Raw genomic sequence first — 54,244 nt, 5'->3', positions numbered from 1 at the left:
GATATCCGTAGGGGGCGCATTTATGCGCCCCTGGCATCATCACGTTTCGCACGCGCATCAACCCGGGCGCCATGAATGGCGCCCCTACAGGGGATGGGATATCCGTAGGGGGCGCATTTATGCGCCCCTGGCGTGTTTATGCGCCCCTGGCCGCCATGGACTACGCCCCGATCTGTTACTGCAGCAGGAATTTGCGTAGTGCGGCAAACTCTGCCGGCATCTGGTGTGACAGCAGCGGCAGATCGGCGCGATCGGCCAGCGCCTGCGGCAGCGTAAGCGTCTGTCCCAGAATCTCCTCTACGCTCTCGCGGAATTTCGCCGGATGCGCTGTACCAAGGAACAATCCATACTCACCTTCCTGCAGCTGATCGCGCAGCAGACGATAAGCGATGGCCGCATGCGGCTCTGAGAGATAACCCAGATCGGCCAGCTCGCGCATCGTGGCCTGCGTCGTCTCATCAGAAACCGCACCGTAAGCGAGATCGGTCAGACGCCAGGTTTTACGGCGGAACAGCTCTTCCACGCGCGGCCAGTTATTCGGCTGGCTGACATCCATTGCGTTTGACAGGGTAGCCACGGTGGCATTTGGCTGCCAGGCACCGTTGCCAAGAAAGCGCGGTACGGTGTCGTTGGCGTTGGTTGCGGCAATAAACCGTTTGATTGGCAGACCGAGCGATTTCGCCAGCAGGCCGGCCGTGAGATCGCCAAAGTTACCGCTGGGTACGGAAACCACCAGCTGATTACGCTGCTCCTGCGGAAGCTGTGCGACCGCCTCAAAGTAGTAGCAGATCTGCGCCAGCAGACGGCTGATATTGATGGAGTTAGCGGAGTTAAGGCCAATCGCTTTTTTCAGCTCCTCATCATCAAACGCCTGCTTAACCAGCGACTGACAGGTATCGAAATCGCCATCAATTGCGATAGTTTCAATATTGCCACCCAGCGTGCAGAACAGTTTTTCCTGCAGGGCGCTGATTTTGCCCTGCGGATAGAGGATCACTACACGCACATTGTCCATACCGTAGAAAGCGTGCGCCACGGCAGCCCCGGTATCACCCGAGGTGGCAGTCAGAATAGTGATCTGCTCATCTGCGCCGGAGACATAGGAGAGCATCTGCGCCATAAAGCGGCCGCCGAAATCTTTGAATGCCAGCGTCGGGCCGTGGAACAGCTCCAGACAGGCGATATCTTCGCTGACTTTCGCCACCGGTGCCGGGAAGGTAAAGGCCGTTTTGACCCGCTCAGCCAGCTGATGCGGGGTAACTTCATCCCCGATATAAGCAGACAGGATTTTGCTGCTGCGGCTGACAAAGTCCATCTCCAGCATCGCATCGATATCGGTCAGTTCAAATTCCGGCAGCTCCAGTGGAAAGAACAGCCCCTGCTGCGAGCCCAGCCCCTGTTTGACTGCCTGCGAGAAGCTGACCTGCTCGTTGTGATCCTTAAGATTATAGAGTTTCATACGTTATCCCAGTTTACGTGCGCCAGCCGTATCAAGACGGCAGATATGGACGAAGCCTTCTTCATTCTGCAGATAGTGCTGGCTCAGCCAGTCTGCCATCCGCTGCGCCGTTGCCATCTCATTGCAAACAGCGAAAAGCGTCGGACCGGAGCCCGAAATGCCGCAGGCCAGCGCGCCGATATCGGCTGCCGCCTGCCGTGCCGCGGCGAAGCCCGGCAGCAGTTTGGTGCGGTACGGTTCGGCCACCACATCCTGCATTAACTTAGCCGCCAGCTGCGGCTGCCGGGTATGGCAGGCGTGAATAAAGCCCGCCAGCAGGCGGCCATGTTTAATCACATCCTGCTTGCGATATTGCGCCGGCAGAATCGCCCGCGCTTCCGCGGTAGAAACTTTAATGCCGGGATACGCCATAACCCACAGCCACTCATCAAAGCACGGTACCTGCTGGCTAATAATCCCCTGCTCTTCAATCATTAATTGTACGCCGCCGAGGAAGCAGGGAGCCACATTGTCATAATGTACGCTGCCAGAGATACGCCCTTCCAGCTCGCCCATCAGCGCCAGCAGTGCGGTATCGCTGAGCGGCTTGCCGCAGAATTCGTTCATCGCCATTAAGCCTGCCACGACGGAACAGGCGCTGGAGCCGAGGCCGGAGCCGATCGGCATATTTTTCTCCAGCGTCATCGCAACCGGCACTTCTTTGCCAATTGCCTGACAGAAACGCTCCCAGCACTGATAAACGATATTTTCTTTGGGATCGTCAGGCAGCTTGCTGACAAAACGACCGCGATTCTCAAGGCTGAAACGATCGGCTGCTTCAACTGCCACACAGTCGCCCAGCAGCGATCCATCCACCGGCGACACCGCGGCTCCCAGCACGTCAAAGCCAACGCTGACGTTGCCGATGGAGGCCGGTGCATAAATTTTTACCATCATTAAACTCCTAACTTCCACGACAGCGTACGCAGCAAATCAGCAAACACGCCCGCTGCGGTAACATCATTCCCTGCACCATACCCGCGCAGTACCAGCGGAATCGGCTGATAGTAGCGGCTATAGAACGCCAGCGCATTTTCACCGTTTTTCACTTTGCACAGCGGATCGTTGCCATCTACTGCCTCAATTTTAACGCTGCAGTGACCATCTTCTGCAATCGCTCCGACAAAACGCAACACTTTGCCTTCATCGCGCGCCTGAGCGACGCGTGCTGCAAAGGCATTATCCAGCTCCGGCAGACGCGCCATAAACTGATCCGCATCCGCCAGTTCAGTCAGGCTGGCAGGCAGAAGCGGCTCGATGGTGATATCGCTCAGCTCCAGCTGATGCCCCGCTTCGCGCGCCAGGATCAGCAGCTTGCGCGCCACATCCATTCCTGACAGGTCGTCACGCGGATCGGGTTCAGTAAAGCCCATCTCGCGCGCCAGCGTGGTTGCCTGGGAGAGCGACATCCCCTCATCCAGTTTGCCGAAGATAAAAGAGAGCGAGCCGGAGAGAATGCCGGAAAACTTAATCAGTTCATCGCCCGCGTTCAGCAGGTTCTGCAGGTTTTCAATCACCGGCAGACCGGCACCGACGTTGGTATCATAAAGAAACTTGCGACGCGACTTCGCAGCGGCAGCCCGCATCTGCTGGTAGTAGTTCCACGAGGAGGTGTTCGCCTTTTTATTAGGCGTCACGACATGAAAACCTTCGGCAAGGAAGTCAGCATACTGGTCGGCCACCGCCTGACTTGAGGTACAGTCGACGATCACCGGATTAAGCAGGTGATACTCTTTTACCAGCCGGATCAGACGTCCGAGGTTAAACGGCTCGCGCGCCTCACTCAGCGCCCCTTTCCAGTCTTTAAGGTCGATACCGTGGACGTTGGTCAGCAGCGCGCGCGAATTTGCGATCCCGCAGACGCGCAGATCGATATGTTTGCCTTTCAGCCACGCCTGCTGGCGATGCAGCTGATCCAGCAGCGCACCGCCGACGCCGCCGACGCCGACAACGAACACTTCAATCACCTGATCGGTCGCGAACAGCATCTGATGCACAACGCGCACGCCGGTAGTCACATCGTCATTGCTTACCACGACAGAGATTGAGCGTTCGGAAGAGCCCTGGGCGATCGCCACGATATTAATATTGGCGCGTGCCAGTGCCGAAAAGAATTTTGCGGAGATGCCGCGCAGCGTACGCATGCCATCGCCTACCACCGAAATCACCGCCAGCTGCTCCAGCACATCCAGCGGATCGAGCAGGCCCTCTTTCAGCTCAAGATGAAACTCCTCTTCCAGCACGCGCCGCGCGCGCGCCTGCTCGCTCTGGGGTACGCAGAAGCTGATACTGTATTCGGAGGAGGATTGGGTGATCAGCACTACGGAGATGCCGGTGCGGGACATCGCAGCAAACACGCGCGCGGCCATGCCCACCATGCCTTTCATTCCGGGGCCGGAGACGTTGAACATCGCCATGTTGTTTAGGTGGGTGATGCCTTTGACCGGATTTTCGTCATCGCTGCCCTCGCCGCCAATCAGCGTACCGGGCGCCTGCGGATTAGCGGTGTTTTTAATCAGGCAGGGGATCTGAAACTGTGCGATCGGCGCAATGGTACGCGGGTGCAGAACTTTGGCGCCAAAGTAGGAGAGCTCCATCGCCTCCTGATAGGACATCGACTTCAGCAGGCGTGCATCGGGCACCTGACGCGGATCGCAGGTATAGACGCCATCGACATCGGTCCAGATTTCGCAGCAGTCAGCGCGCAGGCAGGCGGCCAGTACGGCAGCAGAGTAGTCGGAACCGTTGCGCCCCAGTACGACCAGCTCGCCTTTTTCGTTACCGGCGGTGAAGCCAGCCATCAGGATCATATGATCGGCCGGGATCTGACTGGCGGCAATGCGCCGGCTGGATTCAGGGATATCCACTGTGGACTCCAGATAGTGTCCCACGGCCAGCAGCTTCTCAACCGGATCGATCACGGTCACCTGATAACCACGCGCCTGCAGCAGCGCCTCCATAATGGCAATCGACAGCTTTTCACCCCGGCAGATGATAGCAGCATTGACCGCGTCCGGGCACTGCCCCAGCAGGCTGATACCGTGCAGCACCTGCTTAAGCTGAGCAAACTCCAGCGCAACAAAGGTATTGATGCGCTCAGCGTCAAACCCCGGCTGGGCGGCCGCAAGCCCCTGCAGAAGATCGGCAAAAATGCGCTCGGCGTCGCTGATATTCGGCAGGGGATCCTGGCCGCTGATGGTTTTTTCAATCATCGCCACCAGGTGATTAGTAATTTTTGCGGGTGCAGAGAGCACGGTGGCAACCTGTCCCTGCTGCGCATTGCTTTCCAGAATGTCCGCTACGCGCAGAAAACGCTCTGCGTTTGCTACTGAGGTTCCGCCGAATTTCAGCACTCGCATGGTTAAAACTCTCCTGAATTTTTGCCGAAAAAAAAGCCCGCACTGTTGAGGTGCGGGCTTCTTTTTTATTTTTTCCTGTATGCGTCAGCCCGCACCGTTACCTGTGGTAATGGTGGTGGTAATAATTGTTGTGGTGTTCAGGCTGTCGTTACGCATTAAGATTTTTCTGTCTGTCTTTGTCTTGTCCGTCTGCCTTCCAGAAGTAAAGCAAAGCGCACGTTAAGTCAACGAATTTGTCTTTTGCCGCTGAACCTGCAGCCGGGCAGTGCTGCGCTGGATCGGGTAAATGGTGTTGCGATCGTTCAGCCCCGAGGCAAGATGCCCGATCAGCAACTATCTGTTCAGGATTTTGCCGAGTAATGCTCTGCCAGCTTTTTTTCCACATCGTGCAGCAGCCGGTGCAGCATTGCGCTGTCACGCTGCTCCAGCAGACCGATGCGTTGATCGATCCAGTCCACCATCTTGGTGTCATCGCTCACCTCAAGCGTCGTGAGCAGCTGCTGAAAACGCTGACGCAGCGCCTGCAGCTGCAGCGCATTGGCCGTTTCTGCCGGGGTGACGGTGACCTGATTAAGCGAGGCGAGCTGATAGCAGTAGACCATTACCGCCTGTCCCAGATTGAGTGAGGGATAATCCGCCGCCATAGGAATACCGGTCAGCAGATCGACCTGATCCAGCTCCTCGTTCGTCAGCCCGCTATCTTCACGACCAAATACCAGCGCAATGCGCGGCAGCCACTGTCGTTTTTCCTGCAGAATAGTCTCTACCTGCACAGGCGTGGCATAGTAGCGAAACTTCGCCCGGCTGCGCGCCGTGGTGGCAACAGAAAAATCGACATCGGCCAGCGCGTCACTTAGCGTGGCATACGTCTGAACATTGTCGAGGATTTCACCGGCGCCGTGCGCAACGCGCCGCGCCGCCGGATCCTGCCACGCATCGCTGGCGACAATGCGCAGCTCTGTAAAACCCATGGTTTTCATCGCGCGGGCAGCGGCACCAATATTTTCCGGACGGGCGGGTGAAACTAAAATCAGGGGAAAAGACATAATTTTTCCAGTAGCAAATTAACACTATGCGCTATGGTGGCATGCAGCGAAAAAAATACCAATTGTTATGCAGTGATAAAGCAGAATGTTAATAATGTTAAACTGCCGGAATAAATTGTACTGATGGCATTTATCGCGATCAGGCAGATATTATGCGCTTATAAAACATAAATCCTGTTAATTCATAATACTACGCCAGCTATTTATGCAGTTTGCATAGGTTTAAAACCGCGGGCTAAATGTAGCGAAAATGCTGCTTTTTGTGAGCTAAGCTGGCAATACAGGAGAAGTTTTTCATAAAAGTGTTAACGTGCTACACTTGCTTTTGATATAAGTCAACGAAGCGTTGTTTTTATGCTTATCGGTTGTTGCTGGTGCTGTTAGGTTGCTGTTAATGCGGTTAGGATAAACGCTATTCCGATCCCAACGGGGCGCACAGATATTCATTCTGACCGGCTGAGCTGACACTGAAGTTGACCTGATGGATGGTATATTCCGAAGATTATTTCGTACTCCGGCTGCGCACACGCCTTTATTCTGTCGCGGCAACGGCGGTACGCCCTGTTTTCGATTTGTTGGCAAATTTTAGGTAGCAAAACATGCAGACCCCGCACATTCTTATCGTTGAAGACGAACTGGTCACGCGTAACACGCTAAAAAGTATTTTTGAGGCGGAAGGTTACGTGGTCTATGAAGCCACTGACGGTGCTGAAATGCATCAGGTTTTAACAGACAATGACGTAAACCTGGTGATTATGGATATCAACCTCCCAGGGAAAAATGGATTGCTGCTGGCGCGCGAGCTGCGTGAACAGGCAAACGTCGCGCTGATGTTTCTGACCGGTCGCGATAATGAAGTGGATAAGATCCTCGGCCTGGAAATTGGCGCTGATGACTACATCACCAAACCTTTTAATCCGCGTGAGCTAACCATTCGCGCGCGTAATCTGCTGTCGCGCACCATGAACCTGGCGATGCCGGGTGAAGAGCGCCGTCAGGTAGAGAGCTACCGCTTTAATGGCTGGGAGCTGGATATCAACAGCCGTTCCCTGATCAGTCCAAACGGTGAGCAGTATAAGCTACCGCGCAGCGAGTTCCGCGCGATGCTGCACTTCTGCGAAAATCCGGGCAAAATCCAGACGCGCGCCGATCTGCTTAAGAAGATGACCGGTCGCGAGCTTAAGCCGCATGACCGTACCGTGGACGTCACGATTCGCCGTATTCGTAAACATTTCGAGTCAACGCCCGATACGCCGGAAATCATCGCCACCATCCATGGTGAAGGCTATCGCTTCTGCGGTGAGCTGCAGGATTAAGTTAAACAATAAAAAAACGCCCGTTCGGGCGTTTTTTTTGGCTGCTTTAGTGCCACGGCATAATGGGCACTGCGCTTAGCGCGTTTTTCGGCGATCCATCCACAACCTTATCTGAGTAGCTCAGATAGACCAGCGCATTGCGTTTCTGATCGAAAAAGCGCACCACCTGCAGCTTCTTAAACACCAGCGATGTCCGCTTGCGAAACACGACTTCTCCCTGCGCCTTGCCTTGTGCAATTTTCTCGCTAAGCTCTACAGGCCCTACCTGCTGGCAGGAGATAGCCGCATCCGATGTATCTTCAGCCAGCCCCAGGCCCCCTTTGATACCGCCGGTTTTAGCCCGGCTGATATAGCAGGTGACATTTTTCACGTCCGGATCGTCGAACGCCTCGACCACGATCTTATGATCGGGGCCGAAAATTTTGAATACGGTGTCAACAGAGCCGATCTCCTCCGCCAGCGCGACGGGAGTGAGCATAAAAGTTGCCAGCGTGACTATAAGAGCGCGATTTATTGTCATTGGGTTACCATTGCAAAGGAAAGAGATGTGGCGATAATGTACCGTCACCAGATCAAAGTACCAAACCTGAACGGGTTATCACCCGCATTGATATAGCACAGTTGATCAACACACAAGCGCCGCGCGTTTGTGCATTTAGTGCTATTATTCGACGACTTCATCGTTGCGCCACCAGAGAGTTATGAGGATGTTTTATGGACCAAGCCGGTATCATTCGCGATTTGCTTGTCTGGCTGGAGAGCCATCTGGATCAGCCGCTTTCACTTGATAACGTTGCACTGAAAGCGGGTTACTCCAAATGGCACCTGCAACGGATGTTTAAAGAGGTCACCGGACACGCCATCGGGGCCTATATCCGTGCGCGTCGGCTCTCCAAAGCCGCCGTGGCGCTGCGTCTGACCAGCCGCCCTATCCTCGATATCGCTCTGCAGTATCGCTTCGATTCACAGCAGACATTCACGCGCGCGTTTAAGAAACAGTTTAATCAGACGCCCGCCTGGTATCGCCGCTCGTCCGAGTGGAACTCTTACGGTATCCGTCCGCCCATTCGTCTGGATAACCAGCCCGTGCCGGAAGCACAATTTGTCACGCTGCCGGAGACGATTCTGGTAGGCCAGACGCAGAGTTATACCTGCGCGCTGGAGCAGATCTCCCGCTACCGTGATGAGATGCGCGTGCACTTCTGGAAACAGTTCCTGCTGGAAACCGATACCGTGCCGCCGGTGCTTTATGGTCTGCATCAGGTGCGCGCCAGCCATGAGAAAGATGATGAGCAGGAGATCCTCTATACCACTGCGGTACCGGCCGATCAGCAGGCGCTGAATATGCAGTCAAACCAGCGCGTGACGCTGGAAGCGGGCGACTACGTGCAGTTCAGCTATGAAGGTCCGCGCGTCGCGCTGCAGGAGTTTATCCTGATGCTCTACGGCACCTGCATGCCGCTGCTGGGGCTGATCCGTCGTCAGGGGCAGGATATTGAGCGATTCTATACCCACGGCGGCAAAAAGCGCAGCGAACCGCCTGCCGATATTCGCTGCGAATACCTGATCCCGATCCGCCCGCAGCCCGTTAATTAATCGCCAAAGAACCTCGTCGGGCGCATTAATCCGGGCGCCATTAATGGCGCCCCTACATTTTCCGTAGGGGGCGCATTAATGCGCCCCTGGCCGCGGTAAAAAACGTCATCACGTTCCGTACGCCCATTAATTCGGGCGCCATTAATGACGTCATCACGTTCCGCACGCGCATTAATCCGGGCGCTATTAATGACGTCATCACGTTCCGCGCGCGCATTAACCTGGGCGTCATTAACGACGCCCCTACATTTCCCGTAGGGGGCGCATTAATGCGCCCCTGGCAGCTCATCCAGCGCAGGGGCATCCAGATGCGAGACGTCGCCGGCGGTCTCTACGATCCAGCCAGACGCCAGCCAGGCACTCTGCTGATGATCCACGCGTGAAATCGAGCAATTACGCAGGCGCAGGCGTCGTTCCGCATGCGCCGGTAAACCCAGAATGGTACTCACCAGGGCACCCAACGCCATACCGTGGCTGACCAGCAATGGCCGGCTGCCGGCTGGCAGATCGAGGCAGGCGTTCAGCGCATCATGCATGCGCGCCGCCAGCTCGCTCATCGACTCGCCGCCGGGAATGCGCCCCGCTTCGGTGCCATCCACCAGCGCCTTGCGCCAGCGCTCCTCTTCCGCCGTCAGGCCATCAAGCGGACGCTGCTCCAGACAGCCCATATTCAGCTCGCGCAAACGTGCATCCAGCGTAACCGGGCAGCCGCAGGCGTCAGCGATAATCTCTGCCGTACGCCGGGTGCGGCCTAAATCGCTGGCAATGACGTGCGTAATGCCCAGCGTTTTCACCCGCTCACCGACCTGACGCGCCTGCTGTTCACCTTTATCCGTCAGAGCACTGTCGGACTGCCCCTGAATGCGTCGGGCCGCATTCCAAACCGTTTCACCGTGACGAACAAGATAGACCTGTAACATGCGTAATTTCCGTTATACTGCGACAAATTTGCCTTGAGGGTTCAATCAATTATGTACCATGTTGTCGCAGCCACCACCAATCCGGCAAAAATTCATGCGGTTGCGCTGGCGTTCAGCGACGTATTCGGTGAGGGATCCTGCCATATTCGCGGGGTAGCGGTCGAGAGCGGCGTGGCGGCGCAGCCGCTTAGCGATACAGAAACGCGCAGCGGCGCACGTCAGCGCGTGATTAATGCCCGTGCGGCCGCGCCGGAGGCGGATTTCTGGGTGGCTATTGAAGCGGGCATCGAAGGCGACTGCGCGTTTGCATGGATGGTAGTGGAAAATGCACAGCAGCGCGGTGAATCACGCTCTGCCAGCTTTACGCTGCCGCCGGTTGTGCTGGCAGGATTAGCAGCCGGGCGCGAGCTGGGCGATGAGATGGCGCGCCTGACCGGGGTCGACAATATCAAACACAAGGGCGGCGCGATCGGCGCTTTTACGCAGGGCCTGCTGACCCGCTCCAGCGTCTATCATCAGGCGCTGATCCTCGCACTCTGCCCGTTTACTCATCCGCTTTATCAGCAGTAATCAGCCGCGATTCCAGCCAGCGTCTGAGTTCGGGTGGCGCCTCTTTCAGGCTGTTAGAGCCGCGCGTTATCGTCGCAATGCCCACGCCCAGCTCGTTTTTCAGTTCGCGCTGGCTGATATCGCCGTTGATTAACGCTTCGATAATGCGCAGCCGCGTGCCGAACGATTCACGTTCATCGGGCGTCATCATCAGCTGCAGCATCGGCAGCGCCACGTTATCGGCAAACGCATGCTGCATCAGGTCGATAAAACGCAGCCAGTGATCGTCAGCGGGCTGCTCAGAAAGGGATGAAGGCATAGTGGCTTCCGTACTCATTAACGAGTACGGAAGCATAGCACACTCAGTAACGCTGATTCCACTCGCTGTCGCTGAGAATCTTGTCAGGTTTCCCCATGAAGTAACGATAGTAGGCGTCATACGCCAGCACGTTCTTCACGTAACCCCGCGTTTCAGAGAACGGAATCGTTTCAATAAAGGCCACGGCGTCCAGTTTGCCTCCGCTGTTATTACGCCAGCTGCGCACCCGCCCCGGCCCGGCGTTATAAGCGGCGGAGGAGAAAATGCGGTTCTGCCCGAACTGCTGATAGACATACTCCAGATACTGCGTGCCAATCTGGATATTGGTTTGCGGATCAAGCAGCTGGCTGCTGTTCACGTAGCCGGGAATATTGTACATTTTCACGGTATGCGCGGCCGTGGCTGGCATCACCTGCATCAATCCGCTGGCCCCGACCGGGGAGCGCGCTTTCGGGTTCCAGGCGCTCTCCTGGCGCGAGATGGCCATGGCGTAGCTCGGATCGATCGCCTTATCACCGGTGTATTGCTGATACAGATTGCGCCACGCCAGCGGGAAACGCTCTTTCAGGCTATCCCACATTTTTGCGCTAATCGTGGCCTGCACGCTCAGATCCCACCAGTCCTGCTGGTTCGCGTAGTGCGCCAGCATCTGCTGCTGCGTGCGGGTTTTACTGACGATCAGGTTTGCCCACTCGCTGCGCGCCAGGTTATCCATGCCCCAGTACATCAGCTCGCGTACGCGCGCCATCTCCGGTCCCTGCACGATGCTGTTGTCCGCAGCCGGCGCGTCATCAATCTTCAGCGGATAGTCGGTGCCAAGGCGCTGCGCCGCCACCATCGGATAGAAGCCGCGCTGCTGCATCAGCTTACGCAGGATCTCATCGGCCTCTTCTTTGCGCCCCTGCGCTATCAGCAAATCCGCCTGCCAGTACTGCCACTCATCTTTTTCTTTCGCTTCCGGCGGCAGGCGCGCAATCCAGGTGTTGAGGCCACGGCGATCGCTTTCGCTCAGCGCAAGGCGCACGCGACGTTCGATAAGCGCGGTGGATTCACTGTTCATCACCACGGCATCGCGCCAGCGCGCCTGCTCTGAGGTCAGGTCAGCCCCCATCATGCGCCATACCACCGCTTCTTTCAGATCCTGCTCTTCTGCCTGACTCATCTTCTGCGCTTTAACCAGCTGCGGGATCATCATGCGCGCGTTATCCATATCTTCGCGCGCCACGCGCGCAAAGGCGTAGCTGGTGGCCATACGGGTAAAGTCGGTCGGCCCCAGCGTGGCGGCAAACGTCGTTACGGTCTGCGGATTCTGCTGCAGAGCCAGCAGTGCGCTGGCGGTGGTCTGGTAATCCGCCGGCAGCATTTTTGCCAGATAGTTTACCAGGCTGTCGTTGCCCGCTTTCATCGCCAGGCGGATACGCTCCAGAATAGTGATCGGCGAGAGCTGGCCTGATGCCTGCCAGACTGAGAAGAGCCGGTCGCAGTCAGCGGGCAGTGCCGATCCGCGCAGCCAGATACTTTTCGCGCCGGTAAACGCCGTCTGCTGCTGGCCGGTGGCCCATTTAGCGTAGTACCAGTTGCAGCGCGCCTGCACCGGCTTCGGCTCATCCGGACTGAAACTCAAAATTCCCTGCCAGTCCTGCCGGTGCGCCAGCACGTTCACAAATCGCGTCTGCAGCGATTTGGCCGGCGGCAGCGTCGGATACTGCTGAATAAAGTTTTTGATCGCCAGCCCCGCTTCCTGATCGAGATCCTGCGCCAGCAGGCGATACTGCAGATAGGGATAGAGCGGATAATCCTGCAGCGTCGGCATCAGCTGCTCAACCTGGTCCATCTGTTTGTTATCCCAGGCCTGCTTGATCTGCGCATAGCGCTGTCGTTGCTGATCCAGCGAGTCGGCCCATACGCTGCCTGCCGTGCTGACCAGACACATCCCTATCATCCAGTTACGCCACTTCTCCACTCCGCTCTCCTCTCTGCTTCGGTCCAGCGTATGCCGGACTCCCTTCATGCTAACCAGGGCTTTCGTCTCTCGCCACGTTCTTAACAAAATTTACCTGACGAACAGGCTTCTGCCCCCCTGACCCGCCTGTGCACCTGCAACGCAGTTTACGCCACGGCGCCTTTAAGGCTACTATTGACCACCCGCTGCTGACGCCGCCGCAACCGCCTGAAACCTGTCAGGATTGTCGCGCTCAGAGGCTCAATGGCAAACCGCATCCGCTGCTCTGCGGCAGAACACCACTTTTACCGAGATGCTTATGGAAACCCGGCGCGACGAACGACTCAATAAGCTGGCCCAGGCCCTGAAACGCACCGATAAGCTGCATCTGAAAGAGGCGGCGCAGCTGCTGGGCGTCTCTGAAATGACCATCCGCCGCGATCTCAGCGAATCGGCCTCGCAGGTGGTGCTGCTCGGCGGCTATGTGGTCAGCGATCCGAAAAACCATGCCGGGCACTACTTTGTTTCCGATCAGCACGGGCACAACGCCGCGCGTAAACGGCGTCTGGCGCAGGCCGCCGCCGCGCTGATTCGTGAAAATGATACGGTGTTTTTTGACTGCGGAACCACGCTGCCCTACGTCATCGACGCGATTCCGGACACCCTCGCCTTCACGGCAGTCTGCTGCGCGATGAACACCTTTCTGGCACTGAAAGAGAAGCCCGCCTGCAGCGTGATCCTCAGCGGCGGCGAGTTTCATGCTGATAACGCACTGTTTACGCCAGTCGGTAACCACTCCATTCTTGATGACCTCTGCCCGGCGCTGGCGTTTATCTCAGCAGCGGGAGTGGATCTGCAGCAGGGCGCAACCTGTTACAACCTGAATGAGCTGGCGATGAAGCACCACGCCATGCTGCGCGCGCGTGAACGGGTACTGGTGGCAGACAGCAGCAAATATGGCAAAGTGCTGCCCGCCCGTATCAGCGCGCTGCACCGTTTCGAGCGGCTGGTCAGTGACAGCCCCCCTGACGCCGCGCTCAGTTCGTGGCTGGCAGAGCAGGCGATTACGCTGCATCTGCCCTGATCGCCGTCAGCGCGTACAATTACGCAGCAGTGCGCCTGACATCACGCCTGTCACGCAAGTTTCACCGCGGCGCGGCTGTGATTAGGCCGTGAAAACCGCTAAACTTCACCATCTGACGTTCCACTATTTACAGACCAAGAGGCTCATCACAACGTGGCTCAATTCGTCTATAGCATGCATCGCGTCGGCAAAGTGGTACCGCCGAAGCGTCACATTCTGAAGAATATCTCTCTCAGCTTCTTCCCGGGCGCCAAAATCGGCGTACTCGGCCTGAACGGCGCGGGTAAATCGACCCTGCTGCGCATCATGGCCGGTATCGATAAAGATATCGAAGGGGAAGCGCGCCCGCAGCCGGGCATTAAAGTGGGTTATCTGCCGCAGGAGCCGCAGCTCAATCCGGAACACACCGTGCGTGAATCGGTTGAAGAAGCGGTGGCTGAAGTCGCTGGCGCTCTGAAACGTCTTGATGAAGTCTACGCGCTGTACGCCGATCCCGATGCGGACTTCGACAAGCTGGCCGCCGAACAGGGCCGTCTGGAAGAGGTGATTCAGGCGCACGATGGCCACAATCTGGAAACCCAGCTCAACCGCGCCGCTGACGCGATGCGTCTGCCGGAGTGGGATGCCAAAATCGGCAACCTGTCGGGTGGTGAGCGCCGTCGCGTCGCGCTGTGCCGCCTGCTGCTGGAAAAGCCGGACATGCTGCTGCTTGATGAACCGACCAACCACCTGGATGCGGAATCTGTCGCCTGGCTGGAACGCTTCCTGCACGACTTCGAAGGCACCGTAGTCGCGATTACCCACGACCGTTACTTCCTCGATAACGTTGCGGGCTGGATCCTGGAGCTGGACCGCGGTGAAGGTATTCCGTGGGAAGGCAACTACTCCTCCTGGCTGGAGCAGAAAGATCAGCGTCTGGCGCAGGAAGCGTCACAGGAAGCTGCACGCCGCAAATCCATTGAAAAAGAGCTGGAGTGGGTGCGTCAGGGTGCGAAAGGCCGTCAGTCTAAGGGCAAGGCGCGTCTGGCTCGCTTTGAAGAGCTGAACAACAGCGACTATCAGAAGCGTAATGAAACCAACGAACTCTTTATTCCGCCAGGCGCACGCCTCGGCGATAAAGTGCTGGAAGTGAAAAACCTCAGCAAATCGTATGGCGATCGCGTCCTGATTGACGATCTGTCGTTCTCGCTGCCAAAAGGGGCAATTGTCGGGATTATCGGGCCGAACGGCGCGGGTAAATCGACGCTGTTCCGCATGATGTCTGGTCAGGAGCAGCCCGATTCCGGCAGCATCGATCTGGGCGAAACCGTGAAGCTGGCGTCGGTCGATCAGTTCCGCGATGCGATGGATAACTCTAAAACGGTATGGGAAGAGGTCTCTGGCGGCCAGGATATTATGCGTATCGGTACCACCGAGATGCCAAGCCGTGCCTACGTCGGACGCTTTAACTTCAAAGGCACCGATCAGGGTAAACGCGTAGGCGAACTCTCCGGTGGTGAGCGCGGACGTCTGCACCTGGCGAAACTGCTTCAGGTAGGCGGCAACCTGCTGCTGCTGGATGAACCAACCAACGACCTCGACATCGAAACCCTGCGCGCGCTGGAGAATGCCCTGCTGGAGTTCCCGGGCTGCGCGATGGTGATCTCGCATGACCGCTGGTTCCTCGACCGTATTGCCACCCACATCATCGATTATCAGGATGAGGGCAAGGTTGAGTTCTTTGAAGGTAACTTTACCGAATACGAAGAGTATAAGAAACGCACTCTCGGCGCGGATGCGCTGGAGCCGAAGCGTATCAAATACAAGCGTATGGCGAAGTAACCTGCTGATAAAAAAGGCGCCTTCGGGCGCCTTTTTTTATTGTGCTCAGGCGTTAATTGCCCAGCCGCTCTTTGACCAGCTCCACACAGCGCAGAAAGCGCGCATCGTAGTTGTCCTCATGCACGTGTACAAACTCAACGTTATTTTCCCGCAGCATGGTCACCAGAATAGACTGAAACTCGCGCCGGTCCACCGAGCTGCCGAGGCTGCGGAGGCCATCTGCCACCCAGGGCACGTTGTTCTCCAGCAGGATCACCAGGTCAAAGCGGTACTCATCGATCAGCGCCTGCACAAAAGGATGTTCGCGTCCTTCATACTTCAGGCAGAACGCCTGAGTGGTAATAAAATCGGTATCGATAAAGGCGACTTTATTCGCGTACTTGACGGCAAAATCGATGTATTGCGCCTGACCGAGCGCAATTTTATCGTAGTCAGAATACTGCAGCGCCATCTCGTCGCCGCCGAGGTGAGAGAAGACGTAGTCGCGGCCATACTCCCAGGCGCTGGTGGTATTAAAGATATTCGCCAGCTTGTTGACCAGCGTGGATTTGCCGCTCGACTCGCCACCCAGCACCGCGACGGTGCGCACAAAGAAAGGCTTCACTTCGGTCGGAATATATTCCCAGTAGCGAAACGGATCCTGACGGATCTGGCTGCCGCTGATGCTCATAAACGATCGATGCGGATCGATCACCCGCGCCGGGATCCCCAGATATTGCTGATACATCGGCGCATCCGGTTCTTCGCTGGTATAAACGCAGTCGGGCATAATCCCCTGCTCTGCCAGAAACGCGCTGACGCCTGCGCTCCAGAGATCCCAGCCGTGCGGATAGGGTTCGATTCCCTCTTCGTTGAATGAGTGAATACGAATGTTTTTCTGGTATTTGAATGTCTGCAGCAGCCAGCGCAGACGATCGCTGATGGTGGGCTGCTGCGACATGGCGCTGTTCTCAAACAGTGCGCGATCGCGCGGCTCGTCGTGGCCCATAATAATATGCAGCTCATCCACCTGACTGCAGGCGCGCTGGATCAGGTAGATATGGCCGGTGTGCAGCGGATAGAACTTGCCAAATACCACGCCCACGGTTTTCTCACGCCGCGGAAACTCCAGCCCGAGAAAGTGATGCAGCGCCGCCAGTTTCTGCGCGCCAGGGCTTTTTATTTTCGCGTTAAGCAGCTGACTCAGGTAGCCCTTGGTCATTCCGCTGGCGTCAGCCACCTGCTGCAGCGTATGGCCCTGCTGCCGAATCGCGGTCTTCAGATAGTCAAATGATGACACTCAGTGCCTCCTGCGGACAATAAACGGCGGTGCGGCCTTTAATGCGCCCCCTGCATATCGCGGCGGCGGCATTTATGCCGCCCTGGCGAAATTACAGCTCATCCAGAATGGCCAGCGCATCTGCCAGCTTCTTCGCGCTGTAAACCTTCATGCCATCAATGGTTTTCTTCGGCGCGTTGCCGGCCGGCACGATGGCGCGCTTAAAGCCGTGCTTGGCTGCTTCAGAGATACGCTCCTGGCCACTCGGTACCGGCCGGATCTCACCTGCCAGCCCGACTTCACCAAAGATCACCACATCCTGCGGCAGAGGGCGATCGCGCAGGCTGGAGACCATCGCCAGCAGCAGCGCCAGATCGGCACTGGTTTCCGTGACTTTTACGCCGCCTACCACGTTAACAAACACATCCTGATCCGCCATTTGCAGGCCGCCGTGACGATGCAGTACCGCCAGTAAAATCGCCAGACGGTTCTGCTCCAGCCCTACCGCTACGCGGCGCGGATTGCCCATCATCGAGTGATCCACCAGCGCCTGGATCTCAACCAGCAGCGGCCGGGTACCTTCCCACACCACCATCACCGAACTGCCTGAAGTGATCTCATCGCCGCGCGACAGGAAAATAGCTGAAGGGTTGCTGACCTCACGCATTCCCTGCTCCGTCATGGCGAATACGCCCAGCTCATTCACCGCACCAAAACGGTTTTTATGGCTGCGCAGCGTGCGAAAGCGCGAGTCGGCATCGCCATCCAGCAGCACCGAGCAGTCGATACAGTGCTCCAGCACTTTCGGACCTGCCAGCGAGCCATCTTTGGTGACGTGGCCGACCATGATAATCGCCACGCCGCGCGTCTTGGCAAAACGCGTCAGATAGGCGGCGGTCTCCCGCACCTGCGCCACGCTGCCGGGAGAAGACTGAATATCCGCCATGTGCATCACCTGGATGGAGTCGATAACCATCAGCTTCGGCTCTTCCTGCTCGGCAATCAGGCAGATCTGCTCAATACTGGTTTCCGACAGCATATTCAGGTTGTCCGTGGGCAGTCCCAGCCGGTGCGCGCGCATCGCCACCTGCTGCAGCGACTCCTCGCCGGTGACATAGAGCGTCTTCATGCTCTCCGCCAGCTTGCACATAACCTGCAGCAGCAGCGTCGATTTACCGGCACCGGGGCTGCCGCCAATCAGGATAGCGCTGCCCGGTACCACGCCGCCGCCCAGGACGCGGTCAAACTCTTTAAAGGTGGTGGTGAAGCGCGGCAGCGCCTCAAGGCTGATCTCCGAGAGCTTCTGCACCCGGCTGCTGCCGGCGTTACCCGCATAGCCGCTCAGGCGCTCATTGCGCGCAGCGGCAGGCGAGGCAGCAATACGCACCTCGGTGATGGTGTTCCAGGCGTGGCAGGCGCTGCATTGCCCCTGCCAGCGCGGATAGTCTGCGCCGCATTCGTTACACACGAAGGCGCGTTTTGCCGCTTTGGCCAAATCAGTTCCTCAGTTAACGCTCTTCATGAATCAGGCTGCCGGTCAGGATGCAGAACACCCCCATAAGGTCAGCGTGACGGATAGTGACTTCCGTCTGCTCATTCACTTTAGGTTTAGCATGATAGGCAATACCCAGTGCTGCACGCTTAATCATCGGCAGATCGTTGGCGCCATCGCCCACCGCTACCGTCTGCTGCGGTGCGATATCAAAACGCTGTGCCAGCTGATGCAGGGTTTCCGCTTTATATTGCGCATCGACAATCTGTCCGATCACCTCGCCGGTGAGTTTACCGTCGCGCATCTCCAGCTCATTGGCGACGGCCGCCGCCAGATGCAAGGTCTGACGCAGGTGATCCGCATAAAAGGTAAAACCGCCAGACGCAATCGCAACCTGCCAGCCGAGCGCCTGCAGCTTATGCACCAGCGTGGTCAGGCCCGGCATCAGTGGCAGAGTGTCGCGCACCTGTTTAAGGATAGCGGCATCGGCGCCAGCCAGCTGCGCCACGCGCTCACGCAGGCTGGCTTTAAAGTCGAGTTCACCGCGCATCGCCCGTTCGGTGACCTCAGCCACCTGCTCACCGCAGCCCGCCAGTCTGGCGATCTCATCAATGCATTCGATCTGAATCGCCGTGGAATCCATATCCATCACCAGCAGCCCCGGCGTTTTCAGATGCGGGATTTTGCCGAGCGGCGCCACGTCAAACCCGGCGTCATGCGCCAGCCGGGTGGCGCGCGGCGTCAGCGAACCTGCCAGCCGGATCACCTGATATTCGTCAACGTTCCACGCGCTGACAATCACCATGGCGGCCCCCAGCTGATGCTGATAATCGGTCAGCTGCTGTTTATCGAGTCCGCGCCCATACAGCAGCCAGCCCGTGCGGCCGGCACGGTAGTCCAGCGGCATAACTTCATCACCGCTCAGGGAGAGGGGTAAACCCGGCCAGAGAGAGACATCGGCGGGCAGATCGCACCAGGTAAGACGATTTGGCATTACAGCTCCTGTAGGGACAACAAAACCACGCAAGAGGCTACCTTGTCTGCGCGGGTTCTGGCAACATAATTGCCAGCCTTTCTGCTGCTATGTCACATGGGTTTCTGATGGTTAAAACTGCACTGAAATTTCGCCTGCATCGCACGGTGATTGTTCTTATCTCTCTGGCGCTGCTGGTGGTGCTGATGCAGGGCGCCTCATGGTTCAGCCTGGGTCATCAGATGGCGCGTTCTGAGCAGGTTGAAGAGCTGGCCCATACCCTCACCCGCCAGGTGGCGTTCAGCCTGAAGCCCCTGATGGATAACAGCGATGATAACCGCACGCAGATTGCCGCTATTCTCGATCAGATGACGGATAACAGCCGCATCCTTGATGCCTCCGTCTATGCCGACGATGGCAGCCTGGTGGCACACAGCGGTGAAACCATCAACGTACGCGACCGGCTGGCGCTGGATGGCAAACGCGCCGGCAGCTACTTCAATCATCAGATTGTGCAGCCGCTGGAAGGCAAAGAGGGGCCACAGGGTTTCCTGCGCGTGACGCTGGACACGCACGTTCTGGTTACCGAATCACGTCAGGTAGATAACACCACCAATATTCTGCGCCTGATGATGCTGCTGGCGCTGGCGATTGGCATCATTCTGACCCGTACTCTGCTGCGCGATCGCCGCACCCGCTGGCAGCAGTCGCCCTTCCTGCTTACCGCCAGCCGCGCGGTGAAAGAAGATAAAGAGGAAGAGCCGGCAGAAACACCCGACGCGCAGGAAAAGACGCGCTAAGCGCCAGCCTGAGCCGCGGGCTATTCAGAAAGATACAAAAAAACCAGGCCGCTGCTTCTGCCTGGTTTTCGGTTTTTAACGGCGCGCTTTAAGCGGTAAGAATAGCCTGAAGCTGAGCGAGGTTTTTCACCTGAAAATCAGGGGTAATATCCGCAGGCAACGGGCGCGTGCCGTGATCGATCCAGCAGGTTTTAAGACCCGCATTCATTCCCCCGAGAATATCAGACTCGGGCGTATCGCCAACCATCAGTACGCGCTGTGGCGCCGGATTGCCGAGCAGCTCCAGCGTATGAGCAAAGATTTTTGCGTCCGGCTTGGGAACACCAACCTGCTCTGAAATCACCAGCGCATCAAACATATCGTGAAAGCCCGTGCGCTCCAGCCGCGCCTGCTGCAGGGCCGTAAAGCCGTTGGTGACGATCGCCATTTTGACGCGGCCTTTAAGGCTCTGCAGCAGTTCAGGCGCGCCTTCCAGCGGCAGGCAGATCTCCGCCATCGCATTAAGGAAATCGCTGTTCAGGATATCCGGCTCTACGCTGAGCTTCTCTCCCCAGAGCGTAAAGCGCTGCGTCTGCAGCTGTGCGGCGGTGATGGTGCCGTTCTGGTAATCCACCCATAAAGGCTTATTGATCGCCTGATAATCGGCGTAATCGCGATCGCTGAACTGCACGTCGTAGCGGGTAAACATGCGCTGCAGTCCGGCAAAGGCATCGAAATGAAACAGTGTTTCGTCAGCATCAAACAGGATGCAGTCCCAGTCGTTTAACATGGTGCTCCTTAATCAGCGGTCAAAGTGTCAGCGCCATAATGATGGCGTCTTCCCGTCCGCCTGCAGTGGGGTAGTAATTGGGGCGCACGCTGACCTGGTGAAAATCGAGCTGCTCATACAGGGCAATCGCCGCGCGATTTGAGGCGCGCACCTCCAGCCAGAGGGTCAGCACATCGCGCTGCTCCAGTTCGCCGATCAGCGTCTGCAATAGCTGACGCGCATAGCCGCGGCGCTGAAAGTCGGGATCAACGGCGATGTTAAACAGCGACGCTTCATCCAGCACAACCTGCGTAATAGCAAAGCCGGCAAGGCGTCCGTCACTGTGCAGCCCGAAGTTGAGAAAGCGTTCCCCCTGATTGCTGGCGAAGGTCTGTTCACTCCAGGGAAAAGCGTGCGCCCGGCGTTCAATGGCGAGCTGCTGCGGCCGATCGTCAGCCGTGATGAGCGAGATAGTGGTCATGGTTACACATCTGTTGCCACAGCGCGCGCCTGGCTGCGCCGCTGCTAATCAGTTCATTAAGGACGGCGCTGGTGAATACCACACCGTTAAAGGTGTGCCCGCTCTCCACGCCCAGCAGCCAGCCGGGACAGGCTACCTGCTCTGGCAGCATCGGCAGCTGCTCCGGCGTCAGCGTCATCACCTGTGCGGGCAGAATATCCAGCGCCCGCAGCACGTCCCGTATCAGAGGCTCATCCAGTGCCGGCGGGTGTTCCGCTACCAGCAGCAGGCGCGTATCGGGTGCCAGCCTGACGGCGATCTCCCCTTGCAGCACGCGCGGACGCCGCAGCTGATACTGCGTAATCCCCATCTGCTGCAGAAGCCAGTCGCGTCTTGTACTCATGCTGTTTTCCGCTATGCCGTAAGTAATGCGCGCTATGCTAGCAAACCCGTCGAACATGCGCCAACAAAGCACTATAATCCCCGCTCTGATTTAACAGGAGCGTTCCATGTCTGCTTTTACCCCGGCCAGTGAAGTTATTCTGCGCCACAGTGATGAATTTACCACCCGCCACGTGCTGTTTGCGGGTGATCTGCAGGATGACCTGCCCGCCCAGCTGGAAACCGCGCTCAGCCGCGTTCATACCCAGCAGTATCATCACTGGCAGAACCTGAGCCATCGGCTGGGCGATCGCGCCGTATACAGCCTCGTGGCCAGCGCGGCCGATGTGACAGACTGCACCACTCTGATTTACTTCTGGCCCAAAAATAAGCCGGAAGCGCAGTTCCAGCTGCAAAATCTGCTCGCGTTACTCCCTGTCGGCAGCGATATCTTTGTCGTGGGCGAAAACCGCAGCGGCGTACGCAGCGCCGAAGGCATGCTGGAGCAGTGGGTGACGCTGGAGAAAATTGACAGCGCGCGTCGTTGCGGCCTCTATCATGGCCAGCTGACGCAGCAGCCTGAGTTTGACGCCAGCCGGTTCGGCAATACTTACCAGCTGGATGAGATGACCATCCATACGCTGCCGGGCGTATTCAGCCGCGATGGTCTGGATATTGGCAGCGATCTGCTGCTGTCGACCCTGACGCCGCACACCAAAGGAAAAGTGCTGGATCTCGGATGCGGCAGCGGTGTCTTAGCCACCGCGCTGGCACAGCACTCCCCGAAAGTGCGGCTGTGGCTGTGTGATGTGCATGCTGCTGCCATTGAAGCGAGCAAAGCCACGCTGGCGGCAAACGGGCTGGAAGGCGAGGTGTTTGCCAGCAACGTCTTTAGCGACGTTACCGGACGTTTCGATCTGATCATCTCTAATCCACCGTTCCATGACGGCATGCAGACCAGCCTTGATGCGGCCAACAGCCTTATCCGCGGCGCGGTGAAGCATCTGAACAGCGGCGGCGAACTGCGTATTGTGGCGAATGCTTTCCTGCCTTATCCGCAGATACTTGATGAGACCTTCGGCAGCCACGAAGTGCTGGCGCAGACCGGCCGCTTTAAGGTTTACCGTGCGGTTTATGGTCGTGGCGCGCGCGGACGCTAAGCGCCTGATGCGGCGATAAAGCGTTGCTTTTTCCAGCAGTCGGTTTATCGCCGTAAAATATCTGTTGACGCATTGCGTAAAACCTCTAGAATGCGCCTCCGTGGTTAGCAATACTGTAAAGTGTTGCCGGTATGCGAAGGTGGCGGAATTGGTAGACGCGCTAGCTTCAGGTGTTAGTGTCCTAACGGACGTGAGGGTTCAAGTCCCTCTCTTCGCACCAATAATCACAGAGTTTATATCGCGTGCACTGCGCGAAGGTGGCGGAATTGGTAGACGCGCTAGCTTCAGGTGTTAGTGTTCTTACGGACGTGAGGGTTCAAGTCCCTCTCTTCGCACCATGCGGTGATATAAACAGACAACACGATGCGAAGGTGGCGGAATTGGTAGACGCGCTAGCTTCAGGTGTTAGTGTTCTTACGGACGTGAGGGTTCAAGTCCCTCTCTTCGCACCACTGTTGTCACCTCTCTCCCGTCAGTTAATTCCCTGAATGTTACTCTCCTGCTTATCACGCGCTGCGTGATGTTGCTGTTTCTGCACGCTGCTAACCCAGATGAAAATTCACTGACGCTGCCGTGATGCCGCCCGCCAGCGCGACACAGGATGGCAGCAATATATAGTGGCGCAGCCGCTGGTGAAACAGCATAACCAGCGTCAGCAGAAGCATAACAATCATGATCGCCCGCTACTGCGCATAGCCCGGTTCCCATAACGCAAACAGCGGCATAGCGGTACAGGGCAGCAGAATACCCCAGCCGCTATCCAGGCGCTTACCCATTATCCAGCTCACACCCCACAAGCCGCAGGCAGCCAGCATTGCTGCGATCATCATTACGCCCCTTAATGATAAGAATTACCATTATCATATGACAACCATTCTCATTCTGCAGCGAATTTTTCACCGCATGACAGAAATACTGGAAAATGCTAAATTGCCGCCGATAACACACCTGATAACAACATGAAACGTGCTGACTATCCGCATAGCAGAATTAACGCTGCCGGGTAGCGCTTTGATATTTCAGGGCTGTCACGGGTAATAATAATGAAATTAAACGCTTACGATGAACTGAAACAGAGCAAATATCGGCTTTCGCTGATGCTGTTTTTGTTTCTTAATATCGCCGTTTCACTTTTTTGCCTGCTGCCCTGCCTGAACGTTCAGATACCGATATTTACCCTGCCTGCAGTGCTGGTCGCGGGTTTCAGCACCACGCTGCTGCTGCTTTGTCTGATAATGCCCGGCCTGCGCTTTCCCGTATTAACGCCGGTCGCGCTGCTGCTCGGGCTGCTGTGGGCGTGGCATATTAATCAGAAATATCATCTGATTTCTGCGTTTGATAGCAGCTATTTAATTATCAGCTTACTTAGCGTCTTTTTTATCAGCGCTATCGCGCTGAGCGACTATTTAACGGCATTTTGCCTGCATATTCTGCCGCCGGTGCTGACCGTGCTGCTGCTGGATAACGGACAGCACCTGACCACTATTCTGTTTACTATTACGCTGCCGCTGATTGGATTTTCCCTGCTGCATTTGATGCGCCGGCGTTTTGACCATTTTACCCGGCAGCTGATTGGCCAGCTGTATGAAGAGAAGCAGAGCTTCAGCGCGCTCAGCATGCTCGATCCGCTGACCGGCCTCTATAACCGGCGCGGGCTGCAGAACCGGCTGGAAACCATTCTCGAGAACCATGCCGGCAGCCACTTTATCCTGCTGCTGGATATCGATCACTTTAAAGCCTATAACGACAATTACGGACATGCGATGGGCGACCAGGCGCTGAAGCGCGTATCGGCTGCGATCCGTGACGCCGTCCGCTCGCGCGATGTGGTCACCCGCTATGGTGGCGAAGAGTTTCTGGTACTGCTGACCAATGTCAACGCGTCAATCGCCATGAAGCTCGCCGAGCGCATCCGGCAGTCGGTGCTGGAACTGGAGATCCCCCATCGTTCTAATACCGCGGTATCGACTCACGTCACCGTCAGCGCCGGCATCGCGCCGATGGCTGCGCACGATTTTGAGCGGGCCGTCGCCAACGCTGACCGTGCGCTCTATGTCGCCAAAAACCGCGGGCGCAATACCATTCTGGCCTGGGAGGCGCTGCCGGCACGCCGGCAGGCGATTAGCGAGCCGCACTAAAGTGATAAATACAACGCTATAGCAATCTTATGCTGCTGCTATCTTGCTCACTCAATCAGGAACGATTATCATTTGTTTTTCGTTTCCCGTTATCATTCAGGATTGGCATGGCTACGATTACGCGTCAGGCGCACCGCTTTAGTGAGCAGTCCCCGATCTTCATGCAGCGCGATCGCACGCTGGTACGCGCGCTGCAGGAGCTGATCCGTGAGCAGTGCAGCGACCGTCAGGCGTATGTCAGACTGGGAGAAACCGCACCGGAAGGTGCTTTGACGCTGGCTGAATGGTCGGCACCGGAGCACTTTCAGTCTCTGACGCAGCGCTACGGTGACTATCTTTATCGCAGCCATCCTGATACGCCGCGGGAGGCGAAGCCGCTGCAGTCACTCTGGGCGCAGTGGTACTTCGGCCTGCTGGTGCCCACGCTGATGATGGCGCTGCTGCATGAGCCGCGTGCCCTCAACTGCTCACCTGAATATATCCGCGCTGAGTTTCACGAAAATGGCCATCCCGCCACCTTCTGGCTGGATGTGCAGGAGGATGAGCCCGCGCGATTTCTCTCTGCCCCGCAGCGTATGGCGCGCCTGATCCAGACCTGCCTGCAGCCCGCCGTGGAAGGCATGACGCAGCACGGCGACATCAATGCGCGCCTTATCTGGAACAACATGGGATACCTGATCTACTGGTTCCTGGGTGAACTCCGCGCGCAGCTGCCCGCCGCGCTGATCGACCAGCTGGAAGAGATGCTGTTTTTCACGCCGTCGCTGCCGGACGGCAGCGATAACCCGCTTTACCGCACCATGATTATGCGCCACGGGACAATGGAGCGGCGCAGCTGCTGTCAGCGCTATCGTATTCCTGACGTCGAGCGCTGCGGTAACTGTACACTGAAAGCGCAATAAGCACGCGCGCGCCGTAAATTCTCCTTTTCTCTCGTTTACACTTTTTTCGCCTTGTGGCAGCGTTCAGGTTCAGTTTTTACCGGAGAACAACATGAGCCTGGAGTCGGTACAGCAGTTCTTTGCTGAGCATGCGCCGGATATCGAAATTATTGAAACGCCTGAAAGCACGGCCACCGTGGCGCTGGCGGCACGCGTTCACGGCGTCTCACCGGGGCAGATTGCCAAAACGCTGTCGCTGAAAGTGAAAGAGCAGGTGGTGCTGATTGTTACCCGCGGCGACGCGCGTCTGGATAACCGCAAACTGAAAGCCGCCCTGGGCGCCAAAGCGCGCATGCTGAGCGTGGATGAAGTGGTGAACTGGACCGGCCATCCGGTCGGCGGCGTCTCTCCTTTTGGCCTGGAAAACCCGCTGACCGTGTACTGCGATATCTCTCTGCGCAGCTTTAATGAGGTGCTGCCTGCCGCGGGCTCGGTGCGCAGCGCGGTACGCATCTCACCGCTGAGAATGGCGGAGCTGACCCATGCCACCTGGATCGACGTCTGTGAAGCGCTTTGAGGGCGCGGATATTATCGCGCCGTCGCTGTCACGTTTCAGAGCCGGGTCGGCAAACGGGTAAAAGCCTGTTCAAGCATATCCAGCAGCAGCGCATTATCAACGTGCTGGATGACATGGACCAGCGCCCCGGTTTCTGGCGGGATCCCCACATCAAGTCGCAGCGGTGGACGGTAACGCCAGCTCTTGCCGCGCGTTGCACCGGGACGCAGCTCGATATCCACGTAATAATCGGCGCCTTCCGCCACGCGCTGGTTCAGCAGCCAGGCGACCACCAGCGCATCATGGATCCAGCAGCCTGGCAGCCGCCGGGTCCGCATTGAGTAGTCGATCCAGGGGCCCAGCGTCTCGCGGATAAACTGCGTCAGCGGATGCGGTTGCGCCGTGATGCGCGCGAGATCGTCGCGGGTCAGCAGCGTCTGCGTGGTGGCGTCCATCGGCACCAGGGTAATGGTGGCACCGCTGTGCAGTACCTGATGTGCCGCCTCCGGATCGAGACCAAAATTGGTATCTTTGATGTAGTCATCAAGCGCAAAGACGCCGCCCATGATCACAATCTCCGCTACCGCTTCAGCCATCTGCGGATAACGCTGCAGCGCCTGGGCCACATTCGTCAGCGGCCCGATAGCGACCAGCGTAAACTCTCCCGGGTTATCGCAGATCAGCTGGCCCATCACGCCGGCAGCGTCATTGCCGTCCGCCGCCATCACCGCTGGCTGACGCACGCCCTGCCACAGCGCGGCCAGCGCCGGATCGGCCAGATTATCCAGACGCGCCCGCCACGGCAGCGGATCTTCGCGCAGCGCCTGCAGCGCCCCCTGCACCACCGGAATATTCAGCCCGAGACGTTTCAGCAAATCTTTTGCCACGCGCGCGCCCGTCGCGCTGGGCGTGTTACCGGTGACCGTGGTAATCAGTTCCGGCGACAGCGCGGGTGATGCCAGCGCCAGCGCAATCGCCAGTCCGTCATCGGTATTTGCACCTGCGATGCCATTCCCCGGATCGCAATCAATAATCACTCTTTTCATAATGTTTTATCGTTATTGTATTTAAGGCTGCAGGCAGCCACAGGACTCGCCGGTTTCGATGTAGTGCGGCAGCTCGGCCATCACCCCCTCCTCCGGCTGGTTTTTCAGCATAGCAATAGCGCGCTGCGCCAGCTCAGACAGCGGCTGTCGCACCGTGGTCAGCGAAGGCACATGAAACGCGGCCTGCGTAGTACCGTTAAAACAGACCAGCGCCACATCCTGCGGCACGCGGATCCCCTGTTCGGCAAACGCGCGAATACAGCCAATGGCCTGGCCTTCGTTACTGGCAAACAGCGCACGCGGTACGCGACCGCTGGCGATCATGCGCTGCGCCGCGTCGTAGCCGCCCTGCCGCGAGTAATCCGCCGGGAAAATCAGGCTTTCATCCACGGGCAGCCCCCGCTCCTGCATCGCATCACGCCAGCCCTGAATACGATCCCGGGCGTTAAACATCGCCGGCGGGCCGCTGATCATGCCCACCTGCTGATAACCGTGACTCAGCAGATGCCGGGTGACATCACAGGCCGCCAGCCGCTCGTTCATGCTCAGCACGCTGACGCCGGGGCGCGGGGTAATGCGATCCAGCATCAGCAGCGGCGTTCCGCTCGCCTGCACCACGTCAATATAGGGATGACGATCGACGCTGTTATAAAACAGTCCGTCGATCTGACGGTTAAGCATGCCCTGAATCAGCTCCAGCTCACGCTGACGATCGTCACCGGCATCACCCAGCAGCATGATATGGCCGTGGTTAAGCGACTCCTGCAGCAGGACATGCGCCATGGAAGCAACAAACGGGTTCGCAATGTTCGGCACAATCAGACCAAAAGTTTTGGTGGTGCCGGAGGCCAGCGCGCGCGCTACGGCGTTAGGCCGGTAGCCCGTCTGCTTAATGGCAGCCAGCACCCGCTGACGGGTCGCTTCCGCCACCGGGCGCGGCCCGTTGTTGATCACATAGCTGACCACGGCTACCGAGGTGCCTGCGACGCGGGCGACATCGGTACGGGTAACATTTCCGCCGGGAGATTTTGCCAAATTAGCCTCAATATAAATGCCGCTGGCCGGATTCACCGGCCAGCGTTATGTCAATGGTACTGCCTGCAGCTGCGCGTCAGATGGCATCCTCCGGCAGATTAAGGTCGCGACCGCGCGTTTCCGGTGCGACAAACGTCGTCAGAAATCCGATAGTGGCCATCGCGCTAAAGTAAACGGCGATTGGCCACCAGTGGCCGGTCCATGAGAGCAGCGCTGCCGCGACCAGCGGCGCAGTGCCGCCAGAAAGAATCGACCCCAGCTCTTTTGCCACTGCCATTTTGGTATAGCGATGCTTCACGCCAAACATCTCGACGCCCCAGGCCGCCTGTACACCAAATATCCCCAGCGAAGCGAGCGCCATTCCTGTAACGATGACAGGAATAATAATTGTCGGATCGCGGCTATCCATCAGGCTGAAGGCGGGCCACGCATAGATCATCAGCAGCAGGCAGAAACCACGATAGGTAATGCGGCGACCAAAACGATCGGAGAGCCAGCCCGCAAACGGAATAATCAGGAAGCCCAGCAGCGAGGCGATAAACACCGCCGTGGTCGGTACCGACTTATCCAGCATCAGCACTTTTGCGACATAGCCGACGATAAAGCCCTGAGCCAGATAAGAAGGACCATTTTCACCGATGCGCAGACCCACCATGGTCCAGAACGCCCGCGTACGCTGCCAGACGCTGCGGCTGTCAGTTTCAATGTGCGCCCGCGAGAGCGTCTCGCTGCGCTGCGCCTGCAGTTCAGCCTGCTGACGCTCAAACACCGGCGTTTCGCGCAGATGGCGGCGGATCCACAGCGCCACTACGGCGATCAGGACGCTGCTCAGAAAAGGAATACGCCAGCCCCAGGCCAGCAGACTCTCTTTATCCATCTGGATCACCGCCAGCCAGACCAGAGAGGCGATCAGCGTGCCGCTGTTTGAGCCCAGCGCGATCACGGAAGAGACCAGGCCGCGTCGTTCAACCGGGGCATATTCGCCCAGCATAACGGTGCCGCCAGAGAGCTCCGCCCCCGCTCCCAGTCCCTGCGTAAAACGCAGCAGTACCAGACAGGCAGGTGCCCAGAGTCCGATTGTTGCATAAGACGGGATCAGGCCAATCAGCGTGGTTGAGGCGCCCATCAGGATAATCGTACTGATCATCACGACTTTGCGCCCTTTGCGATCGCCAATCCAGCCAAACAGCAGCGCGCCTATCGGGCGGGCGATAAAGCCGACTGACCAGGTGGCAAAGCTCGAGAGCAGCGCCATAGCGGGTGTCGCTTCCGGAAAAAAGATGTCGCCAAAGATGATACCTGCCGCCAGGCCATACAGCGCAAAGTCGGCATACTCCATTGCCGTACCGAGCCAGCAGGAGAAGGTTGCGCGCCAGAAATCTTTGCGGCCAGCGGGAGTTTGCAGCCGTTCATCAGCTGCGGTGAGGTGGGGTGAGTGCTGTACAGTGGGATGATGTTCCGTCATAACCCTTTCTCTTAGTGAAGTGAAAACAGTAAACGCCCTTCCATGGGTCTGTTCCCTTGCTTAAGCAAGCAGAACGTCCCGGTGACGACGTTCGACAGGCAAATCCTGAAAGATCAGTAAGGAATTCCCTGGTGTTGGAATTCATCTCTCTGCTGCGTTTCGCCGGTGTTTAATTCACCGATCGTATTAGCACAGCAAATGTAACATGGTCATTTCAGGGCCGTAGCCGCGTCTGGCACCGTGAGTTATCACTGGGGAGACAGTCTATCTACGCGCGTAGATAAATCAAGCGGCAAAACGAAAATTAGTTAGATTATTTTGACTATCCTCCCTGATTAATACCAAAAAAATACGAGAATTCAGGTAATTGCATGCGTTTTAATTAAGCAAAAGCGGTATTAAAACGCAGCAACGGGTATCAGTAATTTATCAATAGCTGCGCAGTGCCTGCTGACGCGCCGCCTTTATGCCACCTGCAGATGACAATGAAATGACAGCGGCTGCCTCAGCTCAGCGTAAAATAACTTAACGCCTCACAGCCTGTGCCCGCCTGCGGCGTGGCTATCACCTTTCGCTGCGCCAGATCGATAACGCTTAACGACCCATCGCCTTCGTTGGCGATAAGCAGCGTGCGGTTATCTTCACTGAAACAGCCATCCCCTGGCCGGCACCCTACGCGCAGAGTACCTGAGGGATTAAGCAGATCGTCAAACAGCGTAATCAGTGATTCATCATGCCCAATCGCAACCAGCCGTTCGCCACTGGCACTGAACCGCACAACCTGGCAGGGCTGCTGGTGGCCGGCCAGCGTAATACGCTGCCGGACCCGGTGGCTCTGCCGATCGATCACATAAAGCAGCGGTGCGTCGGCGGCGCTGGCGACCAGATAAGGATGTCTGGGCGAGGCAGCAATACCGGCTATCGGACCAGGCAGCAGAATGTTATCAATGACGCGGCCTTCTGCCTCACATAAATCGATTACTGTGATGCTGGCGTCCTCTTCATTTTCCGTAAACAGCTTGCGTCCGCTGGGGGAGAGCGTCAGCCGGTGCGCGTTATGCGAAGGCAGCGGTATGGTTTTCTCTACGCGATCGGTGTGCGGATCGATGACCGCAACCGCCGCGCTGTTTTCACAGCAGAGATAGACTTTGCCGTCACGCCCCAGCTGTCCGCTGTGCGGCGACTGCAGTGGCGTAAGGTCGATAAAGCCGCTGATCCGGCGCTGACGCAGATCGATAACAGCGACTTTATGCCCGGGATAAGGATTAGCGCCGTGCACGCCGCTGCCATAGAGCGGGACATAGGCTTTTTCCAGTGCGGGCAGCATCAGCAGCTCGTGCGGGCGCGGCGGAAACGCATTCAGCTCCTGCTCAACGGCAAAGCTTTCCGGATGCAGAAACAGCACCCGATTCCCCTGTTTATCAACGGCTATCAGACCGCGGGCAGATGACTGCATAATCACTCCTTAAACAGAATGCCTGACTAAAGCGTAGCTAAGCTGTATGACGAAGGTAAATTTCGCTCTGATACCAGACTAAAATCCAGCAGGGATAAACGTTCATTTCTCACCACAATTTTCACATTCCCGCACTTCAGGCTGCACGCAGAGAACGATCTTAGGATTAATCCTGGCGGGAAAAAATAAACTGTGAAATTCGTCACGCTGTTATTTTGTTAAATTTTTATTGTTAACGGCAGCTTCATTTTCCGCTTTATCTGAAAGAGAAAAAAAGTATTAGCGCAATCGCAAAGAATGTTTTATTAAGCTCATTGTAATACTTTTACACACAGCCCCCGTAAGGAAACATAAGAGCGCCTAAGGCGCCAGCATCAGGGACTCCTTGCCCATAATCACAATAATCAGGTGCATCATGTCAAAAAAACGTCTTCAGCCGGCGCGCGCGCTCTGGCACAACTGGAAAAGAATAGCGTTTACCGGTCAGTCATTACTGCAGAAAAAACAGCATAATGCGCTCTGCGCGCCGGAGTATGATCCCAGCGAAGAGGACAATATCGTGTTACTTTCTGGTGAGAAGACGTTGCCAGATATCCCGAAAAAAGTATGGCTGTACTGGGATACAGAATATTTACCAAAATCGTTACAGGCGAATATTGCTAAAATACGCCGCGATAATCCTGACCACAGCGTTCACCTGTTAAATAAATATTCTGTGAAAGAAGTCCTGCCCGACTTTATATTTACCTCAGCGCAATTAACGGCGCAGCAGAAAAGCGAAGTGATCAGGCTTGAGCTGTTATTACGCTACGGCGGCATCGCTATCGACTGCGCTGCGCTGCTGTTTGAAGATCTGAGCTGGGTACACAGCGCCCATCAGGAACGTCCGATGGATGTGATCGGCTATTATTGTGAGCGCTCAACGCTGAATTATCTCGCGCCTGTTATTGAGAACTGGTTCCTTGCTGCTGCACCAAATAATCCTTTTATTCGCGAATGGCAGAAGCAGTATGCGCCCATCAAGCATCAGGGTGAGCAGAGCTTCTTTAACGAAATGCGCAAGCGTGATGACTTTTCGCTGCTGACGCAGAGAATCGCTGAACCGGCACAGCAGCCGGGCGCGCTGGCGCAGCAGGCGGCCATGCGCGAATACCGCCGCGTTAATCTCTTTCTGCGTAAATGCGAAGCCAGCGCCTTTTACTATCAGCGCCTGAACAACTGGAAAAGCGACGCCTTTACGCATGCCATTCTGTTTCATCAGCGCCCGCATACGCCGCCGCCGGTTATTAAGCTGGATGGCCACGCACAGCTGCATCTCGATTTTAACCTGCGTCTGGGGAACTACAACCGCAGCAGCCTGCTGGGCGCCATGATGCAGCCTGTCGCCCCGCTGAGCGTGGCGCTGCCCTCACCCGTCAATAAAGCGAGCGCGTAGCCAGTGAATAAAGGTCGTCACCGCACGCGGCACCTGTGCCGCGTAAGGGCGCACCACCCAGAGGCGGTCGGCAAAGGCGTCGATTGCCTGCCACGATGAGAGTACCGGCTGCAGCGCGCCGCTTTCCAGCGCTGCGCGGGCGCTGAAATCGGGCAGCATGGCAATGCCTGCCCCCTGCAGCGCGGCGTCCCGAATCGACTCGCTGTTATTGGTGGCGAAATTTCCCTGAATTTTTACCGTCAGCGTTTCGCCGCCCTGATGCGACTGAAAGCGCCACTGCGGCGCATCGGGACCGCGCGGATACCACAGGCAGTTATGCTGAAGCAGCGCGTCCGGCGTCTGCGGCACGCCGTGCTGTGCCAGATATGCGGGCGAAGCCACCAGCAGCGCGCGCGTGGCGCACAGAGGCAGCGCGACGTGCGTTTCCGGCAGCGACTGACTGTGGCGGATAGCGAGATCAAACCCCTCCCCGCCGAGTGACACCAGGCGGTCGGTCACATCCAGCTGCAGGCGCACCTGCGGATATTCCCGCAGAAAGTCACCAATAATCGGCACCAGCTGCTGCCGGGCAAACGCCACCGGCGCGCTGATGCGTACCTGTCCGCGTACCGGCCCCGCTTCATCACGCACGCGATACACGCTTTCCGCTATCCGGGTAAAGGGTTCACGCAGCTCGCCAGCCAGCTGCTCACCGGCTGACGTCAGCCGCACGCTGCGCGTGGTGCGCTGAACCAGAGCAACCCCGGTCAGCGCTTCCAGCTCTTTAATTTTCTGACTCACTGCCGCTTTACTGACATCCAGCCGCTCAGCGGCGCGGGTAAAACTGCCCTGCTCCGCCAGTACCGTCAGCCAGTAAAGATGTGTCCAGAGCGCTTCGGTTTTCATCGACTTACCCGCCATTGTTCAAAATAGTGAACAATCATTTTATCGCAGACGCTTTTTCTTTGCGCGTACAGCGGGCAGCATAGCCTCACTTATGCGACTTTTACGCCACTACTGCGAGGGTTTACCGATGCCACTACTCACTTTTGATCTGATTCAGGGCCGCTCTGAGGCTGAAGTTCGTACACTGCTGGATGCCGCCCATCGCGCCGTCCTGACTGCATTCGGCGTGCCTGAGCGCGACCGCTATCAGATTGTTCACGAAAACAAAGCTTATCAGATGGTTTTCCAGGATACCGGGCTGGGCTTTTCGCGCACGGATAATCTGGTGATGGTGCGGGTTTACACCAGCCCGCGCAGTGAGGCGCAAAAAAGCTGTTTTATGGCAGAGCTGGCGCGCGAGCTGCGTGAAAGCTGCGGCGTGCAGGGCCACGATCTGATGATAAGTTTTATTACCAACAGCAAAGGTGACTGGAGCTTTGCGCACGGTGAAGCGCAGTATCTTACCGGTGCGTTATAAACCACAGTCTGCCTGATACGCTACCGCCGCCGCGCTTATCATCCCGCCTGGCGGCACGATTCCGAATGTACCGCACAAATCCCGCCGGACAGGTTGCAGCCCGGTGACAGCCAATATAGATTGACGCAAAACCCCTGAGAGGGCGCGCGGCCGCTGGCGCTGCGCTATTCATCTATCGTGAGGATTTGCCGTTGGCATTGCTTTCAATCGTGCTGTTTCTGACCGCCATCATCATTTACGCCTCTAAAGCCGGACGTAATACGTTCTGGTTCAGCCTGATGCTGCTGCTGCTGACGCTGTTTATTGTGCTGAATGCAACGCTGTTCGCCAGCAACTATTTTACCGGTGACGGCATCAATGATGCGGTGATCTACACGCTGACCAACAGCCTGACCGGCGCCGGCGTCAGTAAATATGTGGTGCCCGCTATCGGGCTGATTATTGTGCTGTTTCTGCTGTTCTGCTTTCTTTCATGGATTTTGCGCCGCCATAAACGTCCGCATCATCTCGGCTGGAGCCTGCTGGCGGTCGCCTGCGCCGCCGGCTCGGTGCAGACCACGCCGGCGTTTCGTCAGGTTAAAGATCTGATTGCGTCGCACGCGCACGCGGGCGACTCCGATTTCGCCACCTGGTACATCACGCCGCAGAACCGTATTGAACAGCCCGCGCTCAACCTGGTCTATATCTACGGCGAGAGCCTGGAGCGCACCTATTTAAATCAGCAGGCTTTTCCCGACCTGGCGCCGGAGCTGAGCCGCGAGCAGGCGCAGAGCCTGGATTTCAGCAATACCGCGCAGCTGCCCGGCACCGACTATACCATTGCCGGCATGGTCGCCTCACAGTGCGGTATCCCGCTGTTTGCGCCTTTTGACGGTAACGCCTCAGCCGCGCTCTCCAGCTTCTATCCGCAGAGTCTCTGCCTCGGCGATATTCTCAAAAACAGCGGCTATGAGAACTGGTTTATTCAGGGCGCCGATCTGCGCTTTGCCGGCAAAGATACTTTTCTGCTTTCGCACGGCTTCGCCGCATCGAATCTCTATGGCGCGCAGGAGCTGAAAAGCCGCGTGGCCGATCCCGACTACCGCAACAACTGGGGCTTTTACGACGACACCGTGCTGGACGAGGTGTTTGAGAAGTATGCTGAACTGTCGCAGCAGAACAAACGCTTTGCCCTGTTTACCCTGACGGTGGATACCCATCATCCTGATGGCTTTATCTCCCGCAGCTGCCAGCGTAAAAGCTATCAGTATGAGGGCAAAATGAACCAGTCATTCAGCGCCGTCGCCTGTTCACAGGAGCACGTGGCGCGGCTGATTGAGCGTATTAAAGCTTCGCCGTGGTTTAAAAACACCGTCATCGTCGTCAGCTCCGATCATCTGGCGATGAACAATACCGCCCACCCCTATCTGACGAAGCTGCCGCGCCGCGATCTCTTTATGGTCATTCGCGGCGATCGGCCGCAGGCGGAGGTGCGCGATGCGCCACGCAGCACGCTGGATAACGGCGCCACGGTGCTTGAGATCCTCGGCGGTGACAAGGCGCTGGGACTTGGCCGCAGTTCACTCTCTACGCCGTCGCTCTCCACGCAGTTTGACGACATGGCGAAAAAGGTCAGCAGCTGGAAAGCTGATATTGTGCAGCTGTGGAATTTTCCGGCCAGCATGAAAGAGTTCACCATCGACCAGCAGAAGAATACCTTTACCTTCTCCGGCGCCACGTTCCGCCTGCCGATCCTGTTCCGGCTGGGGAATAAGCAGGTTGAACCACTGCCGGAGGGAGAGTATGCCGCGCCGCTGCGCTATCAGCTGGCCGATTTTGCCGCGAACGACAAATTTGTCTGGGCCGACCGCTGCTTCAAAATGGCGCGACTCTGGAAGCCGGAGCTGGCGCTCTCCACCGATCTCTGCCTGGCGATGGGCCAGATGGGTGGCCAGCCCAGCGTGGTGCGTATCGATCAGCCGCTCTGGCACGGCAAAACGCACTTTCCGCCGCTGCGCGTCAGCCCGGAAACCTGGCGGCTCAACCAGCAGCAGATCCGTATTGAGGATAATGACATTCGCTACGATGCCGACAGCTTTGTGCTGAACGTGCCGGGCGCTCCGCACAGCATCCGGCGCTTTAGCGGCATCTCGCGCCCGGAGAGCTGGGGGCGCTGGTCCAATGCCAATCTGGCTCCGGAGGTGAATATTGAGTATGCCGAACCGCTGCCGTCGCGGTTCGATCTGGTGATCACCGCGCGCGCGTTTGGTGCCAATGCGCAGCAGCCGATTCCGGTACGCGTAGGCAGCGAGGAGCAGGTTCTGCGGCTGGACGATAGCTTCTCCACCACCACGCTGCACTTCAGCAATCGCGACGGCAGCCATAATCTGGTGATTGTGCCACCGGCGCCGCAGCTGTCGAATCAGGACAATATTGTGGGTCAGGCGCCGCGCAAGCTCGGCATTGGCATGGCGGAGATCCGCATCGTGCCACGCCCCTGAGAGCGGGCTCAGTCGCGCGGGCGCAGCGTCTCCAGCCGCTCCCGCTGCGCACCATCGGCGCTGAAATTATCCGGCGCCAGCCAGCGCTCAAAGGCGAGCTTTAATACCGGCCAGTCGCCATCGATAACAGAGAACCAGCAGGTATCGCGGCTGCGACCTTTGTAAACCATCGCCTGACGGAACACGCCTTCGGGCTGAAAGCCGAGCCGCAGCGCCGCCTGGCGCGACGGCTGATTGCAGCTGTCGCATTTCCATTCGTAGCGGCGATAGCCGAGCTGGTCAAACGCATACGCCATCAGCAGAAAGTGCGCCTCGGTGGCCATGCGGGTACGCTGCAGCAGCGGTGAAAACACCACATATCCCACTTCCATTACGCCGTGCTGCGGCTCGATACGCATCAGCGCGAGCGTACCCACCGCCTGCCCGCGCTGCAGGTCGATTACGGCAAAATGCAGGTAATCGGGATTGTGCTGGCAGGCGGCGGCGAACGTCAGCCACTCATGCTGCGATGCCGGACGCTCCACGGGCAGCCAGGTCCAGCTGCTATCGTCCGCGGCGTGCGCATGCGCGGCGCTGAGATCGGACGCGTGGCATGACGCATCCAGCGGCTCAAGGCGGCAGTAACGCCCCTGAAGCGTGACGCGCTCCGGACGCGGACGCGGCTGCCAGTCAGGCAACGCACTACCCGTCGGCTGGCCAAACTGATTAACGGTCGGGGCCATCTTTCCTGCCTCTGAAATAAAACAGGCGGACCCGGTGGCCCGCCTGCTGGCGTTATCCTTTAAAGAAGATGTCGCCCGATTTGCCCATCACGATTTTGCCGCTGTCATCGGTGATCTGAATATAGTTGGCGTTGATGTAAGCCCAGTGTGCACCAGCCTGCGGAGCGGGCAGATGACGCGCCTGCCAGTCAGTGATGGTGTACTCTTTTTTGCGATACTCTTCCGGTACCACATCGCCGACCTTATGCTCTTTGTAGTCGATAATAATGGTGTGCAGATTGTAGTTGTTGGCGGCGGAAGGCTGCTCGCCGGTGCCGTTGTTAGACGGGCGAACCGGCGCGTCATCGCCTGATGCAGCAGGTGCCTGAGCGGCTGGCGCATCGGCGTCTGGCACCGGCGCGGCATCAGGGGCCTGCACATCCGGCTGCTCTACCTGAGGCGGCATCGGCACGCTATCGGTCTGCTCATCCGCTGCCAGTGCAGCTGGCGTCAGGCTGAGCGCGCCCAGAAACAGGCCGGCAGATAAAAGGGTTACGTGTGTCCTGCGCATTGGTGATTCCCACTCTGATTAATAGTCTGATGTCCATTTACTGACAAGCGCACCGGGCCAATGGTTCCCGCTGCCGTGCGGCGCTCGTCGCGTCATGCCACAGCATACCTCAGCCTGGCCCGATTCAGGCGCGCTAAAATTGCAAATAATCGTGATAATGCCGCTATAATCGCGCCATGAGATGCGGGCCTGGCCCGTACAGAATATTACGTGCAGGAGAGAAGCGATGAATCAGGGGCCGTTAACGGAAAAAGAGCTGAACTGGCTGGATGATATGCTGGAGAAGTATGGCAATGCGCACTCCGTGGTGGATACGGCCGAGCTGGATGGGATGCTGACCGCCCTGCTCTCCGGCCCGAATGATATTGAACCCAGCGAGTGGCTGGTGGCGATGTGGGGCGGCCAGAAGCATATCCCTAAATGGGCTAATGAGCGCGAGATGGATCGCTTTATGACCCTGACCTTTCAGCACCTGAACGATATTGCTGAACGTCTGGCCGAGTTTCCGGAGCAGTTTGACCCGCTGTTTGGCCTGCAGGAGATGGAGGGCCAGGAGTTTACCGTGGTCGAAGACTGGTGTTACGGCTATATGCGCGGCGTTGCGCTGGACGCCGACTGGTCACAGCTGCCTGAACCGCTGCAGCCGCAGCTGCAGGCGATTGCCCTGCACGGCAGTGAAGAGCAGCGTGAAGCGCGCGAGGCGCTCGATCCGGACGCGTTCGAAGCGAGCATGGAGGCGATCCGCCCGGCAGCGCTGGAACTGCACGAATACTGGCAGGCCGAGCGCATGGCACAGCCCGATCCCGAGCCACAGCTGCCGTTCTTTGCCGGTGACAAAACCGGACGCAACGATCCCTGCCCGTGCGGCAGCGGCAAAAAATATAAGCAGTGCTGCCTGAATAAATAACCTGCGTTTGGTCGCATAATATCGCGCCCAATCCACCCCGGGGCGCATTAATGCGGCCCCTGCAAACGCCACCACAGGGCGCCATTTATGGCGCCCTGGTCCCGTGCGTTCTGCAATCAGAGAGCGGGTCTGACATCGCTGACTAATACCGGCAGCTGCCAGGCGCCGCCGGCGCGGATGGCGCGGCACATGCCGGTGGTGGCGTCACTACTCTGTACAAAACTGCGCCCATCCCAGACCCATGCGGCGGTACTCCAGCAGTCGCCAATGCCGCGGCCTTTCTGCGCTTCGCTAATTGCTCCGGCGTGATAATCGGAACCTGAGTCAGTGATCAGCTGCGGTGAACCCTGCAGCGCGCGATCCATCAGCCAGTAGCCATACCCTTCGTTATAGGCACCACGCCAGCAGAGGGCGGCGATCAGTACGTGGTCCGCATCCACAGCAGTCAGCGTCGGCGGCTCTGCGCCCTCTTCCGGCTGATCGTCCGCCGGTGCGAGATTATCGCAGCTGTCATCATCCGTCAGCGTAGCGATAAGCGCCGGCTTGATCCGCGCCAGCTCCTGCGGCGTCAGCGGACGCGGCTTTGCCTCAACGGTTCTGGCCTGGATAATCACCGGCATGGGTACGGCGGGCGGCACGCTGCTTTCCGGTTTGCTGCCTTTACGCACCAGCGCACCCGGCGTGCCGATGCGCCCCTGCGCCTCATCCATTTTCAGCAGCACGGCAAAGGCGCCGTTTGCAGAGAGATCAAACGGCTCGGCACCGCCACGGAACTCCACGCTGCCGCTGCCTTTAATGGCAGTGATAATCGACCGGGTCTGCGCATCGGTCAGCGTCCACTCATCGTTATCGGCCTTCGCCAGTTCACCCTGCGGGCGATCGTCGATCCAGAGCGTCAGCGTATCGACCTGCTTTGAGTCATCATCGCCGGTATCCGCCAGCACCACCCGACCATGCGTCGCCGTATCCGGCCCGCCCGCCCGCGTCAGCAGCACCGATCCCCCCGCGCCCTCTTCCGCGCTATAGCCCGCCGCACGGCAGGTCAGCGTGTTATCGCACGCCAGCTCCCACTCTTTATGAGCAAACGAGACGCCCTCTTCAGCTATCGCCGGTACCATCAGGGCGTTAAGCAGAGGGAGCGCCAGCAGCAACCGTATCTTCATGCCATGTTTTCCATCAGAATAAAGCAGCAGTGTGAGGATTTTTTGCAGGCAGGAGAAGTGAATTTTTGCAGCGGCTGAGACGCACGGATCTCTGCCGCTGAGTGCTTAGCGGCTCAGTTCCGCCTGCGCGTCAGCCAGCTCTTCACGCGCCTCAGTGAGTTTGCGCTGCTGTTTTTCTATCTTATCGCGGCGGCCGCTGGCCTGCGCCTCCTGCAAATCCGCTTCGCGCTCGGCCACTTTCTGCTGCTTCTCCGCCACTTTCTCCTGACGCTCCTGCAGCAGGCCCGCATCAGTGCAGTGCTGCTGATTTTCACGCAGCGCTTTTTCCAGCCCGTTGATGCGCGCTTTATTGCCATATTCCCGCGCCATCTCCAGCTCCTGCTGGATCGACTGCTGTTTTTGCAGACAACCACCGGCAGCCTGCGCGGCGGTGGCAGAGAGCGCTGCTGCCAGTGTAATCAATGCAATCGCTGTTTTTTTCATGGTTTCATCCTGAACGCAGAGTAAAGCGCTTATTATAAGGCGGGTTCTTAACAGATTCTTAAAAGCGCAGCGCGGCAAAGAAAAAAAGCGGCTTGTTTTGATTTGAATCATCTTTGTTACCAGAATGGGGCTACTGTAAGAGCCCTTTTCTGTATTGCGCCTATCCACAATATTTCATTTGCAATAAATTTTTATATTTAAGAAAGATCACCACTTAAATGTAAAAGTATAAGTTTACCTGGATGTCTATAAAACAACTCTGATATATAGCAAGCCATTAAATAACCCGCAAAATAAATAAGATCAATATATCTGCAGCCATGAAAAATTCAAAAAATTACATGTCAGTTATTTTCTTAATATCATGAGGCGCAGTTAAAGGCAGCATAATTTCAGCAGGTGAAAAACCTGCCCTCATAGCATCCAGCTCTTCATTAGAAGGCGTTCTGGCCGTAGTGCCATTTTCAGACGCTAAAAACAAAACAATATCATTACCATCAATATCATTGCTTAAAAGAGGTGTACTGTGAGTGCTTATTATAATTTGCTTTTGATTACGCGCCCCTTTTAGCGTATTTTCAATAATTCCAGGTATGTATCTTACAATTTCACTATTTAAAGATAACTCTGGTTCTTCCAGCAAGAGTAATTGCCTTTTTTCTAAAAGAGACCACATTAAGCCAATCAGACGTAAAGTACCATCAGAAAACTGGTCTTCTTTTTGCCACCCCGCGTTAGGCCTCCAGTGTTCATAACGAGCTTCCAAATGTGGTTGCCCTGAGTCATCTCGTTCAAATCTTAATTCTTTGAATTGGGGCACAGCAATTGATAAACCCGCTTGTATTTTTTTCAACCATGCATCACGGGTACGACTTTGTGTGTTAGCCAGCCTATCCAGAAAACCTTGTCCAAATGGATCGTCCTCAATTTTATTAACGCCTATTTCTTTAGCAAATTTAAGTAATTGAGGTACAATATGCAAGTATGTTATTGACGAAAAGAAGTTAGCAATCGGCCTGAAATCCTGATTCGCCAATATCTGCTCTAAATAAGTCTGAGTAAGCTGGATTGCATCGTTAGAATCTTTTCCATTTGGCCTTACTAAAATCTCTTTTCCATTTCTTACAACTCTTTCACTCGTAACATTTATAAGTTGCTTGCCGCGGCCAGATGCTTTGAATATCAGCTCATATGTCCATTTATCATCACTTTCAGCTAAATCAAGTATGATGGCGACTTCAGTATCGTTACGAGCTTGTAAACAACGCAACTTTGTAATTCCACCGCGGTCGTTTACGGCTTTTTGCAATCCTCCTCCGTCCTTGCAAAGATCGCTCATAAATCTAAACACATCTAAAAAGTTTGACTTTCCTACCGCGTTAGGGCCAATAATATAGACTCTTTCACCCAAATCAATATCGATATTCCTGAAGTTTTTCCAGTTTTTTAATTTTACCCTTGTGATATTCATTTTCATTCCTTGAATTTATTTTTAACTCACTTCTTAAAAATCAATATTCCGCCTCTAAAATTCAAAAAATATTATCGCCGTAAAAAAACAATAATACATTGATCTAAATCAGTTTTTAACGACTTACTGAGAACTAATAAGAGAAATTTATCTTTACGGAAATATGTGTGTTACTTACGACTTCAGCTTTTTCGCGCCCTGCCGAAAAGCAACTAATAAATCAATCAAATTTTATTTAGCGAATGAAACGTAGCTCGCTGGAATCGATTCTACAGAAATGAATGAAAGGTTTCTGGCTGGCGAACGTTGAATAAAACGATAAGTGGAAAGACAAACTGTCAGATCACAAAGAACATGCAATAAATGGCATTACTCCGGTACCTGTTACCTGCATATCATTTATAAACAACAGCTTCATTCACAAACATATCACCAGACCGGCTCTTACTAACGCTGCGATGCCGGAACAGGGCCCTGTGTTTAAACTGGCGGGCGTTGCACCGGATTATGCGGCCCGTCTGGATTTCAGTAATCAACCCTCTCCGGCAGCTATTCATAAAATGAAAGTTCGTCAGGAACGGGCAGAAAAGGAGAAATCAGTATGACGGGCCGGGCCACTCCTGCGCATGCGCTTACCAGTTTTCGAAACGCCCGTATTCTGTGGGCTGGACATAATGAGAGCCGAAAAGCCGCTAAACAACAAATAAAATCTCTCCTCACTGCCACGGAAAAACCAGCAGATTATGCCCGACAGCTCGGGTTACTGCGGGAACGACTGGATGTGCTGAAATGGCAGATTAACTGCGCTGCGCGTGAGTATATGTACTCGCAGCATCTGCTGATGGAGGCCTGCACAGAAGACGCTCTCAGCAGTTTTATGCAGGCGAATGGAGCAGCCCTGACATCTGCACTGGCTCCGTTTCTTAAGGGGCGTGGAGGGGTTGACGTTGCGTCCCGTATGTTATGCAGTGCCTTGGTTCAACAGCTGGCAATAACACCGCCTGAAATCGCCGGGGATTATCGTGAGATTCTGGATAAATCCGGTGTGATGCCTGACCCCAAGATGGTTCGTGACTGCCAGGGTACTTACACCCCGGCACAACATCTGCGCTTTCAGCAACGCCTGAATGACATTAACGATATGCAGGAGTGATATTAATGGCACTTAAATGTCCTGAATGCGGTACGACGGCACACGCCAGAACCTCCGCCTATGAAGCACCATCGGTTAAACGCTCATGGTATCAGTGCCAGAACCTGGAATGTTCCTGCACATTTACCGCACTCGAAAGTGTGGATACGATAATTATGAAGCCCCGGCGCAATGAAAATGTACCAGTCGAACCGGAACAACCTGAAAAGCAGCAGAAAACGCTCAATCGCTATGGCTCCGCGTCAAAGCTGTCAGGCCGTCAGCAAATTCCTGTCTGATTAGCAAAAAACGTCCACGTAATCCCGGTCCAGTACCGGGTTTTTTACGCCTTTTCCCTAGCTGGCCTGAGAGCGCGTGAGTGCATGTCTATGGCGCATGATAACGCATGAGTCTTATGCACTATTTTTGATACGAAAGCCCTTGCGGGGTGGGTTCTGAGACGATTTGCTGGGTACATGAAAACCATTCTGTTAAGCAAAGCGGGCAGGCGGGCGGGGCATTGCGCGCAGGAATGTGTATACCGTTTTAGTAATGATCGCTGACATCTCACTTTTAATAATCATGATGGTAATATGATTATTGTGAATACGAGCTCAAGGTTTGAGCTCCGGAAAAAATACGTTGGGACGTCAAAAATCAACTTTGGAGTATCCACAGTTGATCCTTATTGGCCCCCTGTAAGCAAGCGCATCAAGCTAATAATTTTCAGCTCGACACTTCATGGTTTTTCCTGCATTGGGGTAAGCTAAACCTAGTATCGTGCATATGAAAGAGGGATGAGTTTATGAGTCTAAGAAAAGTTGGTAATATGGGACGTGGTGATTTTGACAGACTTTGCAATGCATCCGGCTTGATTTACAACAGCTCCTCTGAGGATGATTCCGGAGGATGGGATGCCATTGTCGAATTTCCTCTGTTAGGTGGTATAGCCTTACTGAATAGTTTGAATGAACAGCCTATACAATGTTTAGTGCAGATAAAGTCTTCTGACGGAGAAAAGAAAGGTGTACAGGTCAAACTTTCTAACATGAAACGTTTCTGCGACACACCTCTACCCTGCTTTTTCTTTTTTGCACGTTATAATAAGAATGCAAATATCGAATCAGCTTACCTTGTCCATATCAATAGGGATATTATGTTTCAGGTTCTAAAGCGGATTCGTCAAAATGATATAGGAAAAAAATCACCACTTCACAAACTTTCTTTCACGGTAAATTACTCTAATGAGGATGAGATAGATCTGACTAATGAATATGCACTCAAAAATGCTATTGAAAAACATATTCCTTATGGAATGAAAAAATATAGTGAAGATAAATTGAGAGAATTAGGTAATGTAGGATATAACGAAAGCCGCTATGCATTAAATTTCAAAGTTGATAATAATGAAGATTATAAGTCTCTTATTAATGCCACGCTTGGATATCCGACCAGAATAAATGTAAAAGATGTTCGCGGTTGGGATACTCGATTTGATGTTAATTTTCAGATGGAAGAACTGACAACTGAACAAGCAACAATCGAAATAAGATCTGTTGAAGCATTTTCAACAGGCTCTATAATATTCGAAGATGACAAAGAAGATGTCTCTTTTAAGTGTGAATTTTTCGTTTCTCCTATTGCACTTAATGCTCCAAAGGATCTGGCAAGCTTTAGAATTTGCTCGGACTTTTTCGATTTACTGGTTGGCATTAAAAATAACAAATTGAAAATAGATTTTGAATCATATGATAAGCCTTTTCATTTAGCTGATATTAGAGAATTACTGTTATTAATGAAGATCTTAAATGCCCCAAGCGGAGATCTGAAGTTAACGATAAAAAACAATGAGGGTAACGAAACATCCTTTTTAGCCTCGAGTAATTCATTTTCTGCGAGTCCAATTACTAACGAAATAATAAAGGCAGAACAAATAGCCTTGGCTTTGATACAAGTTGCTTCATACTTTAGAGTAGATAAAAATTGTAAAGTAAGTATAAATGAATTAATTCGCAAACAAAAAGATATTGAAAGGATGCATACCTTAATTAGTAAGGTTCCGGGCGGCTATCCAGCTCTTCGCTTAGAGATTCCAGAACACGATGATAACATTGACTCTTCAAAGGAATTAAGAATATTTATCGCCATCCCTTTAATTTTGTCATCTTTTTCAATTTGCCTCACTTGCGTTGCCAGGGGCTCCTTTACATATCAAAATAACGCTATGACATTTAATGATTATGAAATAAATATTGAAAAACTAATTCGCGAAAATAATCTTAAAGAACTTAAAAAGCAATGCCAAGCAGTTTCTGATAAAGTAAATAAAAAATTGGAGAAGGATAGTATGGACTTTTACTATTACAACTCATTCTCGCAAGAAACCCCTTAATTAATAGAGAGGAAATTTAAAAAAGGAACAATATAACTATTTAATAAATTCTTGATTTTTAAATGGTTTTACCAAAAAAGAAAAAATATGATAAAAATCGACTTATAGTTTATTCAAAATATTTATAAGGTAGAAGAAATGGATAAAGATAATTTATTTAATGATCTAAACAAACTGAACGTTTATTTGGACAGTCTAGATGAAAGAGGCCTAATATTGTCTCTAGCGGCTTTCTCTGAAGACGCCTTAGGTAAAATTCTTTTGACGTTTATGCTCGATAACAAAGTATCTAAAGAATTAACCGAAGGATTTAATGCACCTCTTGGAACATTTTCTTCACGAATAAAAGCCTGTTTTTCCTTGAGGCTAATAACAGAGGGCCAATACAAATATTTTGAATTTCTTAGAAAAATAAGAAATAAATTCTCTCTCAGCTGGGAAAACATTTCAATTGAGGATCAGGATATTTCTCAGAAAATTAAATTTTTAATCTTCAGTCGCATTGATATTTAATGCCCGGAGGATAACTATCAAAAAATAAAAAAATCCATATCGTGTTTAATAATTGAAATGAAGATAACCACATCTCAAATAAAAAAGAAAAACTTCAAAGCAAGGTTAATTTTTTCAAATGTTAACATAGGGTTCTCCGGTAAGTATGAGGAACAAGTTAATGATATTAAGAAGAGCATAGAATCCATAAAAAATGATTTAATATCCCGTGATAAAAATATAAAGTCATTTGCAGTACATACTGCTAATTTATTCATTGAACGTTTATCATATGTGCAATTTAACCATGATGACCTAGATGTTTTTTCTGACCAATTAGTATATATCCTAGAAATAAAATACCAATTGCTTAATTTATTAGGAATTAATGGAGGTACAGTTTTAAGTCAAGAGGAAAAGGCAAGGTTGAAAAAAATTTTATAGAAGGAATTACGATTCAGACTAGTAATGTATCTAACAAATGATAAAACCACACCGACTAAAACTGTAATGAACAGAGTTAGTCGGCTGGCTTCTATAACAAAAGCCATACCGTTTGAACACTTTTCTTTTTGTTTTTTGACTATCATCTCAGAATGGCCATTGTACCTCGTTCTAAAATAATTCCCCTTGGTTGAGGTTTTCCCGCATTTTAAAATAGTATTTCAATTTATTATTATATAATTCTCTTACACAATTAACAAATTAGTTAATATATAATGTGTCAGTTACATTATTTTGCCGTGAATTTAGCAAATTCATAAGGTGTAACAGAGTTATTTCGATTGGCATCAAGAAAATCAGCCCACCATTGAACCATTAATCTACGTTCGTCTAAATGCTCAGAGGTATGAATATATGCTGCACGCACATTGTTACGCTCTGTATGACTCAACTGTCGTTCTATCGCGTCATCGCTCCATAAGCCTGATTCACCAAGCGCGCCACGCGCCATCGTCCTAAATCCATGCCCACAGACCTCGGTTTTCGTGTCATACCCCATCGCACGCAAGGCGCTATTTACTGTGTTCTCACTCATAACTTTGGCAGCGTCGTGATCCCCTGGAAACAGCAGCTCTTTATCACCACTAATCTGCTTAAGCTGCTCTAACAAAGCCATCGCCTGCCGACTAAGAGGAACTATATGTTCCTCTTTCATTTTCATACCACGATACGAGTAACGGACACCTTTAATTTCTTCTCGCTTTGCCGGTATACGCCAAAGAGATTTACAGAAGTCGAACTCATCCCAGCGAGCGAAACGCAACTCACTGGAACGCACAAAAGTGAGTAAGTAAAGCTCGACCGCGATCCGTGTCATTACACGGCCACGATATGCAGCGAGACGAGCAAGAAATTCAGGGAAGCGGCTAGATGGGGTAACGCTGGATAGTGTCGCGCTTTGGTTGTCGATAACGCACCAGCCATATCATTTGCCGGATTTGAGTCGATGTAATCATTCTGTACGGCATAACGCATAATAGCCGTGACACGCTGCTGAAGACGCTGCGCAACGTCATGCTTGCCACTGGCATCAACCTTTTTAATAGGGGCTAATAGGTGACTGGTTTTGAGCTGGCGAATGTCGGACGAACCGATATGAGGGAAGATATAAAGCACAAGATAGCGTAAAACGCGCGATCGATGGTCTTCACTCCAGCGCTTATTACTGGCATGCCATTCACGGGCGATGGCTTCAAAAGTATATGCCCCCGAATTTTCAGCCTGAGCTTCCTTCTGTTCGGCTTTTGGGTCAATGCACTGCGCTAAGAGCTTTTTAGCCTCGTCACGCTTTGCTTTTGCCTGAGCAAGCGTCACTGTAGGCCAAACACCAAAAGCGAGGCGATCCTCTTTTTTGTCAGAGGGGCGTCTGTATTTCATGCGCCAGTATTTAGAACCCTTGGCCGAAACCTCGAGATACAAACCACCGCCATCGGCCATTTTATAGGTTTTGTCTTTTGGCTTTGCGGTCTCTACCTGTCTGGCGTTGAGCTTCATTTGGGGGCACATTTCTAATCGAAGTTAAGATGCCCCCAATAGCATCCGGATTTCAACGGACCACCTCGGACGGCTTAGGACGTAAAAATGGCTATAAACCTTGATTTTAAAGGGATAACTGGACTTTCTCGGATGGTCTTGGAAGAGTACTTGGTGCCGAAGGCCGGACTCGAACCGGCACGTATTTCTACGGTTGATTTTGAATCAACTGCGTCTACCGATTTCGCCACTCCGGCATGGATAAGGATACGGAAAACGCTGGCGATTATACCGTTACCCGTGGGGTGTGCAACCGCTATTGAACAGGGTGTGCGCTGAGCGTTGAAAAAAACAGCGTCATCATCTCATCTGAAACCAGAACACTCTCAATCTGCATGGCCCTGCCCCCTTCTCCGGAACTTTCTGAGATCTTCCTCCTCATATCCTGCATTATCGGCGTCTGAAAGACGGAACCATGAGGTTATACATGAGTAAATCAATGCAACGCGGCGTTTGGGCATGGGGTATGGCGGCAGCACTGGTTGCGGGCAGCGCGTCGGCGGCGAGCTGGCAGGATCAGCTGAGCAGCGCCGCTTCGCAGCTCTCGCAGCAGCAAAACAGTAATACCACCAGCAGCAATGGTGCGCAGAGCGGCGGGCTGTCGCTCTCCACGCTGACCGGCCTGCTGAACGGCGGCGATAAAGCGGTGAGCGCCAGCAATATGACTAACGCGGCGGGCGTGATGGAGTACTGCGTTCAGCATAACGTGGTGGATAACAACGTGAAGTCGGTGAAAGAGCAGGTGCTGAGCAAACTCGGCCTGAGCACGCCGGCGGCGCAGGAGCAGAAAACTGATTATCAGCAGGGTATCGCGGGCCTGCTCAATACCGGTAACGGCCAGCAGCTTAATTTGCAGAGCCTGAGCAACTCGCCAATGGGTGAGAAGCTTAAAACCAAAGCGTGTGATGTCGTGCTGAAGCAGGGCAAAAAATATATCGGCATGTAATCAGCGCCGTGTGCCGGGCCGCTGTCCCGGCCTTATCGTGCTGATGAATGAGATTTTTTATGGCCAGATGCGTATGCTGCTGGCCTCCCCATGTTTTTCTGTGCGCCCTGACGCTATAGTGAGATTTTGCAGCAAACAGGACAGCGCGCATGAAAGGCATCAACATAGCGATTTACTTCGATCCCGATCTGATTCGACTCTGCGTACATGAGCAGGATGACAGCTACCTCAACCAGACCTTTCAGTATGACGACAGCGTCATTGAAGAGATCTATCAGTGGCTGGAACAGTACACGCCAAAGCGCACCCATATCTGCCTGATTGAGCACGACACCGCTGATATCCTCGCCGATGAGCTGACCGATAACGGCTATCACGTCCATCAGGTGAGCCAGCATGATTTGCTGAGCTGGTTCGCCAGCGAGCCGCCTGCTACGCCGGATGGATCGCCGGTGCGCGCCCTGCTGCGCTATCTCGAGAGCGAACGCCCGGCGGAGTATGAGTCGCGCACGCCGCAGATCGAAGCGCTGATGGATCTGCTGGATGAGCTCGACGCGCTGGAAGGCGTGGATGAGGTGGAGGATGAAGATAGCCTGCCGGATAACGTGCTGCGCCTGATGAAGCAGAAAAAAATCAGCGCTGATGATGCCGCGCAGCGCCTGCTGCCGGAGGTCAATGAGCGCATCCGCGAACACCTCATTAACTACCCCGAACTGATGACGCCGGAGCTGCTGGAAGATTTTTTCCCCGAGATGATCGAAGCGCTCGATACGCCAAAGCACTGAGTAATACATCCTGTCACAGGGCTGCACACGCGGCCCTGCCCTGCGGAGATGCATGATGCTGGAACTCTTCAAAGCGATAGGCCTCGGGCTGGTGGTGATCCTGCCGCTGGCCAACCCTCTGACGACCGTGGCGCTGTTTTTAGGGCTGGCGGGCGAGATGAATTTTCAGGAGCGTAACCGTCAGGCGCTGCAGGCGTCGGTCTATGTGTTTCTGATCATGATGGTCGCCTGGTACGCCGGCAACGCGGTGCTGCACACCTTTGGTATCTCGATTCCCGGCCTGCGCATGGCGGGCGGGCTGATTGTCGCCTTTATCGGCTTTCGCATGCTGTTTCCGGCAAAACCGGTCGGCCATTCGGTAGAGGCGCGCCATAAAAAAGATGAGCAGGATGCCAGCGACGATCCGCGTGAGACGGTGAATATCGCCTTTGTGCCGCTGGCGATGCCGAGCACCGCCGGTCCGGGTACCATTGCGATGATCATCAGTTCAGCCTCAACGGTGAAAGCCGGCGTCGATTTCCCCGCCTGGGTGGTGATGGTCGCCCCGGTGCTGACCTTTCTGGTGGTAGCCCTGATTTTATGGATTTCACTGCGCAGCTCCGGCGCGATTATGAAGCTGGTGGGCAAAGGCGGCATTGAAGCGATTTCGCGCCTGATGGGTTTTCTGCTGGTCTGTATGGGCGTGCAGTTCGTGATTAACGGCGTGCTGGAAGTGGTGCGCACGTTTCATTGAGTCTGGTGCGGGTATTGGCCAGGGCGCCATTGAATTTCGTGCGGACATTAACCAGGGCGCCATTAATGGCGCCCTTACGGGGGCGGTGTAGGGGGCGCATTTATGCGCCCCTGGTTGAATCCGGGTGACGGTTAATGCAGGGTTTTGCGGACGTCGGCGACCTGCTCTTTGGTCACGGCCGCGGCGCGGTTGCTCCAGCCCTGGCGAACGAAGGTGGCGAGCTGTGCGACCTCTTCGTCGCTCAGGCGCTGGCCGAAGCCCGGCATCGCCAGCGTCGACGGCGCTTTAGCCGTTGAAGGCTGCTGCGCGCCAACAAGGATCGTGTGGATCAGCCCCGTCGGATCGCCTGCGTTCACGATCGTTGCCTGATCCAGCTCGGGGAAGATCCCCGGCGCACCCTTGCCGGTTACGAAGTGGCAGGCGCCGCAGTTGTCGAGATAGAGACGCTCGCCTTCGCTCAGGTTCTTCGCGGCCGTCAGTTTCGCTTCGGTCTGCTGCTGCGCCTGCACGTTGTAGGCCTGCAGTGGCGGATTGCCGCCGAGGAACTTCAGGTAAGCAGCAATCGCTTTCAGATCGGCGTCGGTCATATGGGAGCTGGAGTGCTCAATCACCGACTTCATCTCACCGCCCACGGCAGCTTTATCGTTACGCCCGGTCTGCAGGTAATCGATCACCTCCTGCTCGCTCCAGTGCGGCATACCGCGCAGCGACGGCACATCCCAGTTATTCAGGCTGCCGCCGGCGAGGAAGGTTTTGTCGCTGCTGTCGAGCGATTTCTCATTCATACCGAGACCGCGCGGCGTATGGCAGCTGCCGCAGTGGCCAAGACTCTCAACGATATAAGCCCCGCGATTCACTTCAGCAGAAGCGCCGCCAATCGGCTGAAACGGGTTGTCGGAGGTAAACGCCCAGTTCCAGAAGCGCATACCCCAGCGCTGGCTGAACGGGAAGCTCAGCTTCGTCTCCTGCGGCTGTTCGCTGCTCGGCTTTACGCCCTTCATAAAGTAGACCCAGAGCGCGTGCATATCAGCATCGCTGATCTTCGCATAGTCCGGGTACGGCATGGCCGGATAGAGGCGTGAACCATCCGGCAGCACCCCTTTACGTACCGCGTCAGAGAACTGCTGTTCGCTGTAGTTACCGATACCGTGCGCTTTGTCCGGCGTGATGTTGGTGGAGTAGATCGTGCCCAGGTTCGACTCAATCGCCAGCCCGCCCGCGTAGGCTGCTTTGCCCGCGACGCTGTGGCACGCCATGCAGTCGCCCAGCCGCGACAGATACTCGCCCTGCTTAATCAGGGCCGCTTCATCTTCCGCCTGCGCCTGCAGCGCCACGCCGCTCAGCGCCAGCGCTACCAGTAATGTTAGTTTTTTCATCTGCTTATGCCTGTACCAGTGGGCCGGGGTTCTTCAGATACTGCTCTTTGATCGCCTGCGCCGCCATCAGGGTGATCGCGCCGATGGTATCGGTCGGGTTCGCCTGGAAGTTTTGCGGGAAGGCGTTGCCGCCCGGCACAAAGACGTTATGCACGTCCCAGCTCTGCAGGTATTTGTTCAGCGCCGAGGTTTTCGGGTTATCGCCCATCACCGCACCGCCCACGTTGTGGGTTGAGACATATTTGGTGAGGTCAAAATCGGCGCCCATCGGCAGGAAGCTCATACTCATGCTGTCCGGGTTCAGCTCTTTGGCAATATCGCCCACGATGCCCTTCAGATGCTGCTGCAGCTTCAGCTCGTTCTCTTTCCAGTTAAAGGTCATACGCAGCAGCGGGTTGCCGCGATGATCGGTGTAGTGCGGATCGAGATCGAGATAGATATCGCGATAGGACTGGCAGGTGGTGGTGATGCTGATCTTCATCGAATGGTTGTACCACTGCTCCAGACCCTCTTTGTAGCCCATACCCCAGGCGGGCGTGCCTTTCGGCAGCGCAGCGGCCATCGGCGTACCGGTCGCCTGCGAGCTGTGGATCTTGGCGCCGCCAAGGAAGCCGAGGCCCGGGCCGTCGAAGTTGCCTGGCGAGATGTCATTGAACATCTGGCCGGTCGCGCCGGCGGTGGCGTAAGAGTTGAAGTTCTTGTCTTTAAAGAACAGCGTGGCGCCGCCGTTGGAGAGAAACGCATAGTTGCGCCCTACCACACCCTCTTCGGTAATTGGGTTATACGGTTTGCCGATACCGGATAGCAGCATCAGACGCACGTTGTAGAGCTGGAAGCTGGAGAGCACCACAATTTTGGCTGGCTGGAACACCTCGTTGCCGTCGGCATCGTAGTAGATCACGCCTTTTGCGGTTTTGCCATCATCGTGCAGCACGACTTTAGCCACTTCAGCGTTCACTTCGTAGGAGAAGTTCGGCAGTCGCTTCAGCGCATCCATCACCGCCGTCTGCGGTGACGCTTTGGAGTAGTTCAGGCACGGATATTTTGAGCAGTAGCCGCAGTAGTTGCACGGTGCGATCTGGTTGCCGTAGGGGTTTTTCCACGCACGCGACACGCAGGCTGAAGGGTTCGGGAACGGATGATAGCCGAGCTTCTTCGCCGCCTCTTTAAACATCACGTTGTTGAGCGTGTCGTCCAGCGCCGGCAGCGGGTAAGGCTCTGAGCGCGGCCCTTCAAACGGATCGCCGCCTTCAAGGATCTGACCACGCAGGTTGCCGGTGGTGCCGGACTGCCCGCAGATCAGCTCAAACTTATAGAAGTAAGGCTCAATCTCTTCCCAGCTGAACGGGAAGTCCATAACGCGCATATCATCCTGCAGAATGCCCGGCTTATACGCCTGATCAACATAGGTTTTCAGTTTGATATCGGTCGGGGTCGGACGGATCAGTACCGCCGTCCAGTGCATGCCTGCGCCGCCCACGCCGGTGCCGGGCGCAAAGGCGCCCCATTTGCGGGTAGGCAGTGCAGTCTGATCCATATTGTAACGCACCGTCACCGCCACCTCTTTCGGCGTGGCGAAGACTTTGTTACGTACGTTATAGGCGTATTCATCGGCCGGCTTCGGGTAGGCGAAGTCGGGATAGTCGCGCTCGCCGCCGCGCTCCAGCGCGCGCACCTCAAGTCCGGCCAGCGCCAGCTCGATACTCATCAGCGAGCCGGCCCAGCCGAGGCCGCATACAACGACATCGACTTCTTTTTTTGTAATCTGTGCCATGTTAATTCTGTCTCACATACCAAATAGGGAAATTCAGGCGCGCTGGCCCAGCAGGCTGACCGGCCCGAGCGGATACGGCACGTTGTGCTGCTTCACCCATTCGGTAAAGCTGGCGCGGGCGCCCGGGAAGCCGATAGCGATCCACGCTTTCATGCCTTTATTGCCGCCATACATCGGGTCGGCAAGATAACCATGTTTGGTATCAGCCAGCAGCTGGCTGAAGAACTGTGAGGCTTTCAGCGACGGCTCGCCCAGCGCCGCAAAATCGAGGCCATCATTCTTGTTGATACGGGTCAGCACGGCATCTTTCTCTTCCGTGCTCAGCTCGTGGAAGGCTTTCTGATAGGTCGTCTGCGTCCACTGCTCCACCAGCTTGATGGCGGTGCGGTACATCTGCTGCGGCGTAAACGGGATCTGATAGCCCATGGTCGCCGGCGCGTGGACATCAAACGGCCCCTGCAGATAGATTTCTGCACCGAACTCCGGCGTGTGCAGCTGCTGGTCGATAAAAATCGGTACGTTGGTTTCCAGCGCGCCGGGCGCCTTGCCGCTGCCGCCAGCCGGGATCAGACGGTCGGTTGCCGCCAGGATAAACTGCCATTCACTGGCGCTGAAAAAGATCGGCTTATAATCGGCGAGTTCCGGCGCAGCCATTTCTGCCGCCT

The 54,244-nt window shown here is 55.2% G+C and carries 49 protein-coding genes, 4 tRNA genes, 3 pseudogenes and 1 other annotated feature (1 of these 57 only partly in view); of the genes and pseudogenes, 26 read left to right on the top strand and 30 right to left on the bottom strand.

Features of this window, described 5'->3' with window-relative positions; all coding sequences use genetic code 11:
- Positions 1-175: 175 nt before the first annotated feature.
- The 4 genes from thrC to F3J39_RS14065 all read right to left on the bottom strand — a co-directional run bounded on the left by thrC (position 176) and on the right by F3J39_RS14065 (position 5,903).
- Complete coding sequence (thrC, locus tag F3J39_RS14085; RefSeq protein WP_071669097.1) at positions 176-1,459, bottom strand: threonine synthase; 1,284 nt, start codon at positions 1,457-1,459, stop codon at positions 176-178.
- Between the two features lie 3 nt (positions 1,460-1,462).
- Positions 1,463-2,392, bottom strand: a complete 930-nt coding sequence (gene thrB, locus F3J39_RS14080; protein ID WP_039385707.1) for a homoserine kinase — start codon at positions 2,390-2,392, stop codon at positions 1,463-1,465.
- A gap of 2 nt (positions 2,393-2,394) precedes the next feature.
- On the bottom strand, positions 2,395-4,857 hold the full coding sequence (gene thrA / locus F3J39_RS14075) for a bifunctional aspartate kinase/homoserine dehydrogenase I (RefSeq protein ID WP_071669098.1): 2,463 nt from the start codon (positions 4,855-4,857) through the stop codon (positions 2,395-2,397).
- Between the two features lie 26 nt (positions 4,858-4,883).
- Positions 4,884-5,006: a sequence feature (Thr leader region), on the bottom strand.
- A gap of 192 nt (positions 5,007-5,198) precedes the next feature.
- Positions 5,199-5,903 (bottom strand): tRNA/rRNA methyltransferase, encoded by a 705-nt coding sequence (locus F3J39_RS14065; RefSeq protein ID WP_071669099.1) that lies wholly within the window; start codon positions 5,901-5,903, stop codon positions 5,199-5,201.
- Between the two features lie 599 nt (positions 5,904-6,502).
- Here F3J39_RS14065 and arcA point away from each other — a divergent pair.
- Entirely contained in the window at positions 6,503-7,219 is a 717-nt protein-coding gene (arcA, locus tag F3J39_RS14060; protein ID WP_039382461.1) for a two-component system response regulator ArcA, read from the top strand.
- Positions 7,220-7,265: 46 nt separating this feature from the next.
- Here arcA and creA read toward each other — a convergent pair whose 3' ends face one another.
- Entirely contained in the window at positions 7,266-7,739 is a 474-nt protein-coding gene (creA, locus tag F3J39_RS14055) for a protein CreA (protein ID WP_039382459.1), read from the bottom strand.
- Between the two features lie 194 nt (positions 7,740-7,933).
- On the opposite strand from creA, the gene robA reads away from it, so the two are divergent.
- On the top strand, positions 7,934-8,815 hold the full coding sequence (gene robA, locus F3J39_RS14050; RefSeq protein WP_039382458.1) for an MDR efflux pump AcrAB transcriptional activator RobA: 882 nt from the start codon (positions 7,934-7,936) through the stop codon (positions 8,813-8,815).
- 266 nt (positions 8,816-9,081) lie between these two features.
- Here robA and gpmB read toward each other — a convergent pair whose 3' ends face one another.
- A complete protein-coding gene (gene gpmB / locus F3J39_RS14045) occupies positions 9,082-9,735 on the bottom strand; it encodes a 2,3-diphosphoglycerate-dependent phosphoglycerate mutase GpmB (RefSeq protein ID WP_039382453.1) in 654 nt (217 codons plus the stop codon).
- Between the two features lie 51 nt (positions 9,736-9,786).
- On the opposite strand from gpmB, the gene yjjX reads away from it, so the two are divergent.
- On the top strand, positions 9,787-10,305 hold the full coding sequence (gene yjjX / locus F3J39_RS14040; RefSeq protein WP_039382451.1) for an inosine/xanthosine triphosphatase: 519 nt from the start codon (positions 9,787-9,789) through the stop codon (positions 10,303-10,305).
- Here the strand turns inward: yjjX and trpR are convergent.
- Positions 10,280-10,603, bottom strand: a complete 324-nt coding sequence (gene trpR / locus F3J39_RS14035; protein WP_039382449.1) for a trp operon repressor — start codon at positions 10,601-10,603, stop codon at positions 10,280-10,282. The two genes, yjjX and trpR, sit on opposite strands and share 26 nt — an antisense overlap.
- 43 nt (positions 10,604-10,646) lie before the next feature.
- Positions 10,647-12,566 (bottom strand): murein transglycosylase, encoded by a 1,920-nt coding sequence (gene sltY, locus F3J39_RS14030; RefSeq protein ID WP_071669100.1) that lies wholly within the window; start codon positions 12,564-12,566, stop codon positions 10,647-10,649.
- 298 nt (positions 12,567-12,864) lie between these two features.
- Here sltY and deoR point away from each other — a divergent pair, with 298 nt between their 5' ends.
- Both deoR and ettA read left to right on the top strand, forming a co-directional pair.
- Positions 12,865-13,629 (top strand): DNA-binding transcriptional repressor DeoR, encoded by a 765-nt coding sequence (deoR, locus tag F3J39_RS14025; RefSeq protein ID WP_166714332.1) that lies wholly within the window; start codon positions 12,865-12,867, stop codon positions 13,627-13,629.
- Positions 13,630-13,782: 153 nt separating this feature from the next.
- A complete protein-coding gene (gene ettA, locus F3J39_RS14020) occupies positions 13,783-15,450 on the top strand; it encodes an energy-dependent translational throttle protein EttA (RefSeq protein WP_071669101.1) in 1,668 nt (555 codons plus the stop codon).
- A 52-nt stretch (positions 15,451-15,502) separates the two neighbouring features.
- Here the strand turns inward: ettA and nadR are convergent, their stop codons facing one another.
- From nadR to serB, 3 genes are all read right to left on the bottom strand, one after another.
- On the bottom strand, positions 15,503-16,729 hold the full coding sequence (nadR, locus tag F3J39_RS14015; protein ID WP_166714331.1) for a multifunctional transcriptional regulator/nicotinamide-nucleotide adenylyltransferase/ribosylnicotinamide kinase NadR: 1,227 nt from the start codon (positions 16,727-16,729) through the stop codon (positions 15,503-15,505).
- Positions 16,730-16,820: 91 nt separating this feature from the next.
- Positions 16,821-18,203 (bottom strand): DNA repair protein RadA, encoded by a 1,383-nt coding sequence (gene radA, locus F3J39_RS14010; RefSeq protein ID WP_039382437.1) that lies wholly within the window; start codon positions 18,201-18,203, stop codon positions 16,821-16,823.
- A 13-nt stretch (positions 18,204-18,216) separates the two neighbouring features.
- A complete protein-coding gene (serB, locus tag F3J39_RS14005; RefSeq protein ID WP_071669102.1) occupies positions 18,217-19,194 on the bottom strand; it encodes a phosphoserine phosphatase in 978 nt (325 codons plus the stop codon).
- Positions 19,195-19,301: 107 nt separating this feature from the next.
- On the opposite strand from serB, the gene F3J39_RS14000 reads away from it, so the two are divergent.
- The gene (locus F3J39_RS14000; protein ID WP_039385704.1) at positions 19,302-19,973 is read left to right on the top strand and encodes a YtjB family periplasmic protein; all 672 of its coding nucleotides are present in this window, start codon (positions 19,302-19,304) and stop codon (positions 19,971-19,973) included.
- Between the two features lie 88 nt (positions 19,974-20,061).
- Here the strand turns inward: F3J39_RS14000 and yjjG are convergent, their stop codons facing one another.
- The 3 genes from yjjG to F3J39_RS13985 are packed head-to-tail and all read right to left on the bottom strand — an operon-like array spanning position 20,062 to position 21,584.
- Positions 20,062-20,742, bottom strand: coding sequence for a pyrimidine 5'-nucleotidase (gene yjjG, locus F3J39_RS13995; protein ID WP_039382431.1), 681 nt, complete (start codon positions 20,740-20,742; stop codon positions 20,062-20,064).
- A gap of 19 nt (positions 20,743-20,761) precedes the next feature.
- The gene (gene rimI, locus F3J39_RS13990) at positions 20,762-21,202 is read right to left on the bottom strand and encodes a ribosomal protein S18-alanine N-acetyltransferase (protein ID WP_039382428.1); all 441 of its coding nucleotides are present in this window, start codon (positions 21,200-21,202) and stop codon (positions 20,762-20,764) included.
- On the bottom strand, positions 21,174-21,584 hold the full coding sequence (locus tag F3J39_RS13985; protein WP_039382425.1) for a DNA polymerase III subunit psi: 411 nt from the start codon (positions 21,582-21,584) through the stop codon (positions 21,174-21,176). The genes rimI and F3J39_RS13985 overlap by 29 nt, the downstream gene beginning before the upstream one ends.
- Before the next feature lie 106 nt (positions 21,585-21,690).
- On the opposite strand from F3J39_RS13985, the gene rsmC reads away from it, so the two are divergent.
- The 4 genes from rsmC (at position 21,691) to F3J39_RS13965 (ending at position 23,174) form a co-directional block, all read left to right on the top strand.
- Complete coding sequence (rsmC, locus tag F3J39_RS13980) at positions 21,691-22,722, top strand: 16S rRNA (guanine(1207)-N(2))-methyltransferase RsmC (RefSeq protein WP_071669103.1); 1,032 nt, start codon at positions 21,691-21,693, stop codon at positions 22,720-22,722.
- A 133-nt stretch (positions 22,723-22,855) separates the two neighbouring features.
- Positions 22,856-22,942 (top strand) — tRNA-Leu (locus F3J39_RS13975).
- Between the two features lie 31 nt (positions 22,943-22,973).
- Positions 22,974-23,060, top strand: a tRNA-Leu gene (locus F3J39_RS13970).
- Between the two features lie 27 nt (positions 23,061-23,087).
- Positions 23,088-23,174 (top strand) — tRNA-Leu (locus F3J39_RS13965).
- 90 nt (positions 23,175-23,264) lie between these two features.
- On the opposite strand, the pseudogene F3J39_RS13960 reads toward F3J39_RS13965, so the two are convergent.
- Positions 23,265-23,549, bottom strand: a pseudogene (locus F3J39_RS13960) (DUF1435 domain-containing protein).
- Positions 23,550-23,765: 216 nt separating this feature from the next.
- Between F3J39_RS13960 and F3J39_RS13955 the strand changes: the two are divergent.
- The 3 genes from F3J39_RS13955 to F3J39_RS13945 all read left to right on the top strand — a co-directional run bounded on the left by F3J39_RS13955 (position 23,766) and on the right by F3J39_RS13945 (position 26,318).
- A complete protein-coding gene (locus tag F3J39_RS13955; RefSeq protein WP_071669104.1) occupies positions 23,766-24,860 on the top strand; it encodes a GGDEF domain-containing protein in 1,095 nt (364 codons plus the stop codon).
- A gap of 107 nt (positions 24,861-24,967) precedes the next feature.
- Positions 24,968-25,762: a siderophore-iron reductase FhuF gene (gene fhuF / locus F3J39_RS13950; RefSeq protein ID WP_166714330.1), complete on the top strand. Its 795-nt coding sequence runs from the start codon at positions 24,968-24,970 to the stop codon at positions 25,760-25,762.
- 91 nt (positions 25,763-25,853) lie between these two features.
- On the top strand, positions 25,854-26,318 hold the full coding sequence (locus tag F3J39_RS13945) for a YbaK/EbsC family protein (protein WP_166714329.1): 465 nt from the start codon (positions 25,854-25,856) through the stop codon (positions 26,316-26,318).
- Between the two features lie 35 nt (positions 26,319-26,353).
- Here the strand turns inward: F3J39_RS13945 and F3J39_RS13940 are convergent, their stop codons facing one another.
- The 4 genes from F3J39_RS13940 to F3J39_RS13925 all read right to left on the bottom strand — a co-directional run bounded on the left by F3J39_RS13940 (position 26,354) and on the right by F3J39_RS13925 (position 31,299).
- Entirely contained in the window at positions 26,354-27,343 is a 990-nt protein-coding gene (locus F3J39_RS13940) for a nucleoside hydrolase (protein WP_071669107.1), read from the bottom strand.
- Between the two features lie 21 nt (positions 27,344-27,364).
- Complete coding sequence (locus F3J39_RS13935; RefSeq protein ID WP_104085637.1) at positions 27,365-28,378, bottom strand: LacI family DNA-binding transcriptional regulator; 1,014 nt, start codon at positions 28,376-28,378, stop codon at positions 27,365-27,367.
- A gap of 76 nt (positions 28,379-28,454) precedes the next feature.
- Positions 28,455-29,843 carry an MFS transporter gene (locus F3J39_RS13930; protein WP_166714328.1) on the bottom strand — a complete coding sequence of 463 codons (1,389 nt, stop codon included), beginning with the start codon at positions 29,841-29,843 and terminating at the stop codon, positions 28,455-28,457.
- A 505-nt stretch (positions 29,844-30,348) separates the two neighbouring features.
- A complete protein-coding gene (locus F3J39_RS13925) occupies positions 30,349-31,299 on the bottom strand; it encodes a hypothetical protein (RefSeq protein WP_094110699.1) in 951 nt (316 codons plus the stop codon).
- A 415-nt stretch (positions 31,300-31,714) separates the two neighbouring features.
- Between F3J39_RS13925 and F3J39_RS13920 the strand changes: the two genes are divergently transcribed.
- On the top strand, positions 31,715-32,734 hold the full coding sequence (locus tag F3J39_RS13920; protein WP_065650205.1) for a capsular polysaccharide synthesis protein: 1,020 nt from the start codon (positions 31,715-31,717) through the stop codon (positions 32,732-32,734).
- On the opposite strand, the gene F3J39_RS13915 is transcribed toward F3J39_RS13920, so the two are convergent.
- Complete coding sequence (locus tag F3J39_RS13915) at positions 32,708-33,619, bottom strand: LysR family transcriptional regulator (RefSeq protein WP_145339429.1); 912 nt, start codon at positions 33,617-33,619, stop codon at positions 32,708-32,710. The two genes, F3J39_RS13920 and F3J39_RS13915, sit on opposite strands and share 27 nt — an antisense overlap.
- 127 nt (positions 33,620-33,746) lie before the next feature.
- On the opposite strand from F3J39_RS13915, the gene F3J39_RS13910 reads away from it, so the two are divergent.
- Complete coding sequence (locus F3J39_RS13910) at positions 33,747-34,136, top strand: tautomerase family protein (protein WP_071669111.1); 390 nt, start codon at positions 33,747-33,749, stop codon at positions 34,134-34,136.
- A 185-nt stretch (positions 34,137-34,321) separates the two neighbouring features.
- Positions 34,322-36,616 (top strand): phosphatidylglycerol--membrane-oligosaccharide glycerophosphotransferase, encoded by a 2,295-nt coding sequence (opgB, locus tag F3J39_RS13905; RefSeq protein ID WP_166714326.1) that lies wholly within the window; start codon positions 34,322-34,324, stop codon positions 36,614-36,616.
- An 8-nt stretch (positions 36,617-36,624) separates the two neighbouring features.
- Here opgB and F3J39_RS13900 read toward each other — a convergent pair whose 3' ends face one another.
- Positions 36,625-37,338, bottom strand: coding sequence for a GNAT family protein (locus tag F3J39_RS13900; RefSeq protein ID WP_166714325.1), 714 nt, complete (start codon positions 37,336-37,338; stop codon positions 36,625-36,627).
- 52 nt (positions 37,339-37,390) lie between these two features.
- Positions 37,391-37,888, bottom strand: a complete 498-nt coding sequence (locus F3J39_RS13895) for an RcnB family protein (protein ID WP_104085567.1) — start codon at positions 37,886-37,888, stop codon at positions 37,391-37,393.
- A gap of 226 nt (positions 37,889-38,114) precedes the next feature.
- Here F3J39_RS13895 and F3J39_RS13890 point away from each other — a divergent pair, with 226 nt between their 5' ends.
- Positions 38,115-38,795, top strand: coding sequence for a YecA family protein (locus tag F3J39_RS13890; protein WP_108569972.1), 681 nt, complete (start codon positions 38,115-38,117; stop codon positions 38,793-38,795).
- A gap of 116 nt (positions 38,796-38,911) precedes the next feature.
- On the opposite strand, the gene F3J39_RS13885 is transcribed toward F3J39_RS13890, so the two are convergent.
- The 3 genes from F3J39_RS13885 to F3J39_RS13875 form a co-directional block, all read right to left on the bottom strand.
- Positions 38,912-39,958: a DUF1176 domain-containing protein gene (locus F3J39_RS13885; RefSeq protein ID WP_166714324.1), complete on the bottom strand. Its 1,047-nt coding sequence runs from the start codon at positions 39,956-39,958 to the stop codon at positions 38,912-38,914.
- A gap of 105 nt (positions 39,959-40,063) precedes the next feature.
- The gene (locus F3J39_RS13880) at positions 40,064-40,441 is read right to left on the bottom strand and encodes a DUF1090 domain-containing protein (protein WP_166714323.1); all 378 of its coding nucleotides are present in this window, start codon (positions 40,439-40,441) and stop codon (positions 40,064-40,066) included.
- Positions 40,442-40,778: 337 nt separating this feature from the next.
- Positions 40,779-41,912: an ATP-binding protein gene (locus F3J39_RS13875; RefSeq protein ID WP_166714322.1), complete on the bottom strand. Its 1,134-nt coding sequence runs from the start codon at positions 41,910-41,912 to the stop codon at positions 40,779-40,781.
- 413 nt (positions 41,913-42,325) lie between these two features.
- Between F3J39_RS13875 and F3J39_RS13870 the strand changes: the two are divergent.
- The 6 genes and pseudogenes from F3J39_RS13870 to F3J39_RS13845 all read left to right on the top strand — a co-directional run.
- Positions 42,326-42,517: pseudogene (locus tag F3J39_RS13870) on the top strand (septation initiation protein); the annotation flags it as partial.
- A complete protein-coding gene (locus F3J39_RS13865; protein WP_166714321.1) occupies positions 42,514-43,065 on the top strand; it encodes a phage polarity suppression protein in 552 nt (183 codons plus the stop codon). The pseudogene F3J39_RS13870 and the gene F3J39_RS13865, both read left to right, overlap by 4 nt.
- Positions 43,066-43,070: 5 nt before the next feature.
- A complete protein-coding gene (locus tag F3J39_RS13860; protein WP_021567516.1) occupies positions 43,071-43,343 on the top strand; it encodes an ogr/Delta-like zinc finger family protein in 273 nt (90 codons plus the stop codon).
- Between the two features lie 506 nt (positions 43,344-43,849).
- Positions 43,850-45,436 carry a hypothetical protein gene (locus F3J39_RS13855; RefSeq protein WP_166714320.1) on the top strand — a complete coding sequence of 529 codons (1,587 nt, stop codon included), beginning with the start codon at positions 43,850-43,852 and terminating at the stop codon, positions 45,434-45,436.
- A gap of 138 nt (positions 45,437-45,574) precedes the next feature.
- Positions 45,575-45,949, top strand: a complete 375-nt coding sequence (locus F3J39_RS18875) for a hypothetical protein (protein WP_247648266.1) — start codon at positions 45,575-45,577, stop codon at positions 45,947-45,949.
- Positions 45,950-46,006: 57 nt separating this feature from the next.
- Positions 46,007-46,372: a hypothetical protein gene (locus F3J39_RS13845; RefSeq protein ID WP_166714319.1), complete on the top strand. Its 366-nt coding sequence runs from the start codon at positions 46,007-46,009 to the stop codon at positions 46,370-46,372.
- Between the two features lie 289 nt (positions 46,373-46,661).
- Here the strand turns inward: F3J39_RS13845 and F3J39_RS13840 are convergent.
- Both F3J39_RS13840 and F3J39_RS13835 read right to left on the bottom strand, forming a co-directional pair.
- Positions 46,662-47,926 (bottom strand): annotated as a pseudogene (locus F3J39_RS13840) (integrase arm-type DNA-binding domain-containing protein).
- 151 nt (positions 47,927-48,077) lie between these two features.
- Positions 48,078-48,162 (bottom strand) — tRNA-Leu (locus F3J39_RS13835).
- Positions 48,163-48,404: 242 nt separating this feature from the next.
- On the opposite strand from F3J39_RS13835, the gene F3J39_RS13830 reads away from it, so the two are divergent.
- From F3J39_RS13830 to F3J39_RS13820, 3 genes are all read left to right on the top strand, one after another.
- On the top strand, positions 48,405-48,911 hold the full coding sequence (locus F3J39_RS13830; RefSeq protein ID WP_071669152.1) for a DUF2501 domain-containing protein: 507 nt from the start codon (positions 48,405-48,407) through the stop codon (positions 48,909-48,911).
- Positions 48,912-49,060: 149 nt separating this feature from the next.
- Complete coding sequence (locus F3J39_RS13825; RefSeq protein ID WP_071669124.1) at positions 49,061-49,696, top strand: hypothetical protein; 636 nt, start codon at positions 49,061-49,063, stop codon at positions 49,694-49,696.
- A gap of 55 nt (positions 49,697-49,751) precedes the next feature.
- Positions 49,752-50,429 (top strand): MarC family NAAT transporter, encoded by a 678-nt coding sequence (locus F3J39_RS13820; protein WP_065650243.1) that lies wholly within the window; start codon positions 49,752-49,754, stop codon positions 50,427-50,429.
- Between the two features lie 131 nt (positions 50,430-50,560).
- Here F3J39_RS13820 and F3J39_RS13815 read toward each other — a convergent pair whose 3' ends face one another.
- The 3 genes in view from F3J39_RS13815 to F3J39_RS13805 are tightly spaced (at most 33 nt apart) and all read right to left on the bottom strand, a layout consistent with a single transcriptional unit that may run on beyond the window.
- On the bottom strand, positions 50,561-51,805 hold the full coding sequence (locus F3J39_RS13815) for a c-type cytochrome (protein ID WP_166714318.1): 1,245 nt from the start codon (positions 51,803-51,805) through the stop codon (positions 50,561-50,563).
- Between the two features lie 4 nt (positions 51,806-51,809).
- Positions 51,810-53,579, bottom strand: a complete 1,770-nt coding sequence (locus tag F3J39_RS13810; RefSeq protein ID WP_039382349.1) for a GMC family oxidoreductase — start codon at positions 53,577-53,579, stop codon at positions 51,810-51,812.
- Positions 53,580-53,612: 33 nt separating this feature from the next.
- On the bottom strand, positions 53,613-54,244 hold the 3' portion of the coding sequence (locus F3J39_RS13805) for a gluconate 2-dehydrogenase subunit 3 family protein (RefSeq protein ID WP_071669127.1). The gene runs 100 nt beyond the window's last position; 632 of the gene's 732 nt are visible here — the last part of the coding sequence; its start codon lies beyond the right edge, outside the window; it ends in the stop codon at positions 53,613-53,615.

Source organism: Pantoea sp. Acro-807, assembly GCF_011752675.1.
In the GTDB taxonomy this organism is placed as follows: domain Bacteria; phylum Pseudomonadota; class Gammaproteobacteria; order Enterobacterales; family Enterobacteriaceae; genus Pantoea; species Pantoea eucrina.
This window is presented reverse-complemented; position numbering and strand designations above follow the sequence as displayed.

Coding starts and splice junctions, on each gene's coding strand:
- F3J39_RS13825 (WP_071669124.1), top strand. CDS start 49,061: ATGAAAGGCATCAACATAGCGATTTACTTCGATCCCGATCTGATTCGA.
- F3J39_RS13940 (WP_071669107.1), bottom strand. CDS start 27,343: ATGAAAAGAGTGATTATTGATTGCGATCCGGGGAATGGCATCGCAGGT.
- F3J39_RS13930 (WP_166714328.1), bottom strand. CDS start 29,843: ATGACGGAACATCATCCCACTGTACAGCACTCACCCCACCTCACCGCA.
- F3J39_RS13830 (WP_071669152.1), top strand. CDS start 48,405: ATGCAACGCGGCGTTTGGGCATGGGGTATGGCGGCAGCACTGGTTGCG.
- F3J39_RS13945 (WP_166714329.1), top strand. CDS start 25,854: ATGAGCCTGGAGTCGGTACAGCAGTTCTTTGCTGAGCATGCGCCGGAT.
- trpR (WP_039382449.1), bottom strand. CDS start 10,603: ATGCCTTCATCCCTTTCTGAGCAGCCCGCTGACGATCACTGGCTGCGT.
- F3J39_RS13910 (WP_071669111.1), top strand. CDS start 33,747: ATGCCACTACTCACTTTTGATCTGATTCAGGGCCGCTCTGAGGCTGAA.
- robA (WP_039382458.1), top strand. CDS start 7,934: ATGGACCAAGCCGGTATCATTCGCGATTTGCTTGTCTGGCTGGAGAGC.
- yjjX (WP_039382451.1), top strand. CDS start 9,787: ATGTACCATGTTGTCGCAGCCACCACCAATCCGGCAAAAATTCATGCG.
- deoR (WP_166714332.1), top strand. CDS start 12,865: ATGGAAACCCGGCGCGACGAACGACTCAATAAGCTGGCCCAGGCCCTG.
- F3J39_RS13920 (WP_065650205.1), top strand. CDS start 31,715: ATGTCAAAAAAACGTCTTCAGCCGGCGCGCGCGCTCTGGCACAACTGG.
- creA (WP_039382459.1), bottom strand. CDS start 7,739: ATGACAATAAATCGCGCTCTTATAGTCACGCTGGCAACTTTTATGCTC.
- F3J39_RS13875 (WP_166714322.1), bottom strand. CDS start 41,912: ATGAATATCACAAGGGTAAAATTAAAAAACTGGAAAAACTTCAGGAAT.
- F3J39_RS13985 (WP_039382425.1), bottom strand. CDS start 21,584: ATGAGTACAAGACGCGACTGGCTTCTGCAGCAGATGGGGATTACGCAG.
- F3J39_RS13815 (WP_166714318.1), bottom strand. CDS start 51,805: ATGAAAAAACTAACATTACTGGTAGCGCTGGCGCTGAGCGGCGTGGCG.
- F3J39_RS18875 (WP_247648266.1), top strand. CDS start 45,575: ATGGATAAAGATAATTTATTTAATGATCTAAACAAACTGAACGTTTAT.
- F3J39_RS13925 (WP_094110699.1), bottom strand. CDS start 31,299: ATGCAGTCATCTGCCCGCGGTCTGATAGCCGTTGATAAACAGGGGAAT.
- gpmB (WP_039382453.1), bottom strand. CDS start 9,735: ATGTTACAGGTCTATCTTGTTCGTCACGGTGAAACGGTTTGGAATGCG.
- arcA (WP_039382461.1), top strand. CDS start 6,503: ATGCAGACCCCGCACATTCTTATCGTTGAAGACGAACTGGTCACGCGT.
- F3J39_RS13845 (WP_166714319.1), top strand. CDS start 46,007: ATGAAGATAACCACATCTCAAATAAAAAAGAAAAACTTCAAAGCAAGG.
- F3J39_RS14000 (WP_039385704.1), top strand. CDS start 19,302: ATGGTTAAAACTGCACTGAAATTTCGCCTGCATCGCACGGTGATTGTT.
- thrB (WP_039385707.1), bottom strand. CDS start 2,392: ATGGTAAAAATTTATGCACCGGCCTCCATCGGCAACGTCAGCGTTGGC.
- serB (WP_071669102.1), bottom strand. CDS start 19,194: ATGCCAAATCGTCTTACCTGGTGCGATCTGCCCGCCGATGTCTCTCTC.
- F3J39_RS13820 (WP_065650243.1), top strand. CDS start 49,752: ATGCTGGAACTCTTCAAAGCGATAGGCCTCGGGCTGGTGGTGATCCTG.
- F3J39_RS13885 (WP_166714324.1), bottom strand. CDS start 39,958: ATGAAGATACGGTTGCTGCTGGCGCTCCCTCTGCTTAACGCCCTGATG.
- thrA (WP_071669098.1), bottom strand. CDS start 4,857: ATGCGAGTGCTGAAATTCGGCGGAACCTCAGTAGCAAACGCAGAGCGT.
- F3J39_RS13880 (WP_166714323.1), bottom strand. CDS start 40,441: ATGAAAAAAACAGCGATTGCATTGATTACACTGGCAGCAGCGCTCTCT.
- F3J39_RS13955 (WP_071669104.1), top strand. CDS start 23,766: ATGAAATTAAACGCTTACGATGAACTGAAACAGAGCAAATATCGGCTT.
- F3J39_RS13895 (WP_104085567.1), bottom strand. CDS start 37,888: ATGCGCAGGACACACGTAACCCTTTTATCTGCCGGCCTGTTTCTGGGC.
- F3J39_RS13855 (WP_166714320.1), top strand. CDS start 43,850: ATGAGTCTAAGAAAAGTTGGTAATATGGGACGTGGTGATTTTGACAGA.
- thrC (WP_071669097.1), bottom strand. CDS start 1,459: ATGAAACTCTATAATCTTAAGGATCACAACGAGCAGGTCAGCTTCTCG.
- fhuF (WP_166714330.1), top strand. CDS start 24,968: ATGGCTACGATTACGCGTCAGGCGCACCGCTTTAGTGAGCAGTCCCCG.
- yjjG (WP_039382431.1), bottom strand. CDS start 20,742: ATGTTAAACGACTGGGACTGCATCCTGTTTGATGCTGACGAAACACTG.
- F3J39_RS13860 (WP_021567516.1), top strand. CDS start 43,071: ATGGCACTTAAATGTCCTGAATGCGGTACGACGGCACACGCCAGAACC.
- rsmC (WP_071669103.1), top strand. CDS start 21,691: ATGTCTGCTTTTACCCCGGCCAGTGAAGTTATTCTGCGCCACAGTGAT.
- rimI (WP_039382428.1), bottom strand. CDS start 21,202: ATGACCACTATCTCGCTCATCACGGCTGACGATCGGCCGCAGCAGCTC.
- F3J39_RS14065 (WP_071669099.1), bottom strand. CDS start 5,903: ATGTCTTTTCCCCTGATTTTAGTTTCACCCGCCCGTCCGGAAAATATT.
- F3J39_RS13865 (WP_166714321.1), top strand. CDS start 42,514: ATGACGGGCCGGGCCACTCCTGCGCATGCGCTTACCAGTTTTCGAAAC.
- F3J39_RS13915 (WP_145339429.1), bottom strand. CDS start 33,619: ATGAAAACCGAAGCGCTCTGGACACATCTTTACTGGCTGACGGTACTG.
- F3J39_RS13810 (WP_039382349.1), bottom strand. CDS start 53,579: ATGGCACAGATTACAAAAAAAGAAGTCGATGTCGTTGTATGCGGCCTC.
- F3J39_RS13890 (WP_108569972.1), top strand. CDS start 38,115: ATGAATCAGGGGCCGTTAACGGAAAAAGAGCTGAACTGGCTGGATGAT.
- F3J39_RS13900 (WP_166714325.1), bottom strand. CDS start 37,338: ATGGCCCCGACCGTTAATCAGTTTGGCCAGCCGACGGGTAGTGCGTTG.